The organism is Erwinia sp. LJJL01, from assembly GCF_047300805.2.
In the GTDB taxonomy this organism is placed as follows: Bacteria; Pseudomonadota; Gammaproteobacteria; order Enterobacterales; family Enterobacteriaceae; genus Erwinia; species Erwinia aphidicola.
The window spans coordinates 517627-575297 of record NZ_CP178576.1; the positions used below are offsets into that span (position 1 = coordinate 517627).

Here is a 57671-nt window from a genome sequence, read left to right on the forward strand (position 1 = left end):
GGATGGCATCGGCATCCATCACCTGAGCGAGGAATTCATCGATAGAGATAGCGTGATGGGTCAGCAGGTGGTGCGGCTCCACATCCCAGTGTTTAAGGTCGAGCTGCAGCCGTCGTCCATCCAGCAGCAGGTTGTCGCGCAGCGCGCCGCCCGTCAGTTCGCCACTGTAGCGGTTGCCATAATCGATGCGCAGCTCGGCCTGGGCATTATTCCCCGCCGCACGCTCCAGCGTCATTGCCAGCCCGTTATCGCCAGGGAAACTGCGCGCTTCGCAGCTGTTGAGGTTGTTGCAGGTAATCTGCCAGTCAGAAAAAGTCTTCTGTAACGGCTGGGCCTGCAACGCTGCCGCAAACAAAAACAGGGGCAGCACTGACCATTTCGTCCAGTAAGGCATTGATCGAGGGGTCCCGGTGATGTGAGGCAAAGAAGAATATTAGCACAGACGATCTGTGCACTGATTCCATCATGCGTTGCTGCGCCCGGGGCCTCAATCGGATTTATCGGACAGTCGTGGTCAGATTCAACTCAGACGCAGCCAGCCTTCAATCAGGGCATGCTGTAACAGGGTTACCGTTTTACCATCTTTGATGCGGCCATCTTTGACCATCGCCCAGGCTTGCGGGAAGGTCACTTCCAGCACGTCGATATCCTCATCCTCTACCCCGCCCCCGGCGTTATCGCGCTGGGCATAGCTATATTCCGCGGCAAAAAAGTGGATCAGCTCGGTCACGCCGCCCGGCGACATGTAGAGCTCATACAGCTTTTCGACTTCGCCCACCGCGTAACCGGTCTCTTCAATGGCTTCTTTACGGATGCAGTCTTCTGGCGAATCATCATCAAGCAGCCCGGCACAGGCTTCAATCAGCATGCCGCTGGGATTGCCGTTAACCCAGGTGGCAATGCGGAACTGACGCGTCAGCACCACGCTGTTTTTATCGCGGTTGTACAGCAGGATAGTGGCGCCGTTGCCACGATCGTACACTTCGCGCTTGTGGCGGAGGGTGGAGCCGTCCTTCGCGGTGATCTCGTAGGTAAAGTTGCGCAGGGTGAACCAGTTTTCTGACAGGATTTTATTTTTGATGACGTCGATCTTGGCTGACATACAGGCTCCGTTGAGATGAATCGGGAGTCTGCCATCTTAGAACGCAACGCGAGGGAAAACTATCTGAAAGACAAAGGGTCAGGCATGCCTGACCCTTACCGTGATGACCTGAGCACTTCGCCGATGGCGATTAGTGGTTATGTTCTTCCTGCGCCAGCGCATTCACACGCTTGCGGGCGCCAAACCAGCCCAGTACCAGCACCACGGCAATCAGCGGGATAGCCGCAATGGTGTAGGTGCCGTTCGGGTAGTCAAACGCCATCAGCACCAGCACGCTGGCCAGGAACAGCAGCGTCAGCCAGGAGGTAAACGGCGCCCACGGCATTTTAAAGCTCACATCTTCCGCTTTACCCTCTTTGATCGCTTTACGCAGGCGCATCTGGCACACCACGATAAATGCCCAGGAAGAGATAATCCCCAGCGCCGCAACGTTCAGTACGATCTCAAACACGCGCGATGGCACCACGTAGTTCAGGTACACGCCGATGATGTATACGCCGATGGTGACCAGAATCCCCATATAAGGCACCTGCTGGCCGCTCATTTTCGACATGAACTTCGGCGCAGATCCGCCCATCGACATCGAGCGCAGGATACGCCCGGTTGAATAGAGGCCGGAGTTCAGGCTGGAAAGCGCTGCGCTCAGTACCACGATATTCATAATGCTGCCGACGTAAGGCACGCCCAGCTTGGTAAAGAAGGTCACGAACGGACTTTGACCGGCCTGATAGGCATTCCACGGCAGCAGCAGCACCAGCAGCACTACCGAGCCGACGTAGAACAGGCCAATACGCCAGATCACGCTGTTGATCGCTTTTGGCAGCATGGTTTTCGGGTCTTTACACTCCCCCGCGGCGGTGCCCACCAGCTCAATTGAGGCAAAGGCAAACACCACCCCCTGCACCAGCACCAGCGCCGGCATCAGACCATTGGGGAAGAAGCCGCCGTTGTCGCTGATCAGATGGAAGCCGGTCGCGTTACCGTCCAGCGGCTTGCCGCTGCCGAGGAACACCACACCGACCACCAGGAAAATCACGATCGCCAGCACTTTAATCAGCGCAAACCAGAACTCCATTTCGGCGAACCACTTCACGCCGATCATATTCATCGTGCCGACAATGGCCAGCGCGCCAAGGGCAAACACCCATTGCGGCACATCACCAAACGCGCCCCAGTAGTGCATGTAGAGCGCCACGGCGGTGATATCCACAATCCCGGTCATCGCCCAGTTGACGAAGTACATCCAGCCCGCCACGTAAGAGGCTTTTTCACCGAGGAACTCACGGGAGTAGGAGACGAAGCTGCCGCTTGACGGGCGGTGCAGTACCAGTTCGCCAAGCGCGCGCAGAATGAAGAAGGAGAAGATACCGCAGACTAAATAGACCAGCGCCAGCGCCGGCCCCGCTGCCTGCAGGCGGGCGCCTGCTCCGAGGAACAGACCCGTACCAATCGCGCCGCCGATGGCAATCATCTGAACGTGACGGTTGTCCATAGCTTTATGGTAGCCGGAATCATGAGAATTTAACCAACGTCTTCTTGCAGCGCGTTTGTCTGCGCCAGATTTTTTATCAGCTTTCATTTTCTATCCTAGTTGTCCTGTCCACAAAAGAGTGATGCGGCTACCTGTCCCGGGTATCCTGTTTTCTTATCTGTTTTCGAAGATGCCGACCAAACGATTGCGTACACTGTCGCATGTCTGAACAACTCCCCTGCCAGCTGTAGTTATATTCTTGACGCAGGCAGGGAAAATGCGGCGATGCATCCTAACCGTTCTGATTAACTGACGCAAAAAATCCACGACCGAAATCGTGAGCTTTTGTGATTTTTGTCGGAGAACGCATAAAAAAACCGACCACAATTTGCGGTCGGTCAGTGAAAACACTAAGTACTACACAGGGACATACAGGGATGAGGGTAATGCTGGGGTCTTGCGGTCAATCTCACTACTTAACGCGGTTGATGGGTTAATTATGGCCTGGTTCAATGAAAAGCAGGGTGAGGGTTAGGTAAAAGCGTTAAAGCATTGTCAACGAAAAACCAGCCAACTGGCGCCAAACGTCAAGAAGTATGTCAAAAGCCAACTGATGTAACAGGGCGTGAAAGTGCCCGCTTTTGCTACTTCTGCAAACTCCCTGCCGGCATTACACTACCCACTTGATTGAAAGGGTGATGAGAGTACGTTGCCCTCAATTCGCCGTCCGCAGGCAAGGAGTGAAGGTTATGGAAGATCACGATTTCAGCGTATTGATTATCGAAAGCCACCCGCTGGTACGCTACGGACTGCACAGCCTGCTGGCGCAAGACCCGCGTTTTAAGCTGATAGTAGAGGCAAAAAGCGGTGCCGAAGGGGTGAGCAGAGCGCGCAGCCTGCGCCCCACCCTGATCCTGCTGGAGCGTGAAATCAGCGATATGCCCTACCCTGATGCGATCAGTGCGCTGCGCGGCGCTTCGGCCGATTCGCAGATTGCGGTGTTAATAAACCAGCAGTGCGCTGACTTTTCGGCACTGATGACTTCCGGCGTTCAGGGAGTGATTCTAAAACGCACCGAAACGGAGCCACTGCTGGCAGAGATCGTCAAGGTTGCGCAGGGCGGTAAGGCCTGGAGCGCGGCTCTGCAGGGGATTTATGGCGCCGCAGTACAGCAGGCCGATCGGCTGAGTATTCTCACCGGGCGCGAGCGTGAAGTCTTGCGTGAGGTGGCAAGCGGGTTGGCGAACCGTCAGATAGCCGACTGCCTGGCGATTTCAGAGCAGACCGTGAAGGTGCACATCCGCAATGTGCTGCGTAAGCTAAACGTGCACTCACGCGTGGCCGCCACCGTGCTCTGGTTATCCAGCCCGCACGCCAACCTGTAACTGGCCGGGGCCGCTTTCGTACGATAATTTACATATTCTCCTCATTTTCTCCACGATTACTGACACACGGGCAGGTAAAGTGATTAACTGCCGGAGCGTGTTGAATAAATTAAAAATTTTGCTCCGCGCTGGACGCAATATGCCTAACGCCGCAGGAAATACCGGCACTCTTTTCTTCTATTCTTTACTCAGATAACACGCTGCGGAGCTCGAGATGGCGAATTTCTTTATCGACCGCCCCATTTTTGCCTGGGTGCTGGCGATCCTGCTGTGCTTAACCGGCGGCCTGGCGATTGTCTCGCTGCCGATTGAACAGTATCCCGATCTGGCTCCCCCCAACGTACGCATTACGGCTAACTATCCGGGTGCTTCTGCCGAAACGCTGGAAAACACCGTGACTCAGGTGATTGAACAGAACATGACCGGCATCGACAATCTGATGTACATGTCGTCGCAGAGCAGTAACACCGGCCAGGCCACCATCACCCTCACCTTTAGCGCCGGGACCAACCCGGATGAAGCGCGCCAGCAGGTGCAGAACCAGCTGCAGGCCGCCCTGCGTAAACTGCCGCAGGACGTGCAGTCGCAGGGGGTTACCGTCAATAAAACCGGCGACAGCAATATCCTGATGGTGGCGTTTGTCTCCACCGACGGCAGCATGGACAAGCAGGATATCTCCGACTACGTTGCCAGTAATATCCAGGATCCCCTCAGCCGTATTGACGGCGTCGGTCAGGTGGATGCCTACGGCTCGCAGTATGCGATGCGTATCTGGCTCGACCCGGATAAGCTGATTAACTATGCGCTGACCACCGCCGATGTGGTCAGCGCCATCGAATCGCAGAACAGCCAGGTCGCCGTCGGCCAGCTCGGTGGCCTGCCCTCCGTTGATCGTCAGGCGCTGAACGCCACCATCAACTCCCAGTCGCTGCTGCAAACCCCGGAACAGTTCCGCGAAATTACGCTAAAAGTGAATACCGACGGCTCGGTGGTCACCCTCGGCCAGGTGGCAAAAGTCGAACTGGGCGCCGAAAAATATGACTTCCTCAGCCGCTACAATGGCCTGCCCGCTTCTGGTCTCGGTATCAAGCTGGCATCCGGCGCCAACGAAATGGAAACCGACAAGCTGGTGCGCGCCCGCCTGGAAGAGCTGTCACACTATTTTCCGCACGGCCTGAAAACCGAAATCGCTTATGAGACCACGCCATTTGTTAAAGCCTCGATTGAGGACGTGGTGAAAACCCTGTTCGAAGCGGTGCTGCTGGTGTTCCTGGTGATGTACCTGTTCCTGCAAAACTTCCGCGCCACGCTAATCCCAACCATTGCCGTTCCCGTGGTGCTGCTGGGCACCTTTGGCGTGCTCTACACCTTTGGCTACAGCATCAACACCCTGACGATGTTCGCGATGGTGCTGGCGATAGGCCTGCTGGTGGACGATGCCATCGTGGTGGTGGAGAACGTTGAGCGCATCATGAGTGAGGAGGGTCTGTCACCGCGGGAAGCGACGCGCAAATCAATGGGCCAGATTCAGGGAGCGCTGGTGGGTATTGCGCTGGTGCTGTCGGCAGTCTTTGTGCCGATGGCCTTCTTCGGCGGCACCACCGGTGCGATTTACCGCCAGTTCTCCGTGACGATTGTTTCGGCCATGGTGCTGTCGGTACTGGTGGCGATGATCCTTACCCCTGCCCTGTGCTCCACCCTGCTGAAACCGCTGGCGCAGGGGCATCACCACGGTCGTCGCGGCTTCTTCGGCTGGTTTAACCGCGTGTTCAACAGTCAAGCGCAACGCTACCAGCGCGGCGTCGCCAGAATTCTCGCCAAAGGTGGCCGCTGGCTGCTGCTCTACCTGGCGCTGATCGCCATTATGGCCCTGCTGTTTGTGCGCCTGCCTACCTCCTTCCTGCCGCTGGAGGATCGCGGTATCTTCACCACGCAGATCCAGCTGCCGCCGGGTTCCACGCTGCAGCAAACCACCAAAGTGGTGGAGAAAGTTGAGAAGTATTACCTGACCGAAGAGAAGACAAACGTGCTGTCGGTGTTTGCCACTATCGGCTCGGGACCGGGCGGTAACGGGCAGAACGTCGCGCGTATGTTTGTGCGCCTGAAAGACTGGAAAGAACGGCAGGACAGCGAAAACTCCGCCTTTGCCATCATCGAACGCGCCACCAAAGCCTTGAGTAAAATCAAGGAGGCACGGGTGATTGCCAGCAGCCCGCCGGCCATTACCGGGCTGGGTAACTCCGCCGGCTTCGATATGGAGCTGCAGGACCACGCCGGGCTGGGGCACGACGCCCTGATGAGCGCACGCGATACGCTGCTGGAGATGGCGCAGAAAAACCCTGCGCTGACCCGCGTACGCCACAATGGTCTGGATGACAGCCCGCAGCTGCGCATTGATATCGATCAGCGCAAGGCGCAGGCGCTGGCCGTCTCGCTGGATGATATCAACGCCACCCTGCAAACCGGCTGGGGTTCGACCTACGTCAATGACTTCCTTGACCGTGGCCGCGTCAAGAAAGTTTACGTGCAGGCCGATGCGAAGTTCCGCATGCTGCCGGACGACATCAGTAAATGGTACGTGCGTAATACCAACGGGGAGATGGTGCCGTTTACCGCCTTCGCCACCACCCACTGGGAAACCGGTTCGCCGCGCCTCGAGCGTTATAACGGCTACTCGGCGCTGGAAATTGTCGGTGAATCGGCCGCGGGCGTCAGTAACGGTGCCGCCATGGACGTAATGGAGAAGCTGGTGAGCCAGCTGCCAACCGGCATCGGCCTGCAGTGGACCGGGGCGTCACTGCAGGAGCGCATGACCGGCGCGCAGGCTCCTGCGCTGTACGCGCTGTCGCTGCTGGTGGTGTTCCTGTGCCTCGCCGCGCTGTATGAGAGCTGGTCGATTCCCTTCTCGGTGATGCTGGTGGTGCCGCTGGGGGTCATCGGTGCGCTGGTCGCCACCTGGCTGCGCGGGCTGGAAAACGATGTTTACTTCCAGGTGGGTCTGCTGACGGTGATCGGGCTGTCGGCGAAAAACGCCATTCTGATCGTAGAGTTCGCTAACGATCTCAACACCCGCGGAGGCGATCTGATTGAATCAACGCTGGAGGCATCACGCCAGCGCCTGCGACCGATTCTGATGACCTCGCTGGCGTTTATCTTCGGCGTGCTGCCGATGGCCATCAGCAACGGTGCCGGTTCCAGCAGTCAGCATGCGGTAGGGACGGGCGTGATGGGCGGGATGATTTCGGCGACGGTACTGGCGATCTTCTTTGTACCGCTGTTCTTCGTGGTGGTGCGCAGGCGCTTCCCGCTGAAAGAGAAGCCGCTGTAAGAGACAAACCCTGAAGATTGTCCGCAGCAAAAAGGCAGCCTGACAGGGCTGCCTTTTATTTATTTGGGATACTGAAGATCAAGCCGGTTGACAGGCTCGCCGTGCTTTTCTTAATGAAACTCATTACTTACGTAACATGGTTTCAATAAAGTCTTTCCAGTTCCCTAGTTCTAAATCGATCATAATGCCCTCTCTTATTTTGTGGGGTCATTTTAGGACGATTCCTAGTCAATTGGAAGTGATTGCGGCCAGTTACTGCCATAGGTAAAAGCGTGATTAATCGGGTTTGGCTGAATTTGTGTGCTGGCGCACACTCCTCAGGTAATGATTTCTAAGGTAATTATCAGGCTGTCAATATATAGCCGGGTTTTGGAATTTTTCAAATCCGCAGAAAGGTGACCCGGCGCGCGAATGCCACCGGGTGGGCCAGTTATTTCAGAATGATCACTTTGTCATAGCCGCCGCTTTCACTGTCGATATGCGTCTTGGCATCAGGATGCTCTCTCATCACCGCCTCGACGATCTGGGCAAACTCTTCACAGCGCGAATTTTTTTTGCGCGTCAGTACAATCGTTGACTGGGTCTCTTCGACCTTGTGCGCCGCCGACTCTTTAAGATAGTTCATCGCTCCCCTCCTTTTATCATGGGTTTCTACCCCTCCGAATATAGATGAAGTCCACAAATAACAGAAGGGTACAGAAGTCTGACTTTTGATACAGGGCATCAAACGCCCCCTCTTACTTCAGCGTCGGCATATCTGGTCTATGATTGATTTTTAGCGCAGCGGCTGTTGGTGGCGTTCTCAATAACGAGGTGATTCAATGCAGTCGAGCACATTGGGTAAGGGTTGGGGTAGCGAATATCACGAAACGGGTCAGGTGAACTTTCGTCTCTGGGCCAGCGGACAGCAAAAAATCGCTCTGAAGCTGGATAACGTTGAGCACCCGATGCACACCGTCGGCGATGGCTGGTTTGAGCTGCAGCTTGCAGACGTAAAACCCGGTAGCGCCTATCAGTTTGTGCTGGCGGACGGCACCGCCGTGCCTGACCCGGCTTCGCGCGCGCAGCAAACGGACGTTAACGGCCCTTCGCTGGTCGTCGACCCGCACAGCTATCGCTGGCAAAACGCCGGATGGCAGGGGCGAGCGTGGGAAGAGAGCGTGTTCTATGAACTGCACGTCGGCACCTTTACCCCGCAGGGCACCTTGCAGGCCGCTATGGGTAAACTGCCGCAGCTGGCAGAACTCGGCATCACCGTGATTGAGCTGCTGCCGCTGTCGCAGTTTGGCGGCGAGCGCGGCTGGGGCTATGACGGCGTGCTGCTGTATGCGCCGCATTCCGCCTACGGAACGCCGGACGACCTGAAAGCCTTTGTCGATGCGGCACACGGCCTTGGGTTGTCGGTGGTGCTGGATATCGTGCTCAACCATTTTGGCCCGGAGGGCAACTATCTGCCGCTGCTGGCCCCGGACTTTTTTGATCAATCGCGTAACACCCCGTGGGGACCCGGCATCGCCTATCACGTTGACGCGGTGCGGCGCTACATTGCCGATGCCCCGCTGTGGTGGCTGCAGGAGTACCAGCTGGATGGATTACGCTTCGACGCCATTGACCAGATTGTCGATAGCTCGCCAAAGCACGTGCTGATTGAGATTGCCGAACGCATCCGCGCTGAAATCACCACCCGCCCAATCCACCTCACCACCGAAGACTGCCGCAACGTCACGTTCCTGCATCGCCGGGCGCAGGATGGATCCACGCCGCTGTTCAGCGGGGAGTGGAACGATGATTTCCACAATGCCATGCACGTGCTGGCAACCGGCGAAACCCACGCTTATTACCAGGATTTTGCCCAACAGCCGGAGAAACTGCTCGCCCGCGTCCTGACCGAAGGGTTTGCTTATCAGGGCGAAGTGTCGCCGCAGAGCGGGGAGAAACGCGGTGTCGATAGCCGCAGCCAGCCGCCGGTGGCCTTTGTCGACTTTATTCAGAATCACGACCAGACCGGCAACCGCGCGCGCGGCGATCGGCTGATCAGCCTGGCCGGCAGCGAGCGTACTCAGGTTCTGTACGCTGCCCTGCTGCTGTCGCCGCATATTCCGCTGCTGTTTATGGGCGAGGAGTACGGCGAAACTCACCCGTTTATGTTCTTCACCGATTTTCACGGCGAGCTGGCCAGAGCAGTGCGCGAAGGGCGCGCCAGAGAGTTTGCCGGCCACGAGGATCATATGGATGAGAGCGTGCCCGACCCGAACGCTGAATCAACCTTTATCAGCTCGAAGCTCGACTGGCAGAAGCCTGAGAGCAGCGCAGGCGCGCAGTGGCTGGCGCTGACGCGGCAGCTGCTGGCCATCCGCCACCAGCATCTGGTGCCGCTGCTGGCCCACGCCCCTGGCAATTGCGGCAGTGTGATTGAAACCGCGCCCGGCTTCCTCGCCGTCAGCTGGAAGTGGCCGCAGGCAACGCTGTCGATGGCGCTGAACACAGGAGAGCGCGCACACGCCCTGCCTGAACTGCCCGGCAGCACCCTGTTCGCCTGGCCTGAAGCCGCAGAGGAACTGGCACCGAATGCCATTATCGTCCGGCTGGCAAAGGAGGAAGCAGCATGACTATCCCGAGCGCCACTTATCGCATCCAGTTTCGCAATGGTATGACCTTTGACCGCGCCGCCGCGCTGGTGCCCTATCTGCAGCGGCTCGGCATCAGCCATCTTTATGCCTCGCCGATCTTCACCGCCACGCACGACTCAACCCACGGCTACGACGTGACGGACGCCAACGAAATCGAACCGTCGATCGGCGGCCGCGCCGGATTTGATCGCATGGTTGAGGCGCTGCATCGCGCCGGGCTGGGGCTGATCCTCGATATCGTACCCAACCATATGGCCGCCTCGCTGGAAAACGCCTGGTGGTATGACGTGATCGAACACGGTGCTGACAGCCGTTATGCCCACCATTTTGATATTGACTGGTCAAGGCGGCTGACGCTGCCCTTCCTCGGCGACGACTTTGAACACGAGCTGGAAAATGGCCAGATTGCGGTCAAGCCAGACCCCACCACCGGTAAACCGGCCCTCGCCTGCTACGACAGCTTCTACCCGCTGTCACCCGCCAGCTGGCAGGGGCGCGAGGCCGAGGTGTTGCAGCTGACCGATCGGGCAGCCATCAGCGCCCTGCATGACAGCCAGCCGTGGCGGCTGATGAACTGGCGCGAGGCGGCCAGCAACCTCTCTTACCGACGTTTCTTTGAGATTACCGGCCTGGTGGGCGTGCGGGTTGAAGATCCCCAGGTGTTTGCCGATACGCATCGCCTGATCCTCGAACTGGTTCACAGCGGCGCGGTCAACGGGCTGCGGGTCGATCACGTCGACGGCCTGGCCGATCCCCAGGGCTACCTTGAAACGCTGCGCCAGCAGGCCGGAGCAGACTGCTATATCACGGTGGAGAAAATCCTCGCGGAGGAGGAGCATATTCCCGCCGAGTGGCCGATTTCCGGCACCACCGGCTATGACTTTATGGCGTCGCTCTCCGATGCGCTGGTCGATAATGCGAAGCTGCCCGCCTTACGCAAAATTTATCAGGAAGTGGTCGGCAAACCGGTCAATATGGCCGCCGAACTGCGGGCCGCCAAGCTGCTGATGGTCGAGAACAACTTTGCCGGAGAGTTCACCCGGCTGGCGGCGCTGCTCGGCAATATCGCCGCTGCCGACGGCCAGGCACCGGATGCGCAGGCCTTGCGCCTGGCGCTGCGTGAGCTGCTGATTGCCTTCCCGGTGTACCGCACTTACGGCACCCCGCAGGGCATGCCTGGCGACAGCCGCGCACTGCTACAGCAGACCGCGCAAAAACTCAGCGCCAGCGCGTATGCGCCGGAGGCCAGCGCGCTGGCATTTCTGCTGCGGGTGCTGAACGGAGAAGTGGCAGACGAACAGCGCGCCACGGCGGATGAGTTGCGCAGCCGTTTTCAGCAGCTCACCGGGCCGCTGATGGCAAAATCGGTGGAGGATACGCTGTTCTTTCGCCAGAACATGGCGCTGGCGCTGAATGAAGTGGGTGCTGAACCGCTGCCGCGCACCTTCTCTATCGACCGCTTCCACGCGGAGATGCAGACGCGGCTGGCGCGCCAGCCGGATGCGCTGTCCGGCACCACCACCCACGATACCAAGCGCGGCGAAGATGCCCGCGCGCGGCTCTACACCCTGACCGAAGCCCCGGACATTTGGGCAGCCTGCGTTATGCGCTGGCGCCAGATGAATCAGGCCCAGGTCACGCTGCTGGCCGACGGCCCGGCGCCAAAACCCCCCGGAGAGTGGATGCTGTACCAGGCGCTGGCCGGCGTCTGGCCCGCCACGCTGCAGCCGGATGACGAAGCCGGACTCAGGGCGCTGGATGAACGCTTCCAGGCCTACGTGGAGAAAGCGCTGCGCGAAGCCAAACTGCGCACCAGCTGGGTTGACAGCAATGATGCCTATGAAAAGGCGGTGCTCGATTACGCCCACCACCTGCTCTCCCCGGCTAACCTGACATTTTTGCAGGACTTTACCCGCTCGCTGCAGCCCTTTGTGCGCGCCGGGCTGGTCAACAGCCTGACGCAGACGGTGGTAAAACTGACGGCGCCTGGCGTGCCGGATATCTATCAGGGCAGCGAAACTCTGGACTTCAGCCTGATCGACCCCGATAACCGCCGCGAACCGGATTATCCCGCGCTGGAGCGCATGCTGGCCGGGCAGCAGTTCCCGATATCAACCGGGGAGGCAAGCTGGCTGAGCGGGCAGCTAAACCAGCACACGATCGCCAGCCTGCTGGCAATCCGCCAGCAGTTGCCGGCGCTGTTTCGCCGCGGTGACTATCTGCCGCTCGCCGCCGCCAATGCTGAGCAGGATCATCTCATCGCCTGGGCAAGAGTGGACGCCAGCGACGCGCTGATCGCCATCGCGCCGCGCCTGGTGTTCAGCGCCGTGCAAAACGGTTTTGCCGCTACGTCCCAGGTTAACGTCGATATCGCACTGCCTGCCGGGCTAACCCAGCGCCGCTACCGTAATATTTTCAACGGCGAGGAGATAACCAGCAGCGAACGTTTAGCAACCACCCTGACCGGACTTTTCCCGGCCATTTTCATCGCCATACGCTGACCTCTATCAGCGTCAACGTCGCTACATAACTTGCACGATGGGGAGAGAGCATGTCGGACAGTCAGCTTTATGAAATAACCGCGGGTTACAGCTATCGTCTGGGTGCCAACGTTGAGGAGAACGGGGTGAATTTCGCCCTGTTCTCCGCTCACGCCGAACGGGTAGAACTTTGCCTGTATGACGCCAGCGGCAAAAACGAAATTGCACGCCTGACACTGCCGGAATACACCAATGAGGTGTGGCACGGCTTTGTGCCGGGCCTGCAGGCGGGAGCGCTGTATGGCTACCGCGTCTACGGTCCTTATGAGCCGGAAAACGGCCATCGCTTTAATCACCACAAGCTGCTGATTGACCCTTACGCGCGCGAGCTGGTGGGCGACATTGAATGGGATGCAGCCTGCTTTGCCTACGATCTTGAGCACGAAGATAAAGACCTGACCTTTGACACGCGCGACAGCGGGCCGTTTATGCCCAAGTGCAAAGTGATCGACCCGGATGAGTTCAACTGGCACGACGAAAATCGCCCGGCGATTGCCTGGTCGGATGCGGTGATCTATGAGGCGCACGTCAAAGGCTTCACCCAGCTTAATCCGGCGCTGCCAGAAGCCCTGCGCGGCACCTATGAAGGCATGGGGCACCCGGCAACCGTCGACTACATCAAAAACCTCGGGATTACCTCGGTTGAGCTGCTGCCGGTGCACTGGTTCCCGGACGATCAGCACCTGCTGGATAAAGGGCTGAAAAACTTCTGGGGCTATAACACGCTGGCGTTCTTTGCCCCGGCCTCACGCTATTACGGGCCGGCGGGTATTCAGGGCTTCCGCGATATGGTGCGCGCCTTCCATGATGCGGGTGTCGAGGTGATCCTTGACGTGGTGTATAACCACACGGCGGAGGGCAACGAGCTTGGCCCGACGCTCTCTTTTAAGGGCATCGACAACTACTCCTACTACCGCACGCTGCCGGAAGAACATCGCTATTACATCAATGACACCGGCACCGGCAACACCGTGAATACCTCGCATCCGCGCGTGCTGCAGATGGTGCTGGACTCTCTGCGCTTCTGGGCGGAATCGATGCATATCGACGGATTCCGCTTCGACCTGGGGACGATTCTCGGGCGCGAACCGCAGGGCTTCGACCCGCGCGGCGGCTTCTTCGACGCCATTATGCAGGACCCGGTGCTGTCAAAACTGAAGCTGATTGGCGAGCCGTGGGACATTGGCCCCGGGGGTTATCAGGTTGGCGGCTTCCCGCCGGGCTGGGGCGAATGGAACGACAAGTATCGCGACACCGTGCGCGAATACTGGCACGGCGACAATGTCTCCAGCGATTTTGCCGCACGCCTGCTCGGCTCCGGCGATCTGTACGACCAGCGCGGGCGCCGCCCGTCGGCCAGCATCAACTTTATCACCGCCCATGACGGCTTTACTCTCAATGACCTTGTTTGCTGGAATGAGAAGCACAATGAAGCCAACGGCGAGGACAATAACGACGGCCACAACGATAACCGTTCATATAACTTCGGTGCCGAAGGGCCAACCGACGATGAGACCATCAACGCCCTGCGCGACCGGCAGAAACGCAACTTCCTCGCCACGCTGCTGTTCTCCCACGGCACGCCGATGCTGCTGGCGGGCGACGAGTTTGGCCGCAGCCAGCAGGGCAACAACAACGGCTACTGTCAGGACAGCGAGATCTCATGGGTCCACTGGGAAAATCGCCGCCCAGCTGACGATGAGTTACATGAATACACCCGCCATCTGCTGACGCTGCGCGCTGCGCAACCGCTGCTGCGGCGCGAGAGCTGGCGCGATGGCATGGAGATAAAATGGTTTAACGCCGGGGGCGGCTTCCAGCTGCCCGAGCACTGGGAGCATGGCACCACGCTGGGCGTCTATCTCTCACGCGCCGACCTACAGCAGGAGGAAGGGATCTGGCATGACGTGCTGATGCTGTTCAACCCGTTTGAAGGCAACGTTCCCTTCCGCATCCCGCAGTTTGGGGAAGGCGGCTGGGTGCTGGAGATCACCACCAGCTCCACGGCACAACCCGGCATGGTGATTACCCGCGAGAAGGATTTTGAGCTGGAGGGACGCAGCTTTGCGCTGTTCAGAAGGCCGTAACGCTGGCAGTCTGGATCGAAACCCCGTACTGAGGCATTATTTGCTAATTAACTGATTAGCAAGGTGCGGTGACCGTGGCCCCATAAATACGCTCACCGCGCCGCCTCAAGTACAGGGACCCGCGTTATGACAGACAGCACCGCAAAAACCTCGCTGACGATGTACGGCATCAAAAACTGCGACACCATCAAGAAAGCCCGCAAATATCTGGAAGCACAGGGCGTGGACTATCAGTTCCACGACTACCGCGCCGACGGGCTGCATGCAGCCCTGTTGCAGACCTTTATTGACACCCTGGGATGGGAAGCGCTGCTCAACACGCGCGGCACCACCTGGCGCAAGCTGGATGAGGCGGTGCGTAATGCGGTGAATAATCCCGCAGCCGCACGCGATCTGATGCTGGCACAGCCGGCAATCATCAAACGTCCGTTGCTCTGTGCGCCGGACGGCACTATGCTGCTGGGCTTCAGCGAAGCCACCTGGCAGCCGTTTATTCAGGAGAAGTCATAATCATGTACTGTCCGGTCATTGAGCTGACGCAGCAGCTTATTCGTCGCCCTTCCCTCAGCCCGGATGATGCCGGTTGTCAGGCTATTCTGATTGCCCGCCTGCAGGCGCTGGGCTTTACTATTGAGCCGATGAACATCGGCGATACCCTGAACTTCTGGGCATGGCGCGGTCAGGGTGAAACCCTGGCGTTTGCCGGCCACACCGACGTGGTGCCGACCGGCGATGCCAACCGCTGGATCAACCCGCCGTTTGAACCCACCATCCGCGACGGCATGCTGTTTGGCCGCGGCGCGGCTGATATGAAAGGTTCACTGGCAGCGATGACCGTGGCCGCCGAGCGCTTTGTCGCCGCGCATCCAAACCACAAAGGCCGCCTGGCTTTCCTGATCACCTCTGATGAAGAGGCCAGCGCCACTAACGGCACGGTGAAGGTAGTGGAAGCGCTGATGGCGCGCAACGAACGCATGGATTACTGCCTGGTGGGCGAGCCGTCGAGCACCGAAGTGGTGGGCGACGTGGTGAAAAATGGCCGTCGCGGCTCCATGACCGCCAATCTGACCATTCACGGTGTGCAGGGCCATGTGGCTTATCCGCACCTCGCCGATAACCCGGTACACCGTGCCATGCCCGCGCTGAATGAGCTGGTGGCCACCGAGTGGGACCAGGGCAATGAATTCTTCCCGCCGACCAGCATGCAGATTGCCAACGTTCAGGCCGGCACCGGTAGCAATAACGTCATCCCCGGTGACTGCTTTGTGCAGTTCAATTTCCGCTTCAGCACCGAACTGACCGACGAGCTGATCGTTCAGCGCGTGCAGGAACTGCTGGACCGCCATCAGCTGCGCTACAGCATTGAGTGGAAAGTGTCCGGTCAGCCGTTCCTGACCTCACGCGGTAAGCTGGTGGATGCGGTAGTTAACGCGGTTGAGCACTATAATGAGATCAGACCGCAGCTGCTCACCACCGGTGGCACCTCTGACGGGCGCTTTATTGCCCGCATGGGCGCACAGGTAGTAGAACTGGGTCCGGTGAACGCAACCATTCATAAGATCAATGAGTGTGTAAAAGCCGCCGATCTGCAGCTGTTAAGCCGCATGTATCAGCGGATTATGGAACAGCTGATCGCCTAAGCGATCTGGGGTGAAGATATGGAATTTTTGAAGCATTACTGGTGGATACTGGTGATCCTGCTGATGGTCGGCATTCTGATGAATGTCTACAAAGACCTGAAGCGAATCGACCATAAAAAGTTTCTCGATAACAAGCCTGAGCTGCCTCCGCATCGTGATTTCAACGATAAGTGGGATGATGAAGACGACTGGCCGAAAAAGAAGTAGCCTACTACCCGCATTTAATTTCAATTTGTGAAACTCCGCTCAGCCCCTTTTTTTTATCCGGGGCTGGCGTTGCTGCGCATAAAATTTGCTCTATTTTGTAGTGACAGGAATGTCACTACAGGGATAGGGAATGCCTTTGCTATACTTACACCATGGGTACACTTACGAGTGGGACTCAAAGAAAGCACAGCACAATTTAGATAAGCACAAAATAAGCTTTGAGCTTGCCTGTGAGGTCTTTGACGATCCCAACATTCTCTCTACCCGCGATCTGTCTGAAATTTATGGCGAAGAAAGATGGCAGCATTTGGGTGAAATTAAAGGCTGCGTGGTTTTGCTGGTTGTCAGCACCGATCGGAACGACAACATACGGATAATTTCCGCTCGTAAAGCGCTGCCAAAAGAGATCGGGAGATACAGACAATGGTAGGAAAGCTAGAGCAACTGAATGAGCTGGCAACGATTCAGGCCAAAGACATTGATACCAGCGATGCGCCAGAGTTAAAGGACAAAGCATGGTCAACGGCTGAACGCGGCAGGTTTTATCGGCCAAAAAAAGTACAAAAAACGGTGCGTATCGACGCAGATGTTCTTTACTGGCTTGAGAGCAAAGGGCCGGGCTATCAGACGCGTATCAATAACATTCTGCGTGAAGCCATGGGCAATGAAGGAAAATAGCGATGCCGGGTAGCTGTACTGCCCGGCATAAACCTACATCAACGCAATCACATCATCCTCGCCCGGCGTTGCCCCGCCCAAGGCTTCGTCAAAATAGCGGCGCGGCACGGTAAACCGCAGGCGATCGAGCGCCAACTGCATCGCGCGGTCATCCACCGCATGCGGTAGATCGTCGACGATATCCAGGGTTACATCCCCTCTCAGCGCCGTTAAACGCGCTTCCGCCGCAACCGCGTGAGTAAGCGGCAGCGTACTGTCATCGTCGCCGTGGATCAGATGGAGCGCGGAAGAAAATGAACGGTTTTTGACGATGACGTTGAATTTATTGCAACGAGTCAAGCCACTGGCGCCACCGATCGGCCTGCTGAGCATCCAGCGCCATCAGCCCCTGCCGGGCTTCCTGGCGCTGCGCGGCCAGCAGCGCTTTACGCCCGGAGAGTTTCGCCCTGGCTATCACTTCAGCACTGCGTTGTTGCTGCAGAAGAGCGGCACTCAGCAGCGGCAGTGCGCAGGGCCGCTGGCTGACCAGCCTGCCCAGCGCGGCCAGGCTGGCTTCAAACGGCCGCTGTGCCCAGGCGAAACCGGCCAGCTCACGCCAGTCATCCTCATCAATATCAGCATAGCAGTGTGTCGCGAGCGGCAGCTCTTCTCCGGGCAGCTGACGACGTAACCACGCCCCTGCCCGCTCGAAGCGCTGCGCGGCACGCTGTGCCAGCTGCTGTCCAGCGGGGCTGAGCGGCAGAATCGCCATCGCGCTGAAGCAGCCGCTGCTGGCCTCGCGCACGCTGCCGATACGCACCAGCTGAAAACCGCAGCGCTGCCAAAACTGCCAGAGCGCTGAGGTGAAGCCAAAGCTGACTGACAGATAATCCAGCCCCTGCGCCTGCTGCTGACAGCCCGCCACCAGCTGCTGACCGATGCCCTGCCCGCGCAGCGCGGCGGCGACCGCAATCCGGCTGATGCGCCTGGAGCGCAGCTGAGGCGCGTCGACCTGCCCGGCATGCGCCGCCAGCGACTGCGCCACCAGATTGCCACGCGGGCGGCGGGTTCCGGCCCAGACGGCGCTGGACAGCGCCGCGCTCAGGCCGCCCTCATCCACCAGCCATAGCGCTCCCTGCACGCTGTCGCCCTGCAGCGCAGCGCTAAAATGCATGCCGGGCGCATCCATCATGCGCCGCAGATCGAGCGGCGAAGTGCGGTAGTGCGCGCTGGTTAGCAGCTGATATACCGCTGCCATTCGCGCAGGCTGCCGCCCCCAGTCGGGCTGTTCCAGCGCCACGTAATCCATGCTGCCATGCTGCGGCTCGACCTCCCGGTCATCAAACAGCAGCGCATCGCTGATAAAAGACTCCAGCGGATCGTTCGCCGCCCAGCGTAATGGAGTATCGAGCTGATGCAGCGTCACATTGGGCAGCGCGGCGCAGAATTTCAGCAGGAAGCCACGCCCGGTGCCTTCGTAACCCTGCACCGTGGTGGTCAGCAGCACGCGCGGAAACAGCGCAACCAGCTGGTGCAGCAGCGGCGCGGGGATCGCCGCCGCCTCGTCAATCAGCAGCCAGTCCACGCCGGGCTGATGCAGCGCCGCTTCGGCCAGCAGTCGGTCGGGCGCGATAAAATGAAAGGCATCACCGGCAAACTGCGCCAGTACCTCGGTAGACACCTTGCCCGGCGCGGTGACCAGGCAGCGCCCCGGCCAGCGTGCGGCCAGCATGCCCGCCAGCGCAGACTTGCCGCGCCCGCGCGCAGCGGTGATCGCCTGAACACCAGGAGACGCGTGCAGAAGTTTTGCCAGGATTTGCTGCTGCTGCAGGCTGCCATCGTCCGGCAGCCACTGCGGCACGGCTTCAGCGACGGGTAATATCAGGGGGTGATTTTCTCGCCAGAGCACGGCCCGGGCATCGGCCTGTATCAGCTGCTGCAGACGCTGAATAAAACGCGGGGTGGCGCACGGCGCATCGCGCTCGCTCCAGCGCAGTGAATCCTCGTCAGGCTGCTGCGCCCAGTGGTCCCACTCCGGGACCAGCAGCAGCAGCCAGCTGCCCGCCTGTAACGTTCCGGCCAGGGCGGCCAGCGCTTCGGTGTGAAAACCGCTGCGGGCGTCAAATACCGCGTGGCGGAACTCGCGCCCCAACAGCGTGCGAATAGCAGATGGCGCGCAGCTTTGCACGCTATGCGACGGCTCGCCAACCCACAACCAGTCGCCGGGCAGCTGTTCCATCAAGCCTGCAGCCTGCTGTTCACTCCATTGCGCTGTCCCGCTGAGCACCAGCAGTCGTCGCCAGCCCTGGCACTGCAGCCGCGCCGTGCCGTCGCGCCACTCACTCACCCGCGTTTAACCGGCAAAGGTATTACACTGGCCAGGATTTCCGCCATCGAAGCCTTTTTTAAACCAGGTGTAGCGCTGCTGTGAAGTGCCGTGGGTAAAGCTGTCCGGCACCACGCGCCCCTGGCCGCGCTGCTGCAGACGATCGTCACCGATCGCCTGGGCTGCATTCAGGGCCGATTCGAGGTCACCGGTTTCCAGCACGTTCTGCTGCTGCATATAGTGGCCCCAGACGCCGGCAAAACAGTCCGCCTGCAGTTCCATCTTCACCGACAGCTGATTCACCTGAGTCTGGCTGGCACCCTGCTGCATCTGGCGAACTTTCTGCTCAATGCCAAGCAGGTGCTGGACGTGGTGACCAACTTCATGGGCGATCACGTAGCCCTGGGCGAATTCTCCACCCGCACCGAGTTTATTTTTCATTTCGTCATAGAAAGAGAGGTCGATATAGACTTTGCTGTCGCCGGGGCAGTAGAACGGCCCCATCGCCGCCTGGCCGCCGCCGCAGGCGGTCTGCGTCTGGTTGCGGTACATCACCAGCGTAGGGGCTTTCCACTGTTTCCCCATCTGCTGGAACAGCTGCTGCCAGGTATCTTCAGTCATGGCAAAGATGGTGCGGGTAAACTGCGCCGCTTCATCCTCTTTCGGGCTGGCCTTGCGCTGCTGCTGGGAAGTTTGTGTCATCTGCGTGCCGTCCCCGCCCAACAGCGGCGAGAGGTCGTAACCGTAATAGCTGGCCACCACCACCACGATAAGCAGAATAATTCCGCCTTTTCCACGGGGAATACGCATACGCCCACCGCCGACGGTTCCGGACTCGTTACGGCGATCTTCTACATTGTCGCTTTCGCGACGCCCTTGCCAACGCATACAGTTATCCTCATGATCGCTCAAAACAGCGTATGTGGATTTTAGTCTGACGCAGCGGGGAAAACCAGAAAACGCGGAAATGGAAGAGGATTTTGCGCAAAAGGCTGAGGAAGGCCGGGCGCACCCGACCTCAAAATAGCGGGTTAGTCGAGCTTCACGCCCAGACGATTAGCCACTTCTTCATAGGCTTCAATCAGGCCACCGAGGCTCTGACGGTAGCGGTCTTTATCCATCTTGTTCAGCGTCTCTTTGTCCCACAGGCGTGCACCGTCCGGGGAGAACTCATCGCCCAGCACCACTTCGCCTTTGAACAGGCCAAACTCCAGCTTGAAGTCAACGAGGATCAGGCCCGCGTCAGAGAACAGCTTGCTCAGTACGTCGTTCGCTTTGTAGGTCAGCTCACGCATACGCGCCAGGTTCTCTCTGTTTACCCAGCCGAAGGTTTCACAGTAGGACTCATTCACCATCGGATCGTGTTTCGCATCGTCTTTCAGGAACAGGTCAAACAGCGGTGGGTTGAGGATCATCCCCTCTTCCACGCCCAGACGTTTTACCAGCGAGCCAGCCGCACGGTTACGGACCACACACTCAACCGGCACCATATCCAGCTTCTTCACCAGCGCTTCGTTGTCAGAGAGCAGGGCTTCCATCTGCGTTGGGATACCGGCTTCCTGCAGTTTGGTCATGATGAAATAATTGAACTTGTTGTTAATCATTCCCTTACGGTCAAACTGTTCGATGCGCTCACCGTCCAGCGCTGACGTATCGTTACGGAATTCGAGTACCAACAGATCCGGGTTTTCGGTGCTGTAAACGGTTTTCGCTTTGCCGCGATACAACTCAGCTTTTTTCTGCATCTTGTTTAACTCCAAACGATAATGAACTGTTACTGTCGGACCGGCTGAACCGGGCCGTTAATATTTTGCCTGGCGGAATTATATGTTCCGCGGGTAAAAAACCGAAGCAATCGTTTACGTCAGACGTAAATAAAAAGGCCGGAAGTATCCGGCCTTGTGGCTTACTTGCTGAATGCGGCCTGGAACACCGCCACCAGCGCATCGTTCTGCGACTGGGTGAGCGGGTGACCTTTAGGGTCGAGGAACTGCAGGCTGCTACGGTTATCGAGGTCACCGACCTGAAGTTTGTAGTCGCCGTTTTTCAGTTCAGGATCCTTGGCACCCAGTTCGTCGAAGGTATTGCTGCCTGGCGCTTTATAAGTCACGTTCAGGCTACCCTGTGAGCGGTTGTTGTCGGTCACTTCCATACCAACGCGCTTCAGCGTTGCCGGCAGGCGCTGCCAGACCACATTGAACGGTGCACGCAGGATCAGATTAGGCAGGCCGGTATCATCGGCACCGCTCTGTACGTCAATTTGCGTTGGGCTGCGGCTGGCAGCGGCATCTTCACGTGTGGTTTCAACCTTATCCATGGTGGCGCTGATTTCGTTCAGCATCTGAGCGGTGTAACGCTGGATCTGCACTGGCGAAGTCACTACTTTATCCTGCTGCTGCAGCTCAAGCAGTTTCACCATCAGAACCTGCTGGCCTGCCTGCGGCTGCACGCTCAGCTGATAGCGGCCACGGTACTGATTATCTTCATCAGCACGGTTCCACTGTACCCAGTCGGTGGTCAGGGATTGACGCGCATCCTGACGGTCGGCAATCGGGAACTTCAGTGACTGCACCGCGTCAACAACCTGCGGCCAGATAGCGCTGCGGCTGTCGACCATCAGCGTACCGGTGTTACCGGCAAACTGGCTGCGGGTGCCGTTCATCAGTGCCAGCGTCTGTGCTGGCGGACGAATGTCCAGCTGCTTGCCTACCTGCCCATTAGGGTTGACCGACGGAATATCAAAGTCGCCATTTTGAATCGGCAGGATCATGCCAGCAGGCGCGCGCAGATCGCTAAGATCGGCTGCCTGCAGGTAGGATTCGTCACCGCTCACCTGACGCTTGTAACGCTGGTCGTTAGAACATGCTGCCAGCAGCATAACCAACGACAGTCCCACCACTTTCGCTACCGTGGACTTTTGTACTGAGTAAGCCATTAATTCTCCCTAAATTTAAAGCAGGCCAGCGTTTTTCAGTGCCTGCTCAACAACCGGACGACCGGCATCGGTCAGCGGCGTCATTGGCAGACGCAGCGTATCGGTTGCTATTAATCCTAATCGTTTCGCGGCCCATTTCACCGGGATAGGATTCGGTTCAGCAAACAGCTTGTGATGCAGATGCATCAGGCGCTGGTTCAGAATGCGCGCTTCGGCAAAGTTGCCCTGCTGCGCCAGAGCGCAAAGCTCGACCATTTCACGTGCGGCAATGTTTGCCGTAACGGAAATCACGCCGTGCCCGCCCAGGTGCATGAAGTCGAGCGAGGTGGCATCATCGCCGCTCACCAGAATAAAGTCTTCATTTACCCGCTCTTGGATCTGACTAACCCGCGATAAGTTCCCGGTGGCCTCTTTGATTCCGATAATATTTTTAATTTTGGCCAGGCGACCGACGGTTTCCGGCAGCAAATCCGTGCCGGTACGTGACGGTACGTTGTACAGCATCTGCGGCAGCTCGGTGCTTTCCGCGATGGTTTTGAAGTGCTGATACAACCCTTCCTGCGTCGGACGGTTGTAGTACGGCGTGACGGTCAGGCAGCCAACAACGCCAGAATTTTCGAAACGTTTGGTCAGAGAGACGCCTTCCGCAGTGGCGTTTGCACCGGTGCCGGCAATAACAGGGATACGGCCATCGGCCAGTTCCAGTGTCAACATCACCACGTCACCATGTTCATCATGGCTCAGGGTGGCGGACTCGCCGGTGGTTCCTACAGAAACAATTGCCGCGGTGCCGCTGGCAATATGGTAATCAATCAGTTTTTTCAGACTCGCACGGCAGACATTACCTTTGTCATCCATCGGCGTTACGAGTGCAACAATACTTCCCGTGAACATTAGCCATCCCCTCGACAAACAAGTGCTTCATGGTACGTTTGACCGTGCAGTAAAAGCAAGCGCGCAGCACGGCTCAAGCGCTTGTCAGCAGTTTTTTTTATGTTTACCTTATGGTTATTAGCATTTGCACAGGAAGATTGATTTTGTCGCAGTCATCGCAACACCATTTGGTTATCACTGCCCTTGGGGTTGACCGCCCGGGGATCGTCAATACTATCACCCGTCACGTCAGCAGCTGCGGGTGCAATATTGAAGATAGCCGGCTGGCTATGCTGGGTGACGAGTTTACCTTTATCATGCTGCTGTCCGGCAGCTGGAACGCCATCACCCTGATTGAATCGACGCTGCCGTTAAAGGGGGCAGAGCTGGAGCTGCTGATTGTGATGAAGCGCACCAGCGCCAGTACGCGACCGCCCCTGCCCGCCACGGTGTGGGTGCAGGTGGAGGTCATCGACTCCCCGCACATCATTGAGCGCTTTACCGATCTGTTTGATTCGCATCAGATGAATATTGCCGAGCTGGTGTCGCGCACACAGCCTGCACAAGAAAACCAGCCACCTTTGCTCTATATTCAGTTAACCGCCCATAGCCCGGCCAGCCAGGATGCGTCATTAATCGAGCAAGCGTTCAACCGGCTATGTACAGAACTCCATGCTCAAGGCACTATTAAGGCGGTTTCTCACCACGGCGCGTAATCCTTAACCTGCACGTGGGAAGCGCGTGAATTTTAACCCTGGTATGATGATAAAAATGGAGAGTAGTGATGAATCCACTGAAAGCCGGTGATACTGCACCGAAATTTAGCTTGCCCGACCAGGACGGCGAACAGGTAAATTTAACCGACTTCCAGGGACAGCGCGTTCTGGTATATTTCTACCCGAAAGCGATGACGCCAGGCTGTACCGTACAGGCATGCGGTCTGCGCGATAGCATGGACGAGCTGAAAAAATCCGGGGTTGAAGTATTAGGTATCAGCACCGATAAGCCGGAGAAGCTCTCACGCTTCGTCGAGAAAGAGCTGCTGAACTTCACTCTGCTGTCTGATGAAGACCATCAGGTATGCGAGCAGTTTGGTATCTGGGGCGAAAAAACCTTTATGGGCAAGACCTATGACGGCATCCACCGCATCAGTTTCCTGATCGGCACTGATGGCAAAGTTGAGAAAGTTTTCGATGATTTCAAGACCAGTAACCACCACGATATCGTGATGGATTACCTGCAGTCGGCGTGATTTGAACCTGCGGGCCGACCCGCAAACGTCGGGGCCGATCGTCTTTTCGATCGGCCCTTGATAAACCTTCTACAATTTAGCCAGTTCATCCGGCCAGGCATGCACCACCGCTTTCACCAGCGTGGCGAGCGGTATGGCAAAGAACACCCCCCAGAACCCCCATAGCCCGCCGAAAATCACCACCGACAGAATGATCACCAGCGGATGCAGGTTTACCGCTTCTGAGAACAGTATCGGCACCAGTACATTGCCATCCAGCGCCTGAATTACCAGATAGACGATAATCATGGTCCAGAAATCTCCGGACAGCCCCCACTGGCCCAGCCCCACGCCAATCACCGGAATGGTGACCGCCATTGCCCCGACGTAGGGGATCAGCACCGAGATACCGACCAGCACGCCCATCAGCAGCGCATAGTTCATACCGATAGCGAGGAAGCCAATCCAGCTGGCGATGCCGACCACCACCATCTCCAGCACCTTGCCGCGAATGTAGTTCGACACCTGCTGGTTCATCTCAACCCATACCTGCCCGGCAAGACCGCGATTGCGCGGCAGCACGCGGCGAATGGCGTCCAGCATCTGATCTTTGTCCTTCAGCAGGAAAAACACCATCAGCGGCACCAGCACCAGATAGATAGCCAGCGTCATCAGCCCAACCAGCGAAGCCAGAGAATATTTCACCAGCTGGTCGCCCATGCCGCTCAGGCGGCTGCGCAGATTTTCCACCACAATATCGATAATGCCGACATCCATCAGCGTTGGGAAACGCTCCGGCAGACGGGTAGCGAACTGATACAGCCGCGTCAGCATGGTCGGCATCTCATGGGCGAGGTTGATGCCCTGCTGCCAGGCGACCGGCACCACCACCAGCAGCAATATCAGGATCAGGGTGGCAAAGACGATCAGTACCAGCGTCACCGCCCAGGTACGCGAGCAGCCAAGCCGCTCGAGCCTGACCGTGGGCCACTCCAGCAGGAAAGCCAATACGATTGCCACCAGCAGCGGCGCCAGCAGGCCATTAAAGAAAAACAGGATGCAGAAAGCAGCGATCAGGATCGCCAGCAGCGCAATGGCCTGGGGATCGCTAAAACGGCGGCGATACCACTGCATTATAAGTTCCAGCATGGTAAGTCCTTGCCTGAGAATGAGTGGGGGAAAGTGTACCTGAAACGCAGCGCCCCTGCAGTGTCGTCTGGGGCGCTGCGCGCGAACGCTTAATGCGGAAGGGGCTGTACAACTGCAGGCTGTTCGGTGCTGTTTTTTGCCACAATCACCTGATTGCGCCCGGCGTTTTTAGCCCGGTAAAGCGCATCATCCGCCTGCTTGAAGGTGTGCTCCATGGCGACGGCATTTTTCGCGGCCCAGAATGCCACTCCGACAGAAATGGTGATATGCCCGACCTGCTCCAGATCGAACCCTTCAATACGGCAGCGCACGCGCTCCGCGATCATCATGGCCACTTCGCGATCGGCGCCCGGCAGGATCATCAGAAACTCTTCGCCGCCGTTACGACAGATGACATCAGTCTGTCTGGCCCCCTGCTGCAGCTGGCGCGCCACGGTTTTAATCACCGTATCGCCCGCATCATGACCAAAGGTGTCATTAACGCGCTTAAAGTAGTCGATATCCAGCGCCAGTACCGCGAACGACTGGCTGGTGGCCTGGAAGTATTCCAGCACCGCATTCAGGCCACGGCGATTCAGCAGTTCGGTCATCGGGTCGGTCTGCACTTCGCTTTTCAGTCGGCCGATTTTGTCCTGCATCAGGGCGATCCCCGCCAGCATTGCCCGCTTAATCTGCGAGGCTTCGTAATACCAGGAGCGGATGCTGTTGATCTCTTTCGAAACGTTTTGCGTATCCATCTGGCTGGCTTTACGCGCCAGCTGCCACAGCGGTAGCGCAATGCGCTGGGCGAGGATCAGGGCCAGAATCAGCGTCAGCAGAGCAAACGGCACCGAATGTTTCAGCACCTGCAGCAGCAGGCTGTTGAGCGGCGCCAGCGTAGCCAGCCTCGGCTTGAGCGTGACGATGGTCCAGCCAGCGGTCGGGACGTTAGCGTAACCTGCCAGCATCGCCTCACCATTATCAGCGCTAACTTCCCTGTTGCCGTTGCTGGCTTTGCTGCGCTGGTCATTGCTGATTAACGGGTTGATGGTTTTGCCGACCATCTGACGGTCCTGGTGATACAGCACCTGATTTTTACCGTCGATGACGTACAGCGTTGAGCCATCACGATAGAACTGCTCACCGAGCAGCACGTTCAGAATGCTTTTTTTCTTCAGATAGATAGAGCCGCCAACATAGCCGAGATACGTGCCGGTTTTTGACCAGATCGGCCAGGAGACAAACACCAGCAGATTATTGGCGGCAGACATGCTCGGCTGGCTGATCAGCGGTTTGCGCTCGGCCAGCGCCTGTTTTGCCGCAGCTGAACTGAGGTGCATGCCCTTCAGCATCAGTGATTCCGGCGAAATAGCGCGCACCCAGCCGTTAGCATCAACAATCACCACCGAGTTAAAGCTGTTGGTTTGCTCGCGCAGGCGATCCACTTCCTGCTGTAGCCTGTCGTCATCTTCCAGCCCGCTGCCCAGCACTTTAGCGCTGTAAGAGAGCTGTGATTGCGCCAGCTGGAAAAACACCTCGGTGGTCGACGCCAGCTTGGTGGCGTAAACCCGGTTGGCTTCCAGCGTATTACCGATCAGCACATCGCGCTGCACACGCCAGCTGGCGTACAGAGAATTGGCGAGAGTGATCACAATGCTGGCGACCGCCAGCAAGGTTATTAGCGTGCGCAAGTCCGTTTTGGGGCGGGTAAGCCTCAGCATGGACTCACCTCGGTGAGAAGCATCATCATCAGCGCCTTATAATTTTTTATGCGCGTTGATACCCAAAAAATTTCATGTTGCAGGAAGGCGGCAAGTGAGGGGATCCCCGGGAGCTTACTCCAGTAAGTGACCGGGGTGAGCGAGTGCAGCCAACACACCTGCAGCGTGCAAGATGGAGGGTATGTTTAAAAGTGCGAGTTATGCCCTGGTAAAGCACCTGCCAATTGTACACCTCTCAGCCATTTTGGGAATAATCTGACGCTATCAGGGCCAGGAAATATTTCACTTAAATCGAAAAAGGAATTTATCAGAAGAAGCGGGCCAGTTGGCCCGCAGCGCGGGGTTACATTGACAGGAAGGCGTAGCCCTGGTTTTCGAGGGTGGAAACGGTCGTCGGGCTGGAGAGCGCATGGGTAACGGATTTATCAATCCACTCGGGTTTATAGTGGTGGAAAGCCACGGACTGGTCGCACACCGATACGTCCACGCCCTTCTCGCGCAGCGCAGCAATCAGCTTCAGGTTCGGGTTATCCATACCGAACTGCTTATGATACTGCTCGTTGTTCAGCATTGCTGGCGTGCCGTCGCCGGTGACCGAAACCACAAACTTCAGTTTTTCTGCTGGAACGCCGGAAGCCACGTACAGATTAACCACGCGCGCCACGCGCTCCAAACCGAGGTTCGGATCGTTCGGGCCGTTCTCCGCTTTGGTTATCTGGAAGACGATTTTATTGCTGTCGTTGACGTTCGGCTTGTAAGCCACGTTCGGCTCGTAGTGCATTTTGCCATAGCCTTCAATCGCTGGCGTCGACCAGAAACCCGCCGGGTCGCTGGCCGGATCGGCACGACTGGCAATTTTATCGATCAGTTCAGGCGCTTTAGAAAAGCTGGCGCCGACAAAACCAGCTACAGCCGCAATCAGGACATAAGAAACCACAGGACGCATAACCACTTCTCCGTAAGAGCACAGTAATGAGTGAGATATAACACAGGCTTTAGGGAAAGCTTTACCGGCTATTTTCCGCCTGGTGGCTTATTAGTTTCATATTGAAATAATATGCATTTACTACTGTATAGCTAAAATGACCTTTCCTGACTTCATTAGTGATGCCAATAAAGCCAATGTAATCCGTAGGGTCGAGGCATGCCTCGACCTTAATTGAAAGGTTCAGGCATGCCTGAACCCTATGTCTGTTTTAATCGCTGGATCTGATGATTTACTCATCATGCGATGCCGATAAAATTTAATTTAAGTAATAGAAAATTTTACGGCAACCGCCTCGGGCAATTTTTCAGAGTAACCCCTATCAAACGGCATGCCACTATCAGTAAATTTGAATAAATTTACCTAACTTTAAACAAAGAGGGGCAATGCCCCGACAACTTCTTTAACGCCAGCAGTCGATTAGTGCTGCGGCTGGCTATCCGCTGCGTTCAGTTTTTTACCGCAAAATCCCACCCTGCACGCCCCGGCAGGTGCAACAGCGGTAATTAAGGCATTTCATTCCCCACGGGCACTGGTTAAGATGGCTTCTTAGTGTGGCTATCTTATGCCCGCAGAAGAACATTTCGGCACTTTGCCGGTCAAAATCTGGACTTCCTTGTTAGGGATTGCGATATGTTAATCCGATTCAACCGAGGCCTGCTGGCTTCCCTGATAGTGACGCTGCTCGCAGCCCAGACGCTGCCAGCACGTGCGGACGTGAGCGATAATCTACCGGATATTGGCACCACCGCGGGCGGAACCCTGTCGATTAATCAGGAACTGGCAATGGGCGATTTCTACGTGCGCCAGCTGCGCGCCAGTGCGCCAATCATCAATGACCCGCTGTTAAATCAGTATATTAACGGCCTCGGCCAGCGCCTGGTGTCCCATGCCTGGTCAGTCAAAACCCCGTTCCATTTCTTCCTGATCCGTAATGATGAAATTAACGCCTTCGCCTTCTTCGGCGGCAATGTGGTGCTGCACTCTGCGCTGTTCCGCTACGCCGATAATGAAAGCCAGCTGGCTTCGGTAATGGCGCACGAAATCTCGCACGTGACCCAGCGCCATCTGGCGCGTGCGATGGAAGATCAGCAGCGCAACGCCCCGCTTACCTGGGTGGGTGCGCTGGGTTCAATTCTGCTGGCGATGGCCAGCCCGCAGGCCGGAATGGCGGCGCTGACCGGCACGCTGGCCGGAACTCAGCAGGGGATGATCAGCTTTACCCAGCAGAACGAACAGGAAGCCGACCGTATTGGCATTCAGGTGCTTCAGCGCTCCGGATTTGACCCGGAAGCCATGCCAAACTTTCTGCAAAAGCTGGCGGATGAGTCGCGCTTCGCCTCCAAACCACCGGAAATACTGCTGACGCACCCGCTGCCCGACAGCCGCCTCGCCGATGCGCGCAACCGTGCCAATCAGATGAAGCCGGTAGTGGTGCAATCCTCACAGGATTTCTATATGGCAAAAGTCAGGGCGCTGGGCATGTTCTCCACCGGGCAGAACCAGCTAAATGACGATCTGCTGACCCCACTGTCGCACGGCAACAGCCGTGAACAGGCCGCCGCGCACTATGGTAAAGCCGTGCTGTTGCTGGGCGAGAATAAATTTGCCGAAGCGCGCAATATCATCACCCCGCTGCTGGCAAAGCAGCCGGATAACGTCTGGTATCTCGATATCATGACCGACATTGATATCGGGCTGAAACAGCCGCAGCAGGCCATTAACCGCCTGCTGGCGGTGAAAGGCGTCAATACGATCCCGGTATTGCAGATCAACCTGGCGAACGCCTATGTCGAAGCGAAACAGCCTGCTAATGCCAGCAAAGTACTGTACCGCTACACCTGGGCAAATAAGGACGATCCTAACGGCTGGGACCTGCTGGCTCAGGCTTCTGCCGCGCAGGGTCTGAGCGATGAAGAGCAGGCCGCGCGCGCCGAGAGCCTGGCGCTGGCCGGCCAGCTCGACCAGGCGATCCGCAGCCTGAGCAGCGCCAGCGCCGCCGTGCCGCTTGGCAGCCTGAAACAGGCGCGTTACGACGCCCGTATCGATCAGCTGCGCCATTTACAGGAACGTTTCCGCCAGTATCAGAAATCATAAGGAGAGGATGAATGGCTGAAGTACAGATTTACCACAATCCACGCTGCTCCAAAAGCCGCGAAACCCTGGCGCTGCTGCAGGCGCACGGCATTGAACCCGAAGTGATCCTCTACCTGGAGACGCCACCGGATAGCGCCACGCTGCAAGCGCTCCTGCAGCAGCTGGGTTTCAGCAGCGCACGCCAGCTCATGCGTCATAAAGAGGAAGCTTACAAAGCGGCCGGACTCGGGGATATTAGCCTGAGCGAGCAGCAGCTGCTGGCGGCGATGGTGGCAGAACCGAAGCTGATTGAGCGGCCAATTGTGGTGGCCAACGGCCAGGCGCGCATCGGCCGCCCGCCTGAGCAGGTGCTGGAGATTTTATTGCGTTCTAAAGGCTGAGGGCTTCTTTAACAAACGGGATGGTCAGCTTGCGCTGAGCGCTGATTGATGCGCGATCCAGCTGATCGAGCGTCAAAAACAGCGTGCGCATCTCACGATCGAGACGTTTAAGCAGGAAGCGGCCAACGTCTTCCGGCAGTTCGAATCCGCGCAGGCGGGCACGCAGCTGTAGCGCCTGCAGCTTATCTTCGTCGGAGAGCGGCTGCAGTTTATAGATCTGGCCCCAGTCGAGGCGCGAAGCCAGATCGGCCAGCTTGAGGTTAAGCTGGCGCGGTGGGCGATCCCCGGTGATCAGCAGCCGGGTTTTTCCAGTTTCCAGAATGCGGTTATACAGGTCGAAGATCGCCATCTCCCAGGGTTCATCCCCGGCAATGCACTCAATATTATCGATGCAGATCAGCGCCAGCTGCTCCATGCCGTCCAGCACTTCCGGCACAAACCAGGTGCGCTTATCCAGCGGCACATAGCCCACCGCTTCGCCTTTGGCCGACAGTTCCGCGCAGGCCGCGTGCAGCAGATGGCTGCGCCCGCCACCTTCACGTGACCAGAAATAGAAGTAGCTACCGTGTTCCTGATGCAGAGCGCCCTGCAGCGCAGCCAGCAGCGACGGATTTTCCCCCGGCCAGAAGCTGGCGAAGGTTTCGTCGTCGGGCAGGTAAAGTGGCAATGAAAGCTGTGCCGGCGTGTTCAGAATCACCTCAGGGTTTTGGCAGGCAGAAATCGCGAAAAATTCTAACACAACTCGGTCAGGATCATGAAACGCTTAGCGGTCAGCGATCGTCGCGGATCGTCACAATACGCGGCAAAAAGTGCGATTAGCGCTTACTGGATAGCATAATGGTTTAAAAATCATTAGCCTTGGGCCAGTTTTTTTATTCAATAACATGGAGTCGTTATATGCCGGTCACCCGCAAAATTCGCCTGAGTATCCTCACTGCCGGCCTGTTAGCCTGTCTCGCAAGCCAGGCCACCGAGCTGCAGCACTGGCCGCAGCCGCAGGCGGACAAACTGAATCAGCTGATCGAACAGCATCGTAACAAAGGCAACTATGCGGTGTTCGATATGGATAACACCACCTATAAGAACGATCTGGAAGAGGCGTTAATACCGTGGCTGGAGAATCAGAAACTGCTGACGCGGGAGACGCTCGATCCTGCGCTTAAGCTGATCCCTTTCAACGACCTGCCGGGCAAACCCGAGAGCCTTTACAGCTATTATCACCGCCTTTGTCATATTGATGAGCTGATTTGCTATCCCTGGGCAGCACAGATTTTTTCCGGTTTTACTTTGCAGCAGCTGAAGCAGCAGGTGGATGCCATGCTGGCGCAGCAGGCGGCTATCCCGGCCTCCCTTAATCAGGAGGGTCAGCAGATCATTACGGCGGTAGAGCCGCCGAGAATGCTGCGCGGCATGCAGGAGCTTTTTGCCAAACTGCAGGAGAACGGTATCCGCGTGTATATCATGAGCGCCGCACATGAGGAGCTGGCGCGCATGGTGGCTAGCGACCCTCACTATGGCTATAACGTTAAAGCGGAAAATGTATTAGGTATCAATACCCTGCTACGAAATACCGTCACTGGCGAACTCACGACCGCACGCAAACAGATCCGCGAGGGCCGCTACCGGCCCGAACAGAATCAGCAGTTGCAGATGACCTCCTATCTGATGAACCCAATGACCTGGTATGAAGGTAAAGCGGGCAGCATGCTGGCGTACATCGATCAGTGGCGCAAACCGATTCTGGTTGGCGGAGACACCCTCTATTCAGATACTTACATGCTGCTCAACAGCACTGATGTGGCCAGCGGCGGGCAGCGACTGTGGATTAGCCGCAGTGACAATACGCGTAAAAAGCTCGATGGGCTGATTAAAAAGATGGTCAGTGAGCAACAGCAGGCAGGGGTAACCCCTGATGCCGATAAAAACTGGATAGTGGTGCAGCAGCAGCGGCTGGAATAGTCGTTACGTTAAGGGCGAGCATAAAGCTCGCCCTTACAATCCCTTACTTACCGTCCGTGCGTTCGTCAGGGACGTCGATCACCTCTTCTTCGCGGCTGCACAGGCTGATCACCTTGAAGATCAGGCTAAGCCCAACGCCCACTACGGTCGCCAGCGCCATGCCTTTCAGCTCAGCCGCGCCAATATGCACCTTCGCCCCGCTTACGCCGATAATCAGGATCACCGAGGTGAGGATCAGGTTCTGCGCTTTGTTGTAATCCACTTTCGACTCAATCAGCACGCGGATACCGGAAGCGCCGATCACCCCATACAGCAGCAGCGAAACGCCGCCCATTACCGGCACCGGGATCGCCTGAATAGCCGCCGCCAGCTTGCCCACGCAGGAGAGCAGGATCGCCAGTATCGCCGCGCCGCCGATCACCCAGGTGCTGTACACGCGGGTGATCGCCATTACGCCAATATTCTCGCCGTAGGTGGTATTCGGCGTGGAGCCGAAGAAGCCGGAGAAAATGGTCGAGACGCCGTTGGCAAACATCGAACGATGCAGGCCCGGATCTTTCAGCAGATCTTTTTTCACGATGTTGGCCGTGACCACCAGGTGACCGATATGCTCGGCAATCACCACCAGCGCCGCTGGCAGGATGGTAAAGATGGCATACCACTCAAAGCGCGGGGTGTAGAACGTTGGCAGCGCAAACCAGTGGGCTTCACGCACCGGCGTCCAGTCGACGATGCCCATGCCATAAGAGAGCGCGTAACCAACCAGCACGCCGATCAGAATCGGGATAATCGCCATAAAGCCGCGGAACATCACCGAACCGAAGATAGTCACGCCCAGCGTCACCATCGAGATAATCACGGTTTTACTGTCGGGTGAAGTGCCATCCGCCGGCAGCAGACCGGCCATATTTGCCGCCACGCCCGCCAGTTCCAGCCCGATAACCGCCACAATCGCGCCCATGGCTGCCGGGGGAAACATCACGTCCAGCCAGCCGGTACCGGCCTTTTTGACAATCAGCGCCACCAGGCAGAACAGCACGCCGCACATGATAAAACCGCCCAGCGCCACTTCATAGCCCAGCGGCAGCAGCAACAGCACCGGGGAGATAAAGGCGAAGCTGGAACCGAGGTAGGCCGGGATTTTACCTTTACAGATAAACAGATACAGCAGCGTGCCGATACCGTTGAACAACAGTACCGTGGCCGGGTTGATATGGAACAGGATCGGCACCAGCACGGTGGCGCCAAACATAGCGAACAGGTGTTGGAAGCTAAGTGGAATGGTTTGCAGCAGCGGTGGCCGCTCGCTTACGCCAATTGCGCGACGCGTCATGATGTTGTTACCCCTTGAGTTTGCCTTTGCTATAAAAAAACCGACTCTGCGGTCGGTTTAACGCTTGCGGGTCGGGCGTGCCCGCCCCCTACAAAACACATCAGATAAAATGCTGATTGAACCCGGTACATTTTGTCGTAGCTTTCGGGTCGGGCGCGCCCGCCCCCTACAAAACACATCAGATAAAATGCTGATTGAACCCGGTAGATTCTGTCGTACGGGCGAGGCATGCCTCGCCCGTAGCAAAATTATTTAGTACCAAAAATCTTATCGCCGGCATCGCCCAGGCCAGGGATAATATAACCCTTCTCGTTCAGGCCCTGGTCGATGGACGCGGTGTACACTTCCACATCCGCGTGCGCTTTCTCCAGCGCCGCCAGCCCTTCCGGTGCCGCAACCAGCACCAGCACCTTGATGCTGGTACAGCCCGCTTTCTTCAGCAGGTCGATGGTGGCGATCATCGAACCACCGGTTGCCAGCATGGGGTCTACCACCAGCGCCATGCGCTCTTCAATGTTGGAGACCAGCTTCTGGAAATAGGGCACCGGCTCCAGCGTCTCTTCATCACGATAGACGCCAACCACGCTGATGCGCGCACTCGGTACGTGCTCCAGCACCCCTTCCATCATGCCGAGACCGGCACGCAGGATTGGCACCACGGTAATTTTCTTACCTTTGATCTGATCGATTTCTACCGGACCGTTCCAGCCTTCGATAGTGACCTTTTCAGTTTCCAGATCGGCGGTGGCTTCATAAGTCAGCAGACTTCCCACTTCTGACGCGAGTTCACGGAAACGTTTGGTGCTTACGTCATGTTCACGCATCAGACCCAGTTTATGTTTGACCAGCGGGTGTTTGACTTCCACGATCTTCATTGTTGTACTCCCGGAGTGTTAAGCTGCAAAAAAAAATCGCGAGATTATAGCGCCATTTAGGCGCGGCGCCATATGACTTAGTGCAATAGTTTGCACACCCTCAGCATTATTCCTAAGGATTAGCTAAAATCCGGCTATCTGCAATGCGTGCAAGAAGGCACTCGCAAACGTTTGCCTGCACTGTTAGAATTGCGGCGCTTTATTTTTACCACCACACCAACCGCAAACCGCGTGGGGATTCGCAGTGACCGACAAAACCTCTCTCAGCTATAAAGACGCCGGCGTAGATATCGATGCGGGTAATGCTTTAGTCGACCGTATCAAAGGCGTAGTGAAAAAGACTCGTCGCCCGGAAGTGATGGGTGGACTGGGCGGTTTCGGTGCGCTTTGTGCACTGCCGCAAAAATACCGCGAACCGATTCTGGTTTCCGGCACTGACGGCGTCGGCACCAAGCTGCGTCTGGCGATGGACCTGAAACGCCACGATACCATCGGTATCGACCTGGTCGCGATGTGCGTTAACGATCTGGTGGTTCAGGGTGCTGAGCCCCTGTTTTTCCTTGATTATTATGCCACCGGCAAACTGGATGTGGATACCGCAGCCAGCGTTATCACCGGCATCGCTGAAGGCTGTTCACAGTCTGGCTGTGCGCTGGTAGGCGGCGAAACCGCTGAAATGCCGGGCATGTACCACGGCGAAGACTACGACGTGGCCGGCTTCTGCGTCGGTGTGGTTGAGAAATCCGAAATCATCGACGGCAGCAAAGTGACCGATGGCGACGTGCTGATTGCCCTGGGTTCCAGCGGCCCGCACTCTAACGGCTACTCGCTGGTGCGTAAGATTCTGGAAGTCAGCAACACTGACCCGGAAACCACGACGCTTGCAGGCAAATCACTCTCTGACCACCTGCTGGCACCGACCCGCATCTACGTGAAAAACATCCTGAGCCTGATCGAACAGGTTGATGTTCACGCCATCGCCCACCTGACCGGCGGCGGCTTCTGGGAAAACATCCCGCGCGTCCTGCCGGATAACACCCAGGCCGTGCTCGAAGAGTCAAGCTGGGAGTGGCCAGCGGTGTTTGGCTGGATGCAGCAGGCGGGTAACGTTAGCAGCTTCGAAATGTACCGCACCTTCAACTGCGGCGTCGGCATGGTGATCGCGCTGAGCGCGGCTGAAGCCGATAAGGCCGTAAAGCTGATGAATGATGCCGGCGAGAAAGCGTGGAAAATCGGCGTGATCAAAGCCTCTGACTCTGAAGAACGTGTGGTTATTAACGCATGAAGCGCATAGTCGTGCTGGTTTCCGGTAATGGAAGCAACTTACAGGCAATCCTGGACGCCTGCCAGCAGGGACGGATCAACGGCAGCGTCGCTGCCGTTTTCAGCAACAAAGCTGAGGCTTTTGGGCTGGAACGCGCGCGCGCAGCAGAAGTGCCGGCGCATGCGCTGGCGGCTGCGCAATTTGCTGACCGCGCCGCGTTTGATCGTCAGCTGATGCTGGAGATCGACGCCTATGCGCCCGATCTGGTGGTCTTAGCCGGCTATATGCGCATCCTCAGCGCCGAATTCGTCCAGCGCTACGCCGGACGGATGCTGAATATCCACCCTTCCCTGCTGCCCAAATATCCCGGTCTGCACACCCATCGCCAGGCGATTGAAAATGGCGATGAAGAGCATGGCACCTCGGTGCATTTTGTCACGGAAGAGCTGGACGGCGGTCCGGTGATTTTGCAGGCGAAAGTGCCGGTATTCAGCGACGACAGCGAAGAGGATGTCACGGCGCGCGTGCAGCATCAGGAACACGCGATCTACCCGTTGGTGGTGAGCTGGTTTGTTGATGGTCGTCTGGCGATGCGCGAGGGTGCGGCGTGGCTGGACGGCCAGCAACTGCCTGTTGAAGGGCATGCGTTCGAATAAGCGTTTGCGGGTCGGGCATGCCCGACCCCTAGCCATATCTGCCGGTAATATAATCTTCCGTACGGCGCTGACGCGGCGCAGTAAACAGTTCGTCGGTCAGACCAAACTCCACCACACTTCCCTGATGCATAAACGCGGTATAGTCCGACACGCGGGCAGCCTGCTGCATGTTATGGGTGACCAGAATCAGCGTGAAGTGCTGCTTCAACGTGCTCATCAGCTCCTCAATCACCAGCGTGGAGATGGGATCGAGCGCCGACGTTGGCTCATCCAGCAGTAAGATTTCTGGCTCAATCGCTATCGCCCGGGCGATCACCAGCCGCTGCTGCTGCCCGCTGGAGAGCGTCAGCGCATTCTGCCACAGATTATCTTTCACTTCCGGCCACAGTGCCGCCGCCCGCAGCGCCCGCTCCACCGCTTCATCCAGTACGCGTCGGTCACGCACGCCCTGCAGGCGCAGGCCATACACCACGTTGTCATAGATGGTTTTGGGGAACGGGTTAGGACGCTGGAACACCATCCCCACGCGGCGGCGCAGCGCTGAGAGATCCTGCTGCGGGGCGAGGATTGAGTGCTGCTGCAGCCGAATATCCCCTTCGATACGGCAGCCGTCAATCGTATCATTCATGCGGTTAAAGCAGCGCAGCAGGGTCGATTTGCCGCAGCCTGAGGGGCCGATTAACGCGGTGATGCGATTTTTCGGCACCCGCAGGCTGATGGCATTCAGGGCGGGTTTTTTCCCGTACCACAGGCTGAGTTTATCCAGCTCCAGCGCGGTATCCGCATCGTCAAAGGTGACATTGGTCATAAAGAATTCCGTGTTAATGCATCAGCGCACGGTAGCGCTCGCGCAGACGATGGCGCAGGACCATCGCCATTAAATTTAAGCCCAGAATCAGCAATACCAGCAGCAGCGCGGTGGCAAACACCAGCGGGCGGTCAGCTTCGGCATTGGGGCTTTGAAAAGCCAGATCGTAAATCTGAAAGCCGAGATGCATAAATTTACGATCGAGATGTAAATAAGGGAACAGTGAGTCAATCGGCAGCTCGGGCACCATCTTCACCACGCCGACCAGCATCAGCGGCGCGGTCTCCCCGGCGGCGCGCGCGACGGCCAGAATCAGCCCGGTCAGCATCGCCGGTAACGCCAGCGGCAGCGTGACGTGCCACAGGGTCTCTGCCCGCGTTGCGCCGAGCGCGAGGGAGCCCTGGCGCAGCGAGGGCGGAATGCGCGACAGCCCCTCTTCGGTGGCAACAATTACCACCGGCAGGGTCAGCAGAGCCAGCGTCAGCGAAGCCCACAGCAGCCCCGGTGTACCAAAGGTCGGGTTCGGCAACGACGAGGCGAAGAACAGGCGGTCGAGGCTACCGCCCATCAGCCAGACAAAGAACCCGAGGCCAAACACGCCATAGACAATCGACGGCACGCCGGCCAGATTAACCACGGCAATGCGCACCAGCCGCGTCAGCAGGTTGCGCCCGGCGTACTCGTGCAGCCAGACGGCGGCAATCACGCCGAGCGGCATCACCACCACCGACATCAGCAATACCATCAGCACGGTGCCAAAGATCGCCGGGAAGATGCCGCCGTCGCCCTGGCTGTCACCTTTAGCGTCGCTGACGAAGTGCCATAGCTGGCTGCCGAAATGCTGCCACTTCTGCGCCAGCGTCATGGCATTCGGCTGCCAGGCAGCGACAATCTGCGCCAGGGAGATCGGATGCTGCACGCCGCCTGCATCGCGCAACAGCAGCACGGTACTGTTACTTTCACGCTGCAGTGCCGACAGACGTGCGGCCTGGCGGCCAAACTGGCGCTGCAGTTCGGCACGGTCTGCCTCATACATCGACTGCGCCTCCGCCGTGTAGCGCTGCTCGTCGCGCTGCTTCTGCCGCTGGCGCTCCAGCTCTTCCATCTGCGCATTTAGCCGCGCCATATTCACCCGGCGCAGCTTTTCCGCTTCCTCGATACGCTGGCGCGTCTGCACTAAACGCTGCTGCAGCGCCTGGCCGAGATCCTGTGCCGTCAGCGGCTGGTTATCTTCCAGCAGGCCGTCAAACCAGCCGTAGGCGTTGCCGCCGCTGCGCCGCTGCAGCACGATCGCCTGGCCCGGCTTATCCTGCTGCACAATCTGGCTGGAGAGAAGAGTGTGAAAATCCGGCGCGTTAAAATCGCGGTTGCCGGTTTTGATCAGATAGCGCGTAACCTGTTCCGGCGTCTCCCCTACCAGCGGCTGCCCGCTGGCCAGAAGCTGCTGGCGCGAGACCGTCTGCTGTTGCGCCACTTCGCCCAGCATCTGCACCTCACCGTGCGCCGTTTTCAGCGTGAACTGCACCAGCGGCTGCGGCCAGAAATAGCGCAGCCCCTGCCAGGCCAGCAGCGCAATCAACAGCAGGAAAGCCAGCAGGCTGAGCGCTACCGCGCCGCCGGTCAGCCAGCGCCAGCGGTGATTATTGCGTGCCGCGTTGATCATCCCTGAATCTCCTGCTGGCTGTAACGCTGGCGCAGGCGCTGACGCACCATCTCCGCAAGGGTATTGACCACCAGGGTGAACACCAGCAGCACCAGCGCAGACAGGAACAGAATACGATAGTGAGCGCTACCCGCCGCGGCTTCAGGCATCTCCACCGCCACGTTCGCTGCCAGCGAGCGCAGCCCCTCGAACAGGCCGCCGTGCGTCACCGGAGTATTGCCTGTCGCCATCAGCACGATCATGGTTTCTCCTATCGCGCGACCAAAGCCAATCATTAATGCGGCAAAGATGCCGGAGGAAGCTCCCGGCAGCACCACGCGCGTCAGGGTTTGCCACTGCGTCGCCCCCAGCGCCAGCGAGCCTTGCCCGAGTTCCGCCGGAACGCTGAAGATGGCATCTTCCGCCAGGGTAAAGATCAGCGGCACCAGCGCAAAGCCCATCGCCACCCCGGCCACCAGCAGATTGCGCTGCTGATAACGGGTGCTGATGACGTCAGCCAACTGCTGCCCCCACAGCGCCTGGGTGACCAGCGGCACCAGCCACAGCGTTGCCGCGGCGGTCAGCAGCAGGACCGGCAGCAGGATCAGCACTTCACGCCCTTCGGACAGCCAGCGCTTGCGCCAGTGCGCCGGTAATTTTTGCATTGCCCAGCCGCACAGCAGCAGCACGGCGGCCAGCGCCAGCGGCAGCAGCAGCACGCCGGGAAGCCTGTCGGCAATACGCGGCGCCAGCCACAACCCGGCGATCAGGCCGATCACCACGCTGGGCAGCGCCCCCATCATCTCGATGGCCGGTTTGACCCAGCGCCGCAGTGCCGGCGTCATAAACCAGGCGGTGTACATCGCCGCTGCCAGCGCCAGCGGCGTGGCAAACAGCATCGCCAGCCCGGCGGCTTTCAGGGTTCCCACCACCATCGGCACCAGGCTGTATTTCCCCTGATAGTAGTCATTGGCAGAGGTCGACTGCCAGACATAGTCCGGGGAAGGATAGTGCTCGTACCAGACTTTCTGCCACAGGCTACGCCAGCTGATGTCCGGCCATGGATTGGTCAGCTGAAAGTGCTGCCAGCGCCCGTCCCGCTCCACCAGCAGCCCATCGCCTTCCGGAGAGAACTGCGCTCGGGTGATACCCGGTGTGAGCTGATGGCTGAGGATGGCTCCCTGCTGCTTGCTGGCAAACAGCTTAAGCTCGCCCTGCGGGCTAAGCGTGGCAAACACCCGGCGGTGTGCTTCAGTGACGATCAGCGGCTGCCACTCTGCCCCGGCAAAACGGCGGATCTGGCGCAGGTGCGGGCCACTCGGGCTGGCGATATCAAACCACTGGCTGATGCCGTCTTCATCGGCGATCAGTAGCGAACTGCCGCCGCTCAGCATCGCGATGCTTTTCACCGGCTGCGTCAGCGTCAGCACGTCGCGCAGTTGAGGCGCGCCGCTGCCGATGTTCCAGACGCGCAGCTGTGAACCGGCCAGCGCAAACAGCAGGCGGCCATCCGGTGACAGCAGCAGCTGGCTGACGTCGCGGATGTCCAGACGATAATTTTGTGCAGGGAGCTGGGATTGCAGCTGCCATAGCGTGATATGGTCGGGAGTCGCCAGCGCCACCTGCCAGCGGTTTTCACCACTTTGCGCCAGGCTGAACTGGTTGATGGTCGTTTCACCGCTGGAGAGCGGCAGATCGCCCAGCGGGAACTTCCAGCGCGGCGCTTCACCGGGGATAAACTCAGGTTTTACCAGCACCATTGAGCCCTGTGCTGACAGCAGCAGCGTGCTGCCGTTATCGCTACTGCTGCTGGCTCTGACCGCGCTGCGCATTAGCGGGAACGGGCTCATCGGCGGCTCCGCATTCAGCGGGATAAAATAGCCGTTGCCCTGATTATCAATGCGCCAGCCCCATTGCTGCTGCCGGTCCATCCCCAGCGCAACCGCAGGCTGATGTTGCCACAGTTTGATTTCGTTTCCGGCGTGGATCGCGGGGGAGACGAACAGCGGAACGACGACCCAAATCAGCCAGAAAAACAGCAGCATCATTACCAGTAGAATGGCCACACCGCATGCCGTGACCACGCGCCGCGTCAGCCGATCGATAAAGCGGCGGCGCCCGGCGTTGTCGTGAACAGGGATTGGGCGGTCAGTCATATCAACGTGGGTTTCCATTGTGCTTCGAAGCCGCTATGTTGCCCGTATGTAGTTAATAAGACAATCAACATTCACCGGGCGTTGGACAATGCTGCCATACTCTCGCCATAATGTTGCAGAACAATGGATACCTTCATCCTGAATCAGCCAACGGAGTAAAAATGGGTCAGGAAAAGCTGTATATAGAGAAAGAGTTAAGTTGGTTATCCTTCAATGAACGCGTGTTGCAGGAAGCTGCCGATAAAACTAACCCGCTGATTGAGCGTATGCGCTTTCTGGGTATCTATTCCAATAATCTGGAAGAGTTTTATAAAGTCCGCTTTGCAGACCTGAAACGCCGCATTCTGATCGGCGAGGAGCAAGGCTCCCCAAATACGCCGCGCCACCTGCTAAAAAAAATCCAGGCGCGCGTACTGAAAGCCGATCAGGAGTTCGACAGCCTCTACAATGACCTGCTGCTGGAGATGGCGCGTAACCAAATCTTCCTGATTAATGAACGCCAGCTCTCCCCCAATCAGCAGAGCTGGCTGCGCCACTACTTTAAGCACCATCTGCGCCAGCACATTACTCCGATCCTGATTAACCACGACACTGACCTGATTGAGTTCCTGAAAGACGACTACACCTATCTGGCAGTGGAGATTATTCGCGGCGAAGATATTCGCTATGCGCTGCTGGAGATCCCCTCCGATAAAGTGCCGCGCTTCGTTAATCTGCCACCGGAGACGCCGCGCCGCCGCAAGCCGATGATCCTGCTGGATAACATCCTGCGCTACTGCCTGGGCGATATTTTCCGTGGCTTCTTCGACTACGACGCGCTTAACGCCTACTCGATGAAGATGACGCGCGATGCGGAATATGATTTGGTCACCGAGATGGAGTCGAGCCTGCTGGAGCTGATGTCTTCCAGCCTGAAGCAGCGCCTGACGGCCGAACCCGTGCGCTTTGTTTATCAGCGCGATATGCCGGATGCCATGGTGCAAATGCTGGGTAAAAAGCTCAACATCACCAACTATGACTCGATTGTTCCCGGCGGCCGCTACCATAATTTTAAAGACTTTATTGGCTTCCCAAACGTGGGCAAAGCGAACCTGGTCAATAAACCGCTGCCGCAGCTGCGCCATATCTGGTTTGACCGCTTCCGCAATGGCTTTGACGCCATCCGTAATCGCGATGTGCTGCTCTACTACCCTTATCACACCTTTGAGCACGTGCTGGAGCTGCTGCGCCAGGCCTCCTTTGACCCAGCGGTGCTGGCGATCAAAATCAATATCTACCGCGTGGCGAAAGACTCACGCATTATCGATGCGATGATCCACGCCGCCTATAACGGCAAGAAAGTCACCGTGGTGGTGGAGCTTCAGGCGCGCTTCGATGAAGAGGCCAATATTCACTGGGCCAAGCGGCTGACCGAAGCCGGCGTGCATGTGATCTTCTCCGCGCCTGGCCTGAAGATTCACGCCAAGCTGTTCCTCATTTCGCGCCATGAAAACGGCGAGATTGCGCGCTATGCGCATATCGGCACCGGTAACTTTAACGAAAAAACCGCGCGTATTTATACCGACTACTCGCTGCTGACCGCCGATGCGCGTATCACCAACGAAGTGCGCCGGGTGTTTAACTTTATCGAAAACCCGTATCGCCCGGTAACTTTCGAACATCTGATGGTCTCGCCGCAGAACTCGCGCAAGATGCTGTATCAGCTGATTGATAATGAGATCGCCAATGCGCAGAAAGGCATTCCTGCCGGTATCACGCTGAAGATTAACAACCTGGTCGACAAAGGCCTGGTGGACCGCCTTTATACCGCGTCCAGCGTGGGTGTGAAGGTCGAACTGCTGGTGCGCGGCATGTGCTCGCTGATCCCGAATCTGGAAGGCATCAGCGAAAATATTCGCGTTATTAGTATTGTCGACCGCTACCTGGAACACGATCGCGTCTATATTTTTGATAACGGCGGCGATAAAAAAGTGTTCCTCTCGTCCGCTGACTGGATGACACGCAACATCGATTATCGCATCGAAGTGGCCGTCGCCATCCTTGACCCTATTCTGAAACAGCGCATCCTGGATATTATCGCCATCCTGTTAAGTGATACGCTGAAGGCCCGTTTCGTCGATAAAGAGTTGAGCAACCGCTATGTTCCACGCGGTAACCGCCGCAAGGTGCGCGCCCAGCTGGCCATCTACGATTACATTAAATCACTTGAGCAACCTGATTAATCACTATGCCAATTTCCCATAAAAGTACGCCGAAACCGCAGGAATTTGCTGCCATCGACCTGGGTTCGAACAGTTTTCACATGGTGATTGCCCGCGTAGTGGACGGGGCGATGCAGGTGCTTGGCCGTCTGAAGCAGCGCGTGCACCTGGCTGACGGGCTGGACAGTAACAACGTGCTGAGCGAAGAAGCCATCGAGCGCGGACTGACCTGCCTGGCGCTGTTTGCAGAACGTTTGCAGGGCTTCAGCCCGGCCAATGTCACCATCGTCGGCACCCATACCCTGCGCCAGGCGGTTAACGCCGAAGATTTCCTGCAGCGTGCCGCCGACGTTATCCCCTACCCGATTGAGGTGATCTCCGGCCACGAAGAAGCGCGCCTGATCTTTATGGGTGTGGAACATACCCAGCCGGAAAAAGGCCGCAAGCTGGTGATCGATATCGGCGGCGGCTCAACCGAACTGGTGATTGGTGAAGACTTCGAGCCAAAACTGGTCGAAAGCCGCCGCATGGGCTGCGTCAGCTTTGCCAATCTCTACTTCCCGGGCGGCGCCATCAGCAAAGAGAACTTCCGCCGGGCGCGCCTGGCTGCGGTGCAGAAACTGGAAACGCTGGCATGGCAGTACCGTCTGATGGGCTGGCAGTATGCGCTCGGTGCCTCCGGCACCATTAAGGCGACCTGTGAAGTGCTGCAGGCAATGGGCGAGAAAGACAAGCTGATTACGCCGGAGCGGCTGGAAAAGCTGTATGACGAGGTGATCAAGCACAAATCGTTTGATGCCCTGAGCCTGCCGGGGCTGTCGGAAGAGCGTAAAGGGGTGTTTGTGCCGGGTCTCGCCATTCTTTGTGGCGTATTCGATGCGCTGGCGATCCGCGAACTGCGCCTGTCCGACGGTGCGCTGCGCGAAGGCGTGCTGTATGAAATGGAAGGCCGCTTCCGCCATCAGGATATCCGCAGCCGTACCGCACAGAGCCTGGCAAACCACTACGCCATCGACAGCGATCAGGCGCGCCGCGTGCTGGAAACCACTGAACTGCTCTACAACCAGTGGCGCGACCAGAACAGCAAGCAGGCCAATCCGCAGCTGGATGCGCTGCTGAAGTGGGCGGCGATGCTACACGAAGTGGGTCTGACGATTAACCACAGCGGCATGCAGCGCCACTCCGCCTATATCCTGCAAAACACCAATATGCCGGGGTTTAATCAGGATCAGCAGACGCTGCTGGCCACGCTGGTACGCTATCACCGTAAGGCGGTGAAAGTGGATGAGATGCCGCGCCTGACGCTGTTTAAACGTAAACAGTTTCTGCCGCTGGTGTTCCTGTTGCGCCTGGGTACGCTGCTGAATAACCAGCGCCAGGCGACCTCGAAACCTGAGGAACTGAAGCTGGAAACCGATGAGGGTCACTGGACCCTGACGTTCCCGCGTGACTACTTCAGCCAGAACAACCTGGTTCAGCTCGACCTTGAGCGCGAACAGACTTACTGGAATGACATCACCGGCTGGCAGCTGACCATTCAGGAAGAAGCGTAACCGTTGACGGGGCCGATCGGAACAGAAGATCGGCCCCGACAGAACCAGGGCCGATCGGAACAGAGGATCGGCCCCTACATGTAAACTTTTTTTCGCTCAGGCTTAAATGACCACGCAAAATTGATCCTATGACCTTACGTACAGACAGCTACTTTAGCGAAAAATACGCGCTCACCGCGGCGCATTCCGAAGTCGTCGCAGCCATGCCGTATCTGGATGGCGGCAAAGCCCTGGACGTCGGCTGCGGCAGCGGTCGCAACACGCTTTATCTCAACAATCGCGGCTTTGACGTCACGGCCTGGGACATTAACCCGGCTTCGCTGGCGCGGCTGGAGCAGATTATCAGCGCGGAGAACCTTAGCGGTATCCATCCCTCTATGCAGGATCTCAACCAGCATCGTTTTAACGGCGCCTATAATCTGGTGCTGTCGACGGTGGTGATGATGTTTCTACAGCCGGAAACGATCCCACAGCTGATTGCCGACATGCAGGCCAGCACGGTGCGCGACGGTTACAACCTGATCGTCGCCGCGATGGATACCCAGGACTACCCATGCGATCAGGGTTTCCCCTTTGCCTTTAAGTCCGGTGAACTGAGCCACTATTACCGCAAGTGGCACATCGTGAAATACAACGAGCATGTCGGGCAGCTGCACCGCAAGGATGAGAATGGCCAGCGCATCTCCCTGCGCTTTGCCACCCTGCTGGCGCAGAAGGCCAGCGTGAAAGCGTAATTACTTGCTCAGGGCGGACGTCGCCAGATCCTGCAACGGCAGCGCTTCACCGATGGCGACGCCCTGCAGATAATCCACGCCCAGCTTGCGCAGCGCGCTTGCGGTCTCCTCGTTTTCCACCGATTCGGCAACGATCTGCATGCGCTTGAGGCGGGCCACCATGCAGATTGACTCGATAATCTGGTAATCAAGGCTGTTATTCAGCATGTTGCGGATAAAACTGCCGTCGATCTTCAGCATGTCCACCTGCACCACTTTCAGGCTGGCGTAGCTGGCATAGCCAGTACCGAAATCATCAATTGCCACGCGGCAGCCTAACTGGCGCAGTTGGGCAATGGTTCGATTAACCCAGCTATGATCGCTGAGCATCGGCGATTCGGCGACTTCAACGATCAGCTGCCACGGTTCAATATCGCTGGCTTTCAGCCGGGCAGCCAGTTCAGTGGCCAGCTGAGGGCGACAAAGCGTGGCGGCAAACAGGTTAACGGCCAGACGGATCCCCGGCAGCACAGCGCGGTGACGGTCAATAAAGGTTAACGCCTGGTCCAGCACCATGCGGTCCACTTCCCATGTCAGGCCAAATTCCTGCACGACGGGCATAAAACTCGCTGGCTTGATGTACTCGCCCTGCGCATTCACCATGCGCAGCAGAATTTCATAAAAGTCATCGCCGCGCACACCGTGGATTTTCTGCGCCACCAGGCAAAAACCGTCGCTCTGCAGCGCCAGTTGAACATCGCGCAGCATTTCCAACTTTTCACTGACGTGACGCTGGACCGGGACCTTCTCCGTCTGTTGCAGATTTTCCGCATGGCCGCTGCGCAAGGAGATCTCCGCCATCGCGCTCATTTCCCCCAGCAGTTCATACAGATGTGATACGGGCGGATAAACGCTGCAGTGGCTGATGCCGACCTGCGGATGGATCGGCAGGCCATCCCAGCTCAGACGATAATCTTTTAACCGCGCTTCTAACCCTTCAATGCGAGCCTGGTAGCCGATACTCCCCAGGCGCACCACCAGGTCAAACCCCGGCAGCTGATAGATCCCTTCACCTTTAAGGAGGAAGGGTTGCAGATGACTGGCCAGACTGCGTTTATACTGAATCCGCAGCTTCAGGCCATAGGTTCGGCTCAGGCGGTCAAGGTCGGGAATACGTAAAAAGCAGAGTGCCGAACCGGCATTTTTTGCCAGGTCCTGATTTAAGGCGCGCAGATTCGGCATGCCAATGACCGGATCGGTAAGCGCCATTTCGCGAGCTTTTGCCAGTAAACGACGCTGGCGGGTGCTGAGGGCCGACATCAATAAGATCGTCAGCGTAAACACCAGCAAATTGGCTGAGATCACGGCGAGGTTGTAGGGTTCAACCAACGGGTCCATAAAGCGGTCACGCAGCTGATAGAGCACCACCAGCAACGTCCCCCAGCACAAAGAGGTGAACAGATAGCCAAAGCGCAGCGCTGCCCACAGCATCAGCGGTAAAAGCAGGGGGATACCATACTCGGTCGTCAGCAGATTATTGGTCGTAGTGCGAAACTGCGTCAGCATAATCAGCGCAGCGAGCATCAACGCCAGCCAGCTAAACCACTCGCGCAGCGTAACCCCGGCAGCAAATTGCTGCTGGCAGCGGCCGCTCAGAATACGTAGATAATAGGGGTTGCGAAAAATGCGCAGCATAAAGTAGAACAGCTGCACGGTAGCCAGGGAGGCCAGCAGCACCGATTGATAGTTCAGCAGCGTATGCAGAGAGTAGAAATCATGAGCGAATACTGAATTCGTCACGGGTAAAATGCCTATCGGCATCGCCAGCTGCATCATTGCAATAAACATCGTCGGCATGGCAAAGGCCAGCCAGAACAGGCGTGCAGAGACCTGGCTCACCTCTCCGAAGCTAATCCCCCAGCGCTTTTTGGTCTGTGCGCGATAGCCACTCCAGCCCAGCACCAGCGTAGTCATAATTAATAAAACAATCACCGTCGCCTGAGTGCCGGTGTAACGATGAAAATAGTGCCAGCATAGCGCGAGGACGATACCCGGTAGTGCTCCCCAGTCAAAAACCATCAGCAAGGCGATCATCAACGCCAGCGGCAAATAGATGAGATAGACGTAACCTTCAGGGAACCATAACCGGACCGACATTGAGGAGGCCACAGGCATCAGCAGTAGGGCGAACAGGAGCGGTAGCCCCCACCAGCGGCGAGAGAGTGTTTGCAGCATTACCAATTTAGTCATGAGGGTATCGTAGAATTTAGTATTATTAGCAGGTTTTATTTATTCTAACCAACAATCATGTTGAGAATTGGTGAAAAGTATTATTAAATCCTGAGTATAGTAGAGCTAAAATCTCACTCTAATTTGATCTAAATCAGTTTATTTTATAATAAATGCTATTCCCACCATTTGATCAAACCACCATCGGCCAGAACAGATGTTATTCTTCAGCGGGCCAGTTGTTGATCGTGGCGCAGGATCGTTGACCTGCACGCGATGCTGTGCGTAAATTGTTCATCGTCCGCACGGGCACATTACAGGAAAAATTGCGTGAATAGCGCTATGTCATTTAAAAAACGTCAGAAAACCGGAAGCATGACGCGAGTTATCTTGCTGGTGAGTTTTATCATCTTGTTAGGACGCCTGATCTTCGTAGTACCCGGTGCTATCGAGCATCATCAGCAGAAAAAACTGCTACCTGCGAACCCAGTCAGCGTCGTTAACGACAAATAGCCACTGCCGGGTGGCCATGCTGCAAACGCTTTTCGGAGCTTTTGCTGACCCGCTGATGCCCAAAATCAGCTAAGCTATATGCGCTCCGCTTCCCTCTTTATACCTGAAAACCCTCAGGCTGCAGCTCACGGTTCTGCCGTCTGGAGTGGTTAAAGTTCAGTCTGACAAAAGGATGTTGTATGTCCGTAGCGCCTTCTCATGTTCAGCAGTTAGCTGAAGTTCGCAGCCGTATTCTGAACCTGCTGCTGAATGATAAAGACCTCGTTGATACCCTGCTGGAACGCCCGCTGCGCGAGTCCGAGGCTGAAGCTGAGGCGCATCGCGAGCAGGTTGAAGAGATTAAAGCCACGCTTCCGGTACTGCACGCGGCCGATATTGCTGACCTGCTAGAGGCCCTGCCCGAGGATGAACGCCTGGCGCTATGGCGGCTGATTGGCAACGATCGCCGCGGCCGGGTGCTGGTTGAAGCCTCAGAAAACGTCTGGGAAAGCCTGATTGAGGAGATGAGCGACCGCGATCTGCTGCGCGCCATCAAACCGCTGGATATCGACGAACAGGTTTATCTGGCTAAGTATCTGTCGCGCGACCTGACCGGGCGCCTGCTGACCTCGCTGGATCCGGAACTGCGTTCGCGCGTGCTCGACGTGGTGGATTTCGACCGCGACCGCGTTGGCCGCATCATGGATTTCAAGCTGGTCACGGTGCGCGCCGACGTGACGCTGGCGACCGTTCAGCGTTTTCTGCGCAGTAAGAAAACCATCCCCGACGGCACGGACAAGCTGTTTGTCACCGGAAAAAATAACAAGCTGCTGGGCGAACTGCCGCTGACGGAAATCCTGCTGAATACTCCGGAAAAGCTGGTGTCGGAGGTGATGAACGCCAAACCCACCACCTTTCTGATTGACGATAAAGCGGAAGACGCGGCCGGTGCCTTCGAACGTTATAACCTGATCTCCGCCGCCGTTATCGATGCCAAAGGCAAGCTGATGGGGCGCGTCACTATCGAAGATGTCGTCGACCTGGTCAACGAAACCAACGACAGCAGCATGCGTAAAATGGGTGGGGTTAATCCTGAAGAGGATGTGTTTGCCCCGGTGCGAAAAGCCGTGCGTACCCGCTGGGCCTGGCTGGCGGTCAACCTCTGCACTGCGTTTGTTGCCTCACGCGTAATTGGCCTGTTCGAGGCGACGATTTCCCAACTGGTGGCGCTGGCCGCATTAATGCCTATCGTCGCCGGGATTGGCGGCAACACCGGCAACCAGACTATCACCATGATTGTGCGCGCCCTCGCCCTGCATCAGGTGGAACCCGGAAACTTCTCGTTCCTGATAGGGCGCGAGCTTGGCGTGGCGCTGATTAATGGCCTGTTCTGGGGCGGCATCATGGGGGGCATTACCTGGGCAATGTACGGCAACCCGGCGCTGGGCGGCGTGATGATGCTGGCGATGGTGCTGAACCTGCTGCTGGCGGCCTTAATGGGGGTGCTGATCCCCCTGCTGATGACCAAATTCAAGCGCGACCCGGCGGTGGGTTCCAGCGTGCTGATTACCGCGCTAACCGACACCGGTGGCTTCTTTATCTTCCTCGGGCTGGCCACGATCTTCCTGCTGCCCTGATCGCAGGATGTGACGCACTTTGTTATAAAATGATAATTAATGGTTTAATCTGTGACTTATCGCGCAGAACAAATTCCCCGCAGCGCCTAACCTAACAAAAAATAACAAACCTGCACGTTAATTAACTTCCGAAGGTTGAGGATCCCCTCAGCGTTCGGAAGGCGGTTTGCTATTGCCTGAAAAAGGACATCACCCTACCCCAGCTAAAGGATGCTCTATGAACTCATCAGCCACGGTTCAACCGCAGATAACGGCCGCAGACGACAGGGAAGAAACTATCTGGCGCCGCGCCGTCTGGCGCATTCTGCCTATCCTCACCGTAAGCTACATTTTTGCCTATCTCGACCGCATTAATGTGGGCATTGCCAAACTTCAGATGTCCAGCGATCTGGCATTTTCTGAAACGGTCTATGGCCTGGGCGCCGGGATCTTCTTTATCGGTTTCTTCTTTTTTCAGATCCCCAGCAATATGGCGCTGCATCGCTTCGGCGCGCGCCGCCTGCTTGCCGCGCTGCTGATCTCATGGGCGGTGATCGCCCCGCTGACCGCGCTGGTGGCGACACCGTTCCAGTTTTACGCCGTGCGCTTCCTGCTGGGGCTGACCGAATCGGGCTTTTATCCCGGCGTTATCCTTTACCTTTCGCTGTGGTTCCCCTCCTACCGCCGCGGCAAGATGTTTGCGCTGTTTGCCGCCGCCGTGCCGCTATCGGGACTGCTTGGCGGACCGATTTCGGGCTGGATCATGGAGTATTTCCATAATGTGCAGGGCATCGCCGGCTGGAAATGGCTGTTCATTATTCAGGGAACCCCCTCCCTGCTGATTGGCCTGCTGGTGTTCTGGCTGCTGCCGGACCGCATCGACACTGCCCACTGGCTCAATAGCGAGGAGAAAGCGCTCATCGCTGAACGCCTGCGTGAGGATGCGGTACAGGAGCCTGCCGGGGCGCAGGCCAGCCTCGGAGCCGTGCTGCGTAACGGCAAGCTGTGGCTACTGACCTTTATCTACTTCTGCCTGATTGCCGGGTTTTATACCGTTAGCTTCTGGCTGCCGACGCTGGTGCGCAATGCCGGCGTTGAGGATGTGTTTACCGTGGGTCTGTTAACCGCTATCCCTTACGCAGCGGCAATTGTCACGATGATTGTCGCCTCGCGCAGCGCGGATAAGCACCGCGAGCGCCGCTGGCATCTGGCGCTGATAGCGGTGATGAGCGGCGTGGGCATGGTGATCTCCGCGCTCTACAGCGACAACCTGTGGGTGGCGATGTTTGGCCTGACGCTCGGTGCCGCTGGCGGCCTCAGCACGCTGCCGCTGTTCTGGAGCCTGCCAACCGCGTTTCTCGGTGGCACCATGGCCGCCGTCGGTATCGCGCTGATCAACTCGTTTGGCAACCTGGCCGGTTTTGTCGCGCCTTATATGATGGGCATCCTGACCGACCTGACGCACTCCACGCTGACCGGCATGATGATTATTTCCTGCACGCTGTTTGTCGGTGCCGCTGCGATCTTCCTGATCCCCGGCCGCATTGTTAACCGCTAATTTAACGAGGTTGAGTTATGAATATCGTCATTACCGGCGCTGCCGGATTCCTGGGGAAAAAACTGGTTGAAGCCCTGCTGGCTAAAGGCTCGCTGCGTGATGCGCAGGGCAAGTTGCAGGCCATAGAACGTATTACCGCTATTGATATCGTGCCGCTCAACGGCATCGGGGATCCGCGCCTGAAAGTGCTGAGTGGGGATATCAGTAACGCCGCCGAGCTGGAAACGCTGATTGATGAGCGGACCGACAGCGTGTTTCATCTGGCGGCGGTGGTTTCTGGCCAGGCGGAGCAGGATTTCGATCTCGGGATGAAGATCAATGTCGATGCCGCTCGTCAGATCATGGAGCGCCTGCGCGCCCTGCCGCAGTGCGTCAGGCTGGTCACCACCAGTTCAGTGGCGGTATTTGGCGGCCAGCTGCCGGATAAAGTGGCGGATGACCAGGTCTGGATGCCGCAAAGCTCCTACGGCACGCAGAAAGCGATGAACGACCTGCTGCTGTCGGACTATAGCCGCAAAGGATTTCTTGATGGCCGCAGCCTGCGCATGCCGACCATTGTGGTGCGCCCGGGAAAACCCAATGCGGCCGCCTCCAGCTTTGCCAGCGGGATTATTCGTGAGCCGCTCAATGGCGAGGCCGCCAACTGCCCGGTCAGCCTGGATACCCGGCTGTGGCTGATGTCCCCGGCAAGGGCCGTCGCCGCATTGATCCTCGGGCACGAACTGGAGCGCGCGCAGCTCGACCAGGGCCGGGTCATTAACCTGTGCGGCCTGTCGGTGACGGTTGAAGAGATGCTCGGCTCGCTGCGCCGTACCAGCGGTGATGAGGTGCTGGCGCGTATCAGCTACCAGCCAGACCAGGCGATTATCAATATCGTGAACTCCTGGCCCGGTGATTTCCATGCCGACTATGCCCGTCGCCTCGGCTTCCAGGCCAATGCCTCATTCGATGAGATGGTCAGGGAGTATCAGGCAGAGAGCGGTGGCGCTTAAGCTCTTTACTGAGGTTAAAGAGGTCAGTGCGGCGCCTGCATGTTGGCGGAAGCCCCGGCAAATTTCACCTCAGGTCTGCGGATCTTCTTTCTGCAGATTGTTATCGCCGAGGCCGCCGATAAACGGCAGGCGCAGCTGGAACGGCGAGATGCCCACACCGAGGTTGAGGCCGAGCACGTTGATTTCAACGCCCTCTTCAGCGCCGACGGTGAGCCCGGCGACGCCGAGCAGGGAGAGCTGCACGCCGCGCCCGGACGGCGGCAAACCGATCGGGTTGCGCAGCGAGCGGTAGTCTTTACCGATGGCGTTCGCGGGCATATTCAGCTTCAGCTCGGGGACTTCGCGGCCAATGTGCGCGAGGAAAGTGTTGCTGTTTGGGCCGGGCCAGGCATGGTAAGTCTGCGGCCACGGGTAGGAGGCTATCGCCGCTTCGATTTTCGGGATCATCGCTGCGGCCAGCGGACCGCGGCGCTCCAGCAGCACGCGCGGGCGAGCGCCGAACCAGTAGCCGTCGGGGATATTGCGGTTAAACCGCACTTTGTCGCCGCTCCCCCAGCCAATCACCTCAACGCGCTGATAATGCGTTTCCCCTTCGCGCTTGTAGATAATCCACGGATGCACCGCCACCACGCCTCTCCAGCCATAGGTTGGGGCCACGTAAACCTGAATAATGGCGCTGGCGGCATTACGCAGCGGGTCCGGGGCCTGGCCGGAAGAGTCGCGCCGCGCCGTTGCCCAGCTCTCATTGCCTGCGCTCTCCTGGCGGTTAGCCTGCGCGAGGCTGACGCCGAGCGACAGCAGCAGAATGCAGGCAAAGACCAGGCTCAGGGCTTTTAGTGAGATCATCATGGGGGTTCCTGTACTTCGCGGGCGGGTTTGATTGCCATTATGTCGGGATATGGCGGGGCTGTGGAGAAATTTTTGTCCGCTAACGGTAATAAAAAAGCCGGTAACATTGCCATGTTACCGGCTTTCATCTGCGAACGTGCTGCAGTCGAGCGTTATGCGCTCAGCAGCGGCTCTGCCGTCTTCTCAACCAGTGCCAGCAGCAGCTTGATGTCCTGCAGCGTCACGGTTGGGTTCAGCAACGTCATTTTCAGGCAGGTCACGCCATCCGACTCGGTCACCCCGACGTTGGCACGGCCGGAATCCAGCAGTGCATCACCAATTCTCTGATTCAGCAGCGCGATATCGGCATCGCTGCTTTGTGCCAGTGACGCTGGACGATAGCGGAACAGAACGCTGGCCAGCTGCGGCTGCATCACCAATTCCAGCGCAGGCTGCTCGCTAACATACTGCGCCACTTCCTGCGCCAGCGTAACGCCGTGATCGATAATCTCGGCATACTGCTTTTGCCCTAATGCCTCCAGGCCCATCCACAGCTTCAGCGCATCGAAACGACGCGTGGTTTGCAGTGATTTGGACACCAGGTTAGGCACGCCCTGCGCTTCGTCAAACTCAGAGTTCAGGTAAGCCGCCTGATAGCGCATCAGCTCATAGTGGCGCGCGTCCTTCAGCAGGAAGGCACCGCAGCTGATGGTCTGGAAGAACTGCTTGTGGAAGTCGAGAGTGATGGAGTCCACCAGCTCAATGCCGTCCAGATAGTCGCGGTACTTCTCAGACATCAGCAGCGCACCGCCCCAGGCCGCATCAACGTGCACCCAGATCTGGTGTTCTGCCGCCAGCGCGGCAATCTCACGCAGCGGGTCGATAGCGCCCGCATCGGTGGTGCCCGCCGTTGCCACGATAGCCAGAATCTGCTCGCCGTTAGCCTGCGCCTGCGCCACTTTGGCGCGTAAATCGTCGATGTCCATCCGCGCAAAGCGGTCGGTTTTCACCAGCGTGACCGAGCGGTAGCCCAGCCCCATCAGTGCCATATTCTTCTGCACCGAGAAGTGGGCGTTTTCAGAGCAAAACACTTTAATTTTACTCAGATCGCCCGGCAGACCATCCTGCTGTACCGAGTGACCGATACGCGCAAAGAAGGCATCGCGTGCCAGCATCAGGCCCATCAGATTGCTCTGGGTTCCACCGCTGGTGAACACGCCCGCATCGCCAGGCTGATAGCCCACTTGGGAACGTAGCCACTCAATCAGCTTCACCTCAATAATGGTGGCTGACGGGCTTTGATCCCAGGAGTCCATGCTCTGGTTAGTGGCATTGATCAACACTTCAGCAGCCTGGCTGATCACCAGGCTCGGGCAGTGCAGGTGCGCCACGCACTGTGGGTGATGCACCGACAGGCTGTCCTTTAGGAAGTACTCAACCGCACGCTCAATCGCGGCCTGGTTGCCCAGGCCCTGAGGAGTAAAGTCCAGCTGAATGCGTTCGCGCAGCTCAGCAACAGATTTCCCCTGATACATCTCAGGCTGCTGCAGCCACTGCACCACAGCCTTGCTGGTCTGTTCAATCACCTGCTGGTACGCTTCGGTACTTTGCGCAGAAGCGGCCAGAATTGGATTTAACCGGGACATCAACTTACTCCAATCAACACTGTTTTACGCCAGAGGACAGCAGGGCGTTTTCAAATTTATCCAGGAAGACGCTCAACTCTTCTTTGCTGATCAGCAGCGAAGGCAGCAGGCGCAGCACGCAACCGTTACGGCCGCCGCGCTCCAGGATCAGACCGTGCTCAAAGCAATTCTTCTGGACCAGTGCAGACAGCTCGCCGTCCGCAGGGTGGCAGCCCATCTGATCCGGTGCTTCGTCAGGTTTAACCAGCTCAATACCGATCATCAAACCGAGACCGCGCACGTTGCCGATGACCGGGTAGCGTTTCTGCAGCTCAGCCAGCTGGCCTTTCAGCCACTCGCCCTGCTCTGCCACTTTGGCCGCAACGTTGTTGTCCTTCAGGATCTTCAGCGTGGTCAGGCCGGTTGCCATCGCCAGCTGGTTACCGCGGAAGGTGCCGGTGTGATGGCCAGGAGACCAGGCATCGAACTCTTTCTTAATGCCCAGCACGGCCAGCGGCAGACCGCCACCGACAGCTTTGGACATCACGATGATGTCTGGCTCAATGCCGGCGTGCTCGAAGGCGAAGAATTTACCGGTACGGGCAAAGCCAGCCTGCACTTCATCCAGAATCAGCAGGATGCCGTGCTCTTTGGTCACTTTGCGGATGCGCTGCAGCCACTCAGCCGGAGCCGGGTTGACGCCGCCTTCACCCTGAACGGCTTCGAGGATCACCGCCGCAGGTTTGCGCACGCCGCTCTCAACGTCGTTGATCAGGTTTTCGAAGTAGTAAGTCAGCGCTTTAACGCCAGCATCACCGCCAATACCCAGCGGGCAGCGGTAAAGATGCGGGTAAGGCATAAACTGCACTTCTGGCATCATGCCATCAACCGCTTCTTTCGGAGACAGGTTGCCGGTTACGGAGAGCGCACCGTGGGTCATACCATGGTAGCCACCGGAGAAGCTGATCACGCCAGCACGGCCGGTCACTTTTTTCGCCAGTTTCAGCGCAGCTTCAACGGCATCGGCACCGGACGGGCCGGTAAACTGCAGGCAGTACTCTTTACCCTGGCCTGGCAGCAGTGACAGCAGGTACTCTGAGAACTGATCTTTCAACGGGGTTGTCAGGTCAAGCGTATGTAACGGCAAGCCGCTGGTAATGACATTCTGGATACTTTGCAACACATCAGGGTGGTTATGTCCAAGTGCCAGCGTTCCCGCACCGGCCAGGCAATCAAGATATTGATTATTCTCAACATCCGTGATCCAAACGCCCTGGGCTTTCGCAATTGCAAACGGCAATTTGCGTGGATAACTCCTAACATTCGATTCAAATTCAGCCTGACGAGCCAAATAGGTTTCATTGTTTGCGTTTAATGTAGTCGCACCTGAATTATCAATACGGACTTTATCCGTCATCATATCTCTCCTACAACCAGGGTCTCGTTGGTACCGCGGTTGAATAAATGTAATAAGAAAAAGACTATGTAAAAAGCGCGGCCACAATATAGCTTTTTGCCCCACATCTCAATGATTTATTTTGTTTAGATTTGTAGGGTTTTTATCATGCTAATCAATAACTTGCTTCATGCCTAACCGATCGTGCTGTCTTCAACACCTAAGAAAGTGATTAATAATGCAGCAAAGTGGGGGTGCGCGAGAGGGTAAGTGGCTCAGAGGAAAGGAGAAAAAGCCTGCGGCGAGGATTAGTTATAACAATTAAATAACATCTGAATTTTGTAAGGAAAAGCAAATTGGCTGCGGACTACGTCAGGACGTGACCAACAGGCCAGATGAAAGGTGAGCATCGTTAATTAAACCATGCCGAAATCTGCTGAGGATTAAGCGCAGGATTTCGGCACAGAGTGAGTCGGGGTTATTTCAGGCCCTGAGCATTAAGCATTTTCACCGTGGCATCCACGTCTATCTCATCTTCCGAGAAGATGAGCGTCGTTCCCTGGAAAGTGGTGATCGCCAGTTTTTTCAGCGAGCGCATCTCGCCAGGTTCCGCGGCGGCTTTCGGCCTGATGCTGTTCATCAACAGGCCCACGGACAGCACCGCATTTTCTTTATCAATACGGGTGTCGGCAGGCACTTCTTCGCTGTAAACCAGCCAGGACTTGATTGAGGTGAGCTTGAGGCGCTCGCCAGCGATAAAGATGTGGTTACTTTCCGGCGCAACTTTCACCGCGAACGCCGACAAGCCCTTGGTGTTGGTGGTCGGCTCGAAGGTGACGGCCGCATCTTTCTTGATCAGATCGGGATTGACGACCTTGATCACATGAAAATAACGGTTATCGCCGTTTTCATCTTTGATAAAGCCAAAGCCTTTATCTTTAAACCAGGTTGTGATCGTTCCGTTCATCGCCATTACCGCCTACCTAATCGTTTATCTACTCAATTTTTGCAGCGCGCAGTGTAAAGCACAACGCCCGCGCAGACCACGCCTT

General features: G+C 57.4%; 49 protein-coding genes (1 of these 49 running past the window's edge). 24 read left to right on the forward strand and 25 right to left on the reverse strand.

Annotation, left to right across the window (positions count from 1 at the left end; genetic code table 11):
* From ACLI4M_RS03165 to ansP, 3 genes are all read right to left on the reverse strand, one after another.
* Nucleotides 1–394 carry the 5' portion of a DUF1176 domain-containing protein gene (locus ACLI4M_RS03165; RefSeq protein WP_133623102.1) on the reverse strand. It extends 698 nt beyond the left edge of the window, so 394 of the gene's 1092 nt are visible here — the first part of the coding sequence; its start codon is at nt 392–394; the stop codon falls past the left edge of the window.
* 126 nt (nt 395–520) lie between these two features.
* The gene (gene nudK, locus ACLI4M_RS03170) at nt 521–1102 is read right to left on the reverse strand and encodes a GDP-mannose pyrophosphatase NudK (RefSeq protein WP_133623101.1); all 582 of its coding nucleotides are present in this window, start codon (nt 1100–1102) and stop codon (nt 521–523) included.
* 130 nt (nt 1103–1232) lie between these two features.
* On the reverse strand, nt 1233–2681 hold the full coding sequence (gene ansP / locus ACLI4M_RS03175; protein WP_133623100.1) for an L-asparagine permease: 1449 nt from the start codon (nt 2679–2681) through the stop codon (nt 1233–1235).
* Between the two features lie 641 nt (nt 2682–3322).
* On the opposite strand from ansP, the gene ACLI4M_RS03180 reads away from it, so the two are divergent.
* Both ACLI4M_RS03180 and acrD read left to right on the forward strand, forming a co-directional pair.
* Nucleotides 3323–3958 (forward strand): LuxR C-terminal-related transcriptional regulator, encoded by a 636-nt coding sequence (locus tag ACLI4M_RS03180; protein WP_133623099.1) that lies wholly within the window; start codon nt 3323–3325, stop codon nt 3956–3958.
* Nucleotides 3959–4172: 214 nt separating this feature from the next.
* Nucleotides 4173–7286, forward strand: a complete 3114-nt coding sequence (gene acrD / locus ACLI4M_RS03185; protein ID WP_133623098.1) for a multidrug efflux RND transporter permease AcrD — start codon at nt 4173–4175, stop codon at nt 7284–7286.
* 123 nt (nt 7287–7409) lie between these two features.
* Here acrD and ypfM read toward each other — a convergent pair whose 3' ends face one another.
* The gene (gene ypfM / locus ACLI4M_RS03190; RefSeq protein ID WP_118665656.1) at nt 7410–7469 is read right to left on the reverse strand and encodes a protein YpfM; all 60 of its coding nucleotides are present in this window, start codon (nt 7467–7469) and stop codon (nt 7410–7412) included.
* 247 nt (nt 7470–7716) lie between these two features.
* Complete coding sequence (locus tag ACLI4M_RS03195) at nt 7717–7911, reverse strand: hypothetical protein (protein WP_048915236.1); 195 nt, start codon at nt 7909–7911, stop codon at nt 7717–7719.
* Between the two features lie 196 nt (nt 7912–8107).
* Here ACLI4M_RS03195 and treZ point away from each other — a divergent pair, with 196 nt between their 5' ends.
* The 8 genes from treZ to ACLI4M_RS03235 all read left to right on the forward strand — a co-directional run bounded on the left by treZ (nt 8108) and on the right by ACLI4M_RS03235 (nt 17068).
* Nucleotides 8108–9895, forward strand: a complete 1788-nt coding sequence (gene treZ, locus ACLI4M_RS03200; protein WP_133623097.1) for a malto-oligosyltrehalose trehalohydrolase — start codon at nt 8108–8110, stop codon at nt 9893–9895.
* Complete coding sequence (gene treY / locus ACLI4M_RS03205) at nt 9892–12417, forward strand: malto-oligosyltrehalose synthase (protein WP_133623096.1); 2526 nt, start codon at nt 9892–9894, stop codon at nt 12415–12417. The genes treZ and treY overlap by 4 nt, the downstream gene beginning before the upstream one ends.
* Nucleotides 12418–12467: 50 nt before the next feature.
* Nucleotides 12468–14543 (forward strand): glycogen debranching protein GlgX, encoded by a 2076-nt coding sequence (gene glgX, locus ACLI4M_RS03210; RefSeq protein ID WP_133623095.1) that lies wholly within the window; start codon nt 12468–12470, stop codon nt 14541–14543.
* Between the two features lie 126 nt (nt 14544–14669).
* The gene (locus tag ACLI4M_RS03215) at nt 14670–15053 is read left to right on the forward strand and encodes an ArsC family reductase (RefSeq protein WP_133623094.1); all 384 of its coding nucleotides are present in this window, start codon (nt 14670–14672) and stop codon (nt 15051–15053) included.
* 2 nt (nt 15054–15055) lie between these two features.
* Nucleotides 15056–16183, forward strand: a complete 1128-nt coding sequence (gene dapE / locus ACLI4M_RS03220; protein ID WP_048915231.1) for a succinyl-diaminopimelate desuccinylase — start codon at nt 15056–15058, stop codon at nt 16181–16183.
* Nucleotides 16184–16201: 18 nt separating this feature from the next.
* Nucleotides 16202–16390 (forward strand): YpfN family protein, encoded by a 189-nt coding sequence (locus ACLI4M_RS03225; RefSeq protein WP_048915230.1) that lies wholly within the window; start codon nt 16202–16204, stop codon nt 16388–16390.
* A gap of 130 nt (nt 16391–16520) precedes the next feature.
* Nucleotides 16521–16820 (forward strand): BrnT family toxin, encoded by a 300-nt coding sequence (locus ACLI4M_RS03230; RefSeq protein WP_048915229.1) that lies wholly within the window; start codon nt 16521–16523, stop codon nt 16818–16820.
* A complete protein-coding gene (locus ACLI4M_RS03235) occupies nt 16814–17068 on the forward strand; it encodes a BrnA antitoxin family protein (RefSeq protein WP_048915228.1) in 255 nt (84 codons plus the stop codon). Before ACLI4M_RS03230 ends, ACLI4M_RS03235 begins: the two co-directional genes overlap by 7 nt.
* A 33-nt stretch (nt 17069–17101) precedes the next feature.
* Here ACLI4M_RS03235 and ACLI4M_RS03240 read toward each other — a convergent pair whose 3' ends face one another.
* From ACLI4M_RS03240 to dapA, 6 genes are all read right to left on the reverse strand, one after another.
* Nucleotides 17102–17440, reverse strand: coding sequence for a hypothetical protein (locus ACLI4M_RS03240; protein WP_133623093.1), 339 nt, complete (start codon nt 17438–17440; stop codon nt 17102–17104).
* Nucleotides 17391–19394, reverse strand: a complete 2004-nt coding sequence (locus ACLI4M_RS03245; RefSeq protein ID WP_413449775.1) for a tRNA(Met) cytidine acetyltransferase TmcA — start codon at nt 19392–19394, stop codon at nt 17391–17393. The genes ACLI4M_RS03240 and ACLI4M_RS03245 overlap by 50 nt, the downstream gene beginning before the upstream one ends.
* Before the next feature lie 6 nt (nt 19395–19400).
* Nucleotides 19401–20261 (reverse strand): KPN_02809 family neutral zinc metallopeptidase, encoded by an 861-nt coding sequence (gene ypfJ, locus ACLI4M_RS03250; protein ID WP_048915226.1) that lies wholly within the window; start codon nt 20259–20261, stop codon nt 19401–19403.
* 143 nt (nt 20262–20404) lie between these two features.
* Nucleotides 20405–21118, reverse strand: a complete 714-nt coding sequence (gene purC, locus ACLI4M_RS03255; RefSeq protein ID WP_048915225.1) for a phosphoribosylaminoimidazolesuccinocarboxamide synthase — start codon at nt 21116–21118, stop codon at nt 20405–20407.
* Between the two features lie 161 nt (nt 21119–21279).
* Nucleotides 21280–22308: an outer membrane protein assembly factor BamC gene (gene bamC / locus ACLI4M_RS03260; RefSeq protein WP_133623092.1), complete on the reverse strand. Its 1029-nt coding sequence runs from the start codon at nt 22306–22308 to the stop codon at nt 21280–21282.
* Between the two features lie 15 nt (nt 22309–22323).
* Entirely contained in the window at nt 22324–23202 is an 879-nt protein-coding gene (gene dapA / locus ACLI4M_RS03265; RefSeq protein WP_048915223.1) for a 4-hydroxy-tetrahydrodipicolinate synthase, read from the reverse strand.
* Between the two features lie 143 nt (nt 23203–23345).
* Here dapA and ACLI4M_RS03270 point away from each other — a divergent pair, with 143 nt between their 5' ends.
* Together ACLI4M_RS03270 and bcp are read left to right on the forward strand one after the other, a co-directional pair.
* Nucleotides 23346–23897 carry a glycine cleavage system transcriptional repressor gene (locus tag ACLI4M_RS03270; RefSeq protein ID WP_048915222.1) on the forward strand — a complete coding sequence of 184 codons (552 nt, stop codon included), beginning with the start codon at nt 23346–23348 and terminating at the stop codon, nt 23895–23897.
* Nucleotides 23898–23965: 68 nt separating this feature from the next.
* Nucleotides 23966–24433, forward strand: coding sequence for a thioredoxin-dependent thiol peroxidase (gene bcp, locus ACLI4M_RS03275; protein ID WP_048915221.1), 468 nt, complete (start codon nt 23966–23968; stop codon nt 24431–24433).
* Nucleotides 24434–24502: 69 nt separating this feature from the next.
* Here the strand turns inward: bcp and ACLI4M_RS03280 are convergent, their stop codons facing one another.
* The 3 genes from ACLI4M_RS03280 to ACLI4M_RS03290 all read right to left on the reverse strand — a co-directional run bounded on the left by ACLI4M_RS03280 (nt 24503) and on the right by ACLI4M_RS03290 (nt 28207).
* On the reverse strand, nt 24503–25561 hold the full coding sequence (locus tag ACLI4M_RS03280; RefSeq protein ID WP_133623091.1) for an AI-2E family transporter: 1059 nt from the start codon (nt 25559–25561) through the stop codon (nt 24503–24505).
* 89 nt (nt 25562–25650) lie between these two features.
* Nucleotides 25651–27261 carry a sensor domain-containing diguanylate cyclase gene (locus ACLI4M_RS03285; RefSeq protein ID WP_133623090.1) on the reverse strand — a complete coding sequence of 537 codons (1611 nt, stop codon included), beginning with the start codon at nt 27259–27261 and terminating at the stop codon, nt 25651–25653.
* Nucleotides 27262–27604: 343 nt separating this feature from the next.
* Nucleotides 27605–28207, reverse strand: a complete 603-nt coding sequence (locus ACLI4M_RS03290) for a DsrE family protein (RefSeq protein ID WP_048915218.1) — start codon at nt 28205–28207, stop codon at nt 27605–27607.
* A gap of 672 nt (nt 28208–28879) precedes the next feature.
* Here ACLI4M_RS03290 and ACLI4M_RS03295 point away from each other — a divergent pair.
* Together ACLI4M_RS03295 and arsC are read left to right on the forward strand one after the other, a co-directional pair.
* Nucleotides 28880–30343, forward strand: a complete 1464-nt coding sequence (locus ACLI4M_RS03295; RefSeq protein WP_099754797.1) for a beta-barrel assembly-enhancing protease — start codon at nt 28880–28882, stop codon at nt 30341–30343.
* 11 nt (nt 30344–30354) lie between these two features.
* Nucleotides 30355–30723 (forward strand): arsenate reductase (glutaredoxin), encoded by a 369-nt coding sequence (arsC, locus tag ACLI4M_RS03300; protein ID WP_133623089.1) that lies wholly within the window; start codon nt 30355–30357, stop codon nt 30721–30723.
* Here arsC and hda read toward each other — a convergent pair.
* Nucleotides 30713–31420 (reverse strand): DnaA inactivator Hda, encoded by a 708-nt coding sequence (hda, locus tag ACLI4M_RS03305; RefSeq protein ID WP_048915215.1) that lies wholly within the window; start codon nt 31418–31420, stop codon nt 30713–30715. The genes arsC and hda overlap by 11 nt on opposite strands.
* Nucleotides 31421–31620: 200 nt before the next feature.
* Here hda and ACLI4M_RS03310 point away from each other — a divergent pair, with 200 nt between their 5' ends.
* A complete protein-coding gene (locus ACLI4M_RS03310; protein ID WP_133623088.1) occupies nt 31621–32682 on the forward strand; it encodes a haloacid dehalogenase-like hydrolase in 1062 nt (353 codons plus the stop codon).
* A 43-nt stretch (nt 32683–32725) separates the two neighbouring features.
* On the opposite strand, the gene uraA is transcribed toward ACLI4M_RS03310, so the two are convergent.
* Nucleotides 32726–34015 carry a uracil permease gene (gene uraA, locus ACLI4M_RS03315; RefSeq protein ID WP_133623087.1) on the reverse strand — a complete coding sequence of 430 codons (1290 nt, stop codon included), beginning with the start codon at nt 34013–34015 and terminating at the stop codon, nt 32726–32728.
* A 248-nt stretch (nt 34016–34263) separates the two neighbouring features.
* Nucleotides 34264–34890 (reverse strand): uracil phosphoribosyltransferase, encoded by a 627-nt coding sequence (gene upp / locus ACLI4M_RS03320; RefSeq protein WP_048915212.1) that lies wholly within the window; start codon nt 34888–34890, stop codon nt 34264–34266.
* A gap of 244 nt (nt 34891–35134) precedes the next feature.
* Between upp and purM the strand changes: the two genes are divergently transcribed.
* Together purM and purN are read left to right on the forward strand one after the other, a co-directional pair.
* Nucleotides 35135–36175, forward strand: a complete 1041-nt coding sequence (purM, locus tag ACLI4M_RS03325; protein ID WP_133623086.1) for a phosphoribosylformylglycinamidine cyclo-ligase — start codon at nt 35135–35137, stop codon at nt 36173–36175.
* On the forward strand, nt 36172–36810 hold the full coding sequence (purN, locus tag ACLI4M_RS03330; RefSeq protein ID WP_048915210.1) for a phosphoribosylglycinamide formyltransferase: 639 nt from the start codon (nt 36172–36174) through the stop codon (nt 36808–36810). Before purM ends, purN begins: the two co-directional genes overlap by 4 nt.
* Before the next feature lie 28 nt (nt 36811–36838).
* Here the strand turns inward: purN and pstB are convergent, their stop codons facing one another.
* The 3 genes from pstB to ACLI4M_RS03345 are packed head-to-tail and all read right to left on the reverse strand — an operon-like array spanning nt 36839 to nt 41434.
* Nucleotides 36839–37618 (reverse strand): phosphate ABC transporter ATP-binding protein PstB, encoded by a 780-nt coding sequence (pstB, locus tag ACLI4M_RS03335; protein ID WP_099754794.1) that lies wholly within the window; start codon nt 37616–37618, stop codon nt 36839–36841.
* Between the two features lie 13 nt (nt 37619–37631).
* Nucleotides 37632–39281 (reverse strand): phosphate ABC transporter permease PstA, encoded by a 1650-nt coding sequence (gene pstA, locus ACLI4M_RS03340; protein WP_048915208.1) that lies wholly within the window; start codon nt 39279–39281, stop codon nt 37632–37634.
* Nucleotides 39278–41434: an ABC transporter permease subunit gene (locus tag ACLI4M_RS03345; protein ID WP_133623085.1), complete on the reverse strand. Its 2157-nt coding sequence runs from the start codon at nt 41432–41434 to the stop codon at nt 39278–39280. The genes pstA and ACLI4M_RS03345 overlap by 4 nt, the downstream gene beginning before the upstream one ends.
* Before the next feature lie 143 nt (nt 41435–41577).
* Between ACLI4M_RS03345 and ppk1 the strand changes: the two genes are divergently transcribed.
* The 3 genes from ppk1 (at nt 41578) to tehB (ending at nt 45904) form a co-directional block, all read left to right on the forward strand.
* Nucleotides 41578–43638: a polyphosphate kinase 1 gene (gene ppk1, locus ACLI4M_RS03350; RefSeq protein ID WP_048915206.1), complete on the forward strand. Its 2061-nt coding sequence runs from the start codon at nt 41578–41580 to the stop codon at nt 43636–43638.
* A 5-nt stretch (nt 43639–43643) separates the two neighbouring features.
* On the forward strand, nt 43644–45170 hold the full coding sequence (gene ppx / locus ACLI4M_RS03355) for an exopolyphosphatase (RefSeq protein WP_133623084.1): 1527 nt from the start codon (nt 43644–43646) through the stop codon (nt 45168–45170).
* 128 nt (nt 45171–45298) lie between these two features.
* Nucleotides 45299–45904, forward strand: a complete 606-nt coding sequence (gene tehB / locus ACLI4M_RS03360; RefSeq protein ID WP_133623083.1) for a tellurite resistance methyltransferase TehB — start codon at nt 45299–45301, stop codon at nt 45902–45904.
* On the opposite strand, the gene ACLI4M_RS03365 is transcribed toward tehB, so the two are convergent.
* On the reverse strand, nt 45905–48133 hold the full coding sequence (locus tag ACLI4M_RS03365; RefSeq protein WP_133623082.1) for an EAL domain-containing protein: 2229 nt from the start codon (nt 48131–48133) through the stop codon (nt 45905–45907).
* Between the two features lie 309 nt (nt 48134–48442).
* Here ACLI4M_RS03365 and ACLI4M_RS03370 point away from each other — a divergent pair, with 309 nt between their 5' ends.
* From ACLI4M_RS03370 to denD, 4 genes are all read left to right on the forward strand, one after another.
* Nucleotides 48443–48625 (forward strand): YfgG family protein, encoded by a 183-nt coding sequence (locus tag ACLI4M_RS03370; RefSeq protein WP_048915202.1) that lies wholly within the window; start codon nt 48443–48445, stop codon nt 48623–48625.
* Nucleotides 48626–48804: 179 nt separating this feature from the next.
* Nucleotides 48805–50241 carry a magnesium transporter gene (gene mgtE, locus ACLI4M_RS03375; RefSeq protein WP_133623081.1) on the forward strand — a complete coding sequence of 479 codons (1437 nt, stop codon included), beginning with the start codon at nt 48805–48807 and terminating at the stop codon, nt 50239–50241.
* Between the two features lie 217 nt (nt 50242–50458).
* Nucleotides 50459–51778, forward strand: coding sequence for an MFS transporter (locus ACLI4M_RS03380; protein WP_099754924.1), 1320 nt, complete (start codon nt 50459–50461; stop codon nt 51776–51778).
* A gap of 17 nt (nt 51779–51795) precedes the next feature.
* Nucleotides 51796–52770 (forward strand): D-erythronate dehydrogenase, encoded by a 975-nt coding sequence (denD, locus tag ACLI4M_RS03385; RefSeq protein ID WP_133623080.1) that lies wholly within the window; start codon nt 51796–51798, stop codon nt 52768–52770.
* 69 nt (nt 52771–52839) lie between these two features.
* Here denD and ACLI4M_RS03390 read toward each other — a convergent pair whose 3' ends face one another.
* The 4 genes from ACLI4M_RS03390 to ACLI4M_RS03405 all read right to left on the reverse strand — a co-directional run bounded on the left by ACLI4M_RS03390 (nt 52840) and on the right by ACLI4M_RS03405 (nt 57592).
* Nucleotides 52840–53616: a DUF3750 domain-containing protein gene (locus ACLI4M_RS03390; RefSeq protein WP_133625029.1), complete on the reverse strand. Its 777-nt coding sequence runs from the start codon at nt 53614–53616 to the stop codon at nt 52840–52842.
* 155 nt (nt 53617–53771) lie between these two features.
* Nucleotides 53772–55244 carry a pyridoxal-dependent decarboxylase gene (locus ACLI4M_RS03395; protein ID WP_133623079.1) on the reverse strand — a complete coding sequence of 491 codons (1473 nt, stop codon included), beginning with the start codon at nt 55242–55244 and terminating at the stop codon, nt 53772–53774.
* A gap of 13 nt (nt 55245–55257) precedes the next feature.
* Nucleotides 55258–56640 carry a diaminobutyrate--2-oxoglutarate transaminase gene (locus tag ACLI4M_RS03400; protein WP_133625028.1) on the reverse strand — a complete coding sequence of 461 codons (1383 nt, stop codon included), beginning with the start codon at nt 56638–56640 and terminating at the stop codon, nt 55258–55260.
* 457 nt (nt 56641–57097) lie between these two features.
* Nucleotides 57098–57592, reverse strand: a complete 495-nt coding sequence (locus ACLI4M_RS03405) for a cold-shock protein (protein WP_133623078.1) — start codon at nt 57590–57592, stop codon at nt 57098–57100.
* Between the last annotated feature and the right edge of the window lie 79 nt (nt 57593–57671).

Coding starts and splice junctions, on each gene's coding strand:
- dapA (WP_048915223.1), bottom strand. CDS start 23,202: ATGTTCACGGGAAGTATTGTTGCACTCGTAACGCCGATGGATGACAAA.
- ansP (WP_133623100.1), bottom strand. CDS start 2,681: ATGAAAGCTGATAAAAAATCTGGCGCAGACAAACGCGCTGCAAGAAGA.
- denD (WP_133623080.1), top strand. CDS start 51,796: ATGAATATCGTCATTACCGGCGCTGCCGGATTCCTGGGGAAAAAACTG.
- dapE (WP_048915231.1), top strand. CDS start 15,056: ATGTACTGTCCGGTCATTGAGCTGACGCAGCAGCTTATTCGTCGCCCT.
- ACLI4M_RS03235 (WP_048915228.1), top strand. CDS start 16,814: ATGGTAGGAAAGCTAGAGCAACTGAATGAGCTGGCAACGATTCAGGCC.
- ACLI4M_RS03280 (WP_133623091.1), bottom strand. CDS start 25,561: ATGCTGGAACTTATAATGCAGTGGTATCGCCGCCGTTTTAGCGATCCC.
- uraA (WP_133623087.1), bottom strand. CDS start 34,015: ATGACGCGTCGCGCAATTGGCGTAAGCGAGCGGCCACCGCTGCTGCAA.
- ACLI4M_RS03195 (WP_048915236.1), bottom strand. CDS start 7,911: ATGAACTATCTTAAAGAGTCGGCGGCGCACAAGGTCGAAGAGACCCAG.
- purN (WP_048915210.1), top strand. CDS start 36,172: ATGAAGCGCATAGTCGTGCTGGTTTCCGGTAATGGAAGCAACTTACAG.
- ACLI4M_RS03395 (WP_133623079.1), bottom strand. CDS start 55,244: ATGTCCCGGTTAAATCCAATTCTGGCCGCTTCTGCGCAAAGTACCGAA.
- acrD (WP_133623098.1), top strand. CDS start 4,173: ATGGCGAATTTCTTTATCGACCGCCCCATTTTTGCCTGGGTGCTGGCG.
- ACLI4M_RS03180 (WP_133623099.1), top strand. CDS start 3,323: ATGGAAGATCACGATTTCAGCGTATTGATTATCGAAAGCCACCCGCTG.
- ACLI4M_RS03285 (WP_133623090.1), bottom strand. CDS start 27,261: ATGCTGAGGCTTACCCGCCCCAAAACGGACTTGCGCACGCTAATAACC.
- ACLI4M_RS03390 (WP_133625029.1), bottom strand. CDS start 53,616: ATGATCTCACTAAAAGCCCTGAGCCTGGTCTTTGCCTGCATTCTGCTG.
- purC (WP_048915225.1), bottom strand. CDS start 21,118: ATGCAGAAAAAAGCTGAGTTGTATCGCGGCAAAGCGAAAACCGTTTAC.
- ACLI4M_RS03310 (WP_133623088.1), top strand. CDS start 31,621: ATGCCGGTCACCCGCAAAATTCGCCTGAGTATCCTCACTGCCGGCCTG.
- ACLI4M_RS03290 (WP_048915218.1), bottom strand. CDS start 28,207: ATGCGTCCTGTGGTTTCTTATGTCCTGATTGCGGCTGTAGCTGGTTTT.
- ACLI4M_RS03365 (WP_133623082.1), bottom strand. CDS start 48,133: ATGACTAAATTGGTAATGCTGCAAACACTCTCTCGCCGCTGGTGGGGG.
- ACLI4M_RS03295 (WP_099754797.1), top strand. CDS start 28,880: ATGTTAATCCGATTCAACCGAGGCCTGCTGGCTTCCCTGATAGTGACG.
- ACLI4M_RS03405 (WP_133623078.1), bottom strand. CDS start 57,592: ATGGCGATGAACGGAACGATCACAACCTGGTTTAAAGATAAAGGCTTT.
- ACLI4M_RS03215 (WP_133623094.1), top strand. CDS start 14,670: ATGACAGACAGCACCGCAAAAACCTCGCTGACGATGTACGGCATCAAA.
- mgtE (WP_133623081.1), top strand. CDS start 48,805: ATGTCCGTAGCGCCTTCTCATGTTCAGCAGTTAGCTGAAGTTCGCAGC.
- pstB (WP_099754794.1), bottom strand. CDS start 37,618: ATGACCAATGTCACCTTTGACGATGCGGATACCGCGCTGGAGCTGGAT.
- bamC (WP_133623092.1), bottom strand. CDS start 22,308: ATGGCTTACTCAGTACAAAAGTCCACGGTAGCGAAAGTGGTGGGACTG.
- ACLI4M_RS03240 (WP_133623093.1), bottom strand. CDS start 17,440: ATGCTCAGCAGGCCGATCGGTGGCGCCAGTGGCTTGACTCGTTGCAAT.
- arsC (WP_133623089.1), top strand. CDS start 30,355: ATGGCTGAAGTACAGATTTACCACAATCCACGCTGCTCCAAAAGCCGC.
- ACLI4M_RS03380 (WP_099754924.1), top strand. CDS start 50,459: ATGAACTCATCAGCCACGGTTCAACCGCAGATAACGGCCGCAGACGAC.
- tehB (WP_133623083.1), top strand. CDS start 45,299: ATGACCTTACGTACAGACAGCTACTTTAGCGAAAAATACGCGCTCACC.
- nudK (WP_133623101.1), bottom strand. CDS start 1,102: ATGTCAGCCAAGATCGACGTCATCAAAAATAAAATCCTGTCAGAAAAC.
- ppx (WP_133623084.1), top strand. CDS start 43,644: ATGCCAATTTCCCATAAAAGTACGCCGAAACCGCAGGAATTTGCTGCC.
- ACLI4M_RS03230 (WP_048915229.1), top strand. CDS start 16,521: ATGCCTTTGCTATACTTACACCATGGGTACACTTACGAGTGGGACTCA.
- ppk1 (WP_048915206.1), top strand. CDS start 41,578: ATGGGTCAGGAAAAGCTGTATATAGAGAAAGAGTTAAGTTGGTTATCC.
- ACLI4M_RS03225 (WP_048915230.1), top strand. CDS start 16,202: ATGGAATTTTTGAAGCATTACTGGTGGATACTGGTGATCCTGCTGATG.
- ypfJ (WP_048915226.1), bottom strand. CDS start 20,261: ATGCGTTGGCAAGGGCGTCGCGAAAGCGACAATGTAGAAGATCGCCGT.
- ACLI4M_RS03345 (WP_133623085.1), bottom strand. CDS start 41,434: ATGGAAACCCACGTTGATATGACTGACCGCCCAATCCCTGTTCACGAC.
- ACLI4M_RS03400 (WP_133625028.1), bottom strand. CDS start 56,640: ATGACGGATAAAGTCCGTATTGATAATTCAGGTGCGACTACATTAAAC.
- treZ (WP_133623097.1), top strand. CDS start 8,108: ATGCAGTCGAGCACATTGGGTAAGGGTTGGGGTAGCGAATATCACGAA.
- pstA (WP_048915208.1), bottom strand. CDS start 39,281: ATGATCAACGCGGCACGCAATAATCACCGCTGGCGCTGGCTGACCGGC.
- glgX (WP_133623095.1), top strand. CDS start 12,468: ATGTCGGACAGTCAGCTTTATGAAATAACCGCGGGTTACAGCTATCGT.
- treY (WP_133623096.1), top strand. CDS start 9,892: ATGACTATCCCGAGCGCCACTTATCGCATCCAGTTTCGCAATGGTATG.
- upp (WP_048915212.1), bottom strand. CDS start 34,890: ATGAAGATCGTGGAAGTCAAACACCCGCTGGTCAAACATAAACTGGGT.
- bcp (WP_048915221.1), top strand. CDS start 23,966: ATGAATCCACTGAAAGCCGGTGATACTGCACCGAAATTTAGCTTGCCC.